The sequence below is a fragment of the Lentibacillus songyuanensis genome, from assembly GCF_039548255.1.
GTDB classification, from domain to species: Bacteria; Bacillota; Bacilli; order Bacillales; family Amphibacillaceae; genus Lentibacillus_C; species Lentibacillus_C songyuanensis.
Genome location: NZ_JBCLVH010000003.1, coordinates 288,356 through 338,647, shown reverse-complemented (window position 1 = coordinate 338,647; position 50,292 = coordinate 288,356). Strand labels below are relative to the sequence as shown.

Annotated in this window: 45 protein-coding genes and 2 riboswitches (1 of these 47 running past the window's edge); of the genes, 35 read left to right on the top strand and 10 right to left on the bottom strand. The window is 41.5% G+C overall.

Annotated elements, in window-relative coordinates:
• Nucleotides 1–531: 531 nt before the first annotated feature.
• Nucleotides 532–1,932, top strand: a complete 1,401-nt coding sequence (locus tag WMZ97_RS05625; RefSeq protein ID WP_343271089.1) for a sigma-54 interaction domain-containing protein — start codon at nucleotides 532–534, stop codon at nucleotides 1,930–1,932.
• A gap of 115 nt (nucleotides 1,933–2,047) precedes the next feature.
• On the opposite strand, the gene WMZ97_RS05620 is transcribed toward WMZ97_RS05625, so the two are convergent.
• On the bottom strand, nucleotides 2,048–2,788 hold the full coding sequence (locus WMZ97_RS05620; protein WP_343271088.1) for an IclR family transcriptional regulator: 741 nt from the start codon (nucleotides 2,786–2,788) through the stop codon (nucleotides 2,048–2,050).
• 242 nt (nucleotides 2,789–3,030) lie between these two features.
• On the opposite strand from WMZ97_RS05620, the gene WMZ97_RS05615 reads away from it, so the two are divergent.
• The 7 genes from WMZ97_RS05615 (at nucleotide 3,031) to WMZ97_RS05590 (ending at nucleotide 10,552) form a co-directional block, all read left to right on the top strand.
• A complete protein-coding gene (locus WMZ97_RS05615; protein WP_343271087.1) occupies nucleotides 3,031–3,792 on the top strand; it encodes a dimethylarginine dimethylaminohydrolase family protein in 762 nt (253 codons plus the stop codon).
• Between the two features lie 82 nt (nucleotides 3,793–3,874).
• A complete protein-coding gene (locus tag WMZ97_RS05610; RefSeq protein WP_343271086.1) occupies nucleotides 3,875–4,768 on the top strand; it encodes a dimethylarginine dimethylaminohydrolase family protein in 894 nt (297 codons plus the stop codon).
• Nucleotides 4,769–4,830: 62 nt separating this feature from the next.
• Complete coding sequence (locus WMZ97_RS05605; protein WP_343271085.1) at nucleotides 4,831–6,249, top strand: amino acid permease; 1,419 nt, start codon at nucleotides 4,831–4,833, stop codon at nucleotides 6,247–6,249.
• A gap of 31 nt (nucleotides 6,250–6,280) precedes the next feature.
• Nucleotides 6,281–7,885 (top strand): M20/M25/M40 family metallo-hydrolase, encoded by a 1,605-nt coding sequence (locus WMZ97_RS05600; RefSeq protein WP_343271084.1) that lies wholly within the window; start codon nucleotides 6,281–6,283, stop codon nucleotides 7,883–7,885.
• Nucleotides 7,886–8,129: 244 nt separating this feature from the next.
• A complete protein-coding gene (locus WMZ97_RS21880) occupies nucleotides 8,130–8,207 on the top strand; it encodes a putative holin-like toxin (protein ID WP_405027659.1) in 78 nt (25 codons plus the stop codon).
• A 573-nt stretch (nucleotides 8,208–8,780) separates the two neighbouring features.
• A complete protein-coding gene (locus WMZ97_RS05595; RefSeq protein ID WP_343271083.1) occupies nucleotides 8,781–10,268 on the top strand; it encodes a glycine betaine uptake BCCT transporter in 1,488 nt (495 codons plus the stop codon).
• A 95-nt stretch (nucleotides 10,269–10,363) separates the two neighbouring features.
• Nucleotides 10,364–10,552, top strand: coding sequence for a gamma-type small acid-soluble spore protein (locus WMZ97_RS05590; RefSeq protein WP_343271082.1), 189 nt, complete (start codon nucleotides 10,364–10,366; stop codon nucleotides 10,550–10,552).
• A 42-nt stretch (nucleotides 10,553–10,594) separates the two neighbouring features.
• Here WMZ97_RS05590 and WMZ97_RS05585 read toward each other — a convergent pair whose 3' ends face one another.
• Nucleotides 10,595–10,840, bottom strand: coding sequence for an alpha/beta-type small acid-soluble spore protein (locus WMZ97_RS05585; protein WP_343271081.1), 246 nt, complete (start codon nucleotides 10,838–10,840; stop codon nucleotides 10,595–10,597).
• Between the two features lie 149 nt (nucleotides 10,841–10,989).
• On the opposite strand from WMZ97_RS05585, the gene WMZ97_RS05580 reads away from it, so the two are divergent.
• The gene (locus tag WMZ97_RS05580) at nucleotides 10,990–12,171 is read left to right on the top strand and encodes a PrsW family intramembrane metalloprotease (RefSeq protein ID WP_343271080.1); all 1,182 of its coding nucleotides are present in this window, start codon (nucleotides 10,990–10,992) and stop codon (nucleotides 12,169–12,171) included.
• Nucleotides 12,172–12,206: 35 nt separating this feature from the next.
• Here WMZ97_RS05580 and WMZ97_RS05575 read toward each other — a convergent pair whose 3' ends face one another.
• Complete coding sequence (locus tag WMZ97_RS05575; protein WP_343271079.1) at nucleotides 12,207–12,722, bottom strand: YbaK/EbsC family protein; 516 nt, start codon at nucleotides 12,720–12,722, stop codon at nucleotides 12,207–12,209.
• Nucleotides 12,723–12,948: 226 nt separating this feature from the next.
• On the opposite strand from WMZ97_RS05575, the gene WMZ97_RS05570 reads away from it, so the two are divergent.
• A complete protein-coding gene (locus WMZ97_RS05570) occupies nucleotides 12,949–14,208 on the top strand; it encodes a YeeE/YedE family protein (RefSeq protein ID WP_405027657.1) in 1,260 nt (419 codons plus the stop codon).
• A gap of 70 nt (nucleotides 14,209–14,278) precedes the next feature.
• Here WMZ97_RS05570 and WMZ97_RS05565 read toward each other — a convergent pair whose 3' ends face one another.
• Complete coding sequence (locus tag WMZ97_RS05565; RefSeq protein ID WP_343271078.1) at nucleotides 14,279–15,478, bottom strand: cytochrome P450 family protein; 1,200 nt, start codon at nucleotides 15,476–15,478, stop codon at nucleotides 14,279–14,281.
• A gap of 336 nt (nucleotides 15,479–15,814) precedes the next feature.
• On the opposite strand from WMZ97_RS05565, the gene WMZ97_RS05560 reads away from it, so the two are divergent.
• From WMZ97_RS05560 to WMZ97_RS05545, 4 genes are all read left to right on the top strand, one after another.
• Nucleotides 15,815–19,771 (top strand): S8 family serine peptidase, encoded by a 3,957-nt coding sequence (locus WMZ97_RS05560; protein WP_343271077.1) that lies wholly within the window; start codon nucleotides 15,815–15,817, stop codon nucleotides 19,769–19,771.
• Nucleotides 19,772–19,847: 76 nt separating this feature from the next.
• A complete protein-coding gene (locus WMZ97_RS05555) occupies nucleotides 19,848–20,318 on the top strand; it encodes a prolipoprotein diacylglyceryl transferase (protein ID WP_343271076.1) in 471 nt (156 codons plus the stop codon).
• A 22-nt stretch (nucleotides 20,319–20,340) separates the two neighbouring features.
• On the top strand, nucleotides 20,341–20,901 hold the full coding sequence (sipW, locus tag WMZ97_RS05550; RefSeq protein WP_343271075.1) for a signal peptidase I SipW: 561 nt from the start codon (nucleotides 20,341–20,343) through the stop codon (nucleotides 20,899–20,901).
• 112 nt (nucleotides 20,902–21,013) lie between these two features.
• Nucleotides 21,014–21,601, top strand: coding sequence for a CalY family protein (locus WMZ97_RS05545; RefSeq protein WP_343271074.1), 588 nt, complete (start codon nucleotides 21,014–21,016; stop codon nucleotides 21,599–21,601).
• A 147-nt stretch (nucleotides 21,602–21,748) separates the two neighbouring features.
• On the opposite strand, the gene WMZ97_RS05540 is transcribed toward WMZ97_RS05545, so the two are convergent.
• Nucleotides 21,749–23,221: a glycine betaine uptake BCCT transporter gene (locus WMZ97_RS05540; RefSeq protein WP_343271073.1), complete on the bottom strand. Its 1,473-nt coding sequence runs from the start codon at nucleotides 23,219–23,221 to the stop codon at nucleotides 21,749–21,751.
• A gap of 185 nt (nucleotides 23,222–23,406) precedes the next feature.
• A riboswitch (TPP riboswitch) is annotated at nucleotides 23,407–23,507 on the top strand.
• 106 nt (nucleotides 23,508–23,613) lie between these two features.
• On the opposite strand from WMZ97_RS05540, the gene thiT reads away from it, so the two are divergent.
• The 8 genes from thiT to WMZ97_RS05500 all read left to right on the top strand — a co-directional run bounded on the left by thiT (nucleotide 23,614) and on the right by WMZ97_RS05500 (nucleotide 32,989).
• Complete coding sequence (gene thiT, locus WMZ97_RS05535; protein ID WP_343271072.1) at nucleotides 23,614–24,210, top strand: energy-coupled thiamine transporter ThiT; 597 nt, start codon at nucleotides 23,614–23,616, stop codon at nucleotides 24,208–24,210.
• A gap of 146 nt (nucleotides 24,211–24,356) precedes the next feature.
• A riboswitch (cobalamin riboswitch) is annotated at nucleotides 24,357–24,539 on the top strand.
• Nucleotides 24,540–24,982: 443 nt separating this feature from the next.
• On the top strand, nucleotides 24,983–25,957 hold the full coding sequence (locus WMZ97_RS05530) for an ABC transporter substrate-binding protein (protein WP_343271071.1): 975 nt from the start codon (nucleotides 24,983–24,985) through the stop codon (nucleotides 25,955–25,957).
• Complete coding sequence (locus WMZ97_RS05525) at nucleotides 25,950–26,969, top strand: FecCD family ABC transporter permease (RefSeq protein WP_343271070.1); 1,020 nt, start codon at nucleotides 25,950–25,952, stop codon at nucleotides 26,967–26,969. The genes WMZ97_RS05530 and WMZ97_RS05525 overlap by 8 nt, the downstream gene beginning before the upstream one ends.
• Nucleotides 26,970–27,197: 228 nt before the next feature.
• Entirely contained in the window at nucleotides 27,198–28,676 is a 1,479-nt protein-coding gene (locus WMZ97_RS05520) for an adenosylcobinamide amidohydrolase (RefSeq protein ID WP_343271069.1), read from the top strand.
• A gap of 333 nt (nucleotides 28,677–29,009) precedes the next feature.
• Nucleotides 29,010–29,825, top strand: coding sequence for a transporter substrate-binding domain-containing protein (locus tag WMZ97_RS05515; RefSeq protein ID WP_343271068.1), 816 nt, complete (start codon nucleotides 29,010–29,012; stop codon nucleotides 29,823–29,825).
• 81 nt (nucleotides 29,826–29,906) lie between these two features.
• Entirely contained in the window at nucleotides 29,907–30,569 is a 663-nt protein-coding gene (locus WMZ97_RS05510) for an amino acid ABC transporter permease (RefSeq protein WP_343271067.1), read from the top strand.
• Complete coding sequence (locus tag WMZ97_RS05505) at nucleotides 30,566–31,288, top strand: amino acid ABC transporter ATP-binding protein (protein ID WP_343271066.1); 723 nt, start codon at nucleotides 30,566–30,568, stop codon at nucleotides 31,286–31,288. The genes WMZ97_RS05510 and WMZ97_RS05505 overlap by 4 nt, the downstream gene beginning before the upstream one ends.
• A 183-nt stretch (nucleotides 31,289–31,471) precedes the next feature.
• Nucleotides 31,472–32,989 (top strand): MFS transporter, encoded by a 1,518-nt coding sequence (locus WMZ97_RS05500; RefSeq protein ID WP_343271065.1) that lies wholly within the window; start codon nucleotides 31,472–31,474, stop codon nucleotides 32,987–32,989.
• 88 nt (nucleotides 32,990–33,077) lie between these two features.
• Here the strand turns inward: WMZ97_RS05500 and WMZ97_RS05495 are convergent, their stop codons facing one another.
• Nucleotides 33,078–33,431 carry a hypothetical protein gene (locus WMZ97_RS05495; protein WP_343271064.1) on the bottom strand — a complete coding sequence of 118 codons (354 nt, stop codon included), beginning with the start codon at nucleotides 33,429–33,431 and terminating at the stop codon, nucleotides 33,078–33,080.
• A 271-nt stretch (nucleotides 33,432–33,702) separates the two neighbouring features.
• Here WMZ97_RS05495 and WMZ97_RS05490 point away from each other — a divergent pair, with 271 nt between their 5' ends.
• The 3 genes from WMZ97_RS05490 to WMZ97_RS05480 all read left to right on the top strand — a co-directional run bounded on the left by WMZ97_RS05490 (nucleotide 33,703) and on the right by WMZ97_RS05480 (nucleotide 36,075).
• Complete coding sequence (locus WMZ97_RS05490) at nucleotides 33,703–34,080, top strand: hypothetical protein (protein WP_343271063.1); 378 nt, start codon at nucleotides 33,703–33,705, stop codon at nucleotides 34,078–34,080.
• Between the two features lie 368 nt (nucleotides 34,081–34,448).
• Nucleotides 34,449–35,357, top strand: coding sequence for a polysaccharide deacetylase family protein (locus WMZ97_RS05485; protein WP_343271062.1), 909 nt, complete (start codon nucleotides 34,449–34,451; stop codon nucleotides 35,355–35,357).
• Between the two features lie 22 nt (nucleotides 35,358–35,379).
• Nucleotides 35,380–36,075 carry a YkyA family protein gene (locus tag WMZ97_RS05480; protein WP_343271061.1) on the top strand — a complete coding sequence of 232 codons (696 nt, stop codon included), beginning with the start codon at nucleotides 35,380–35,382 and terminating at the stop codon, nucleotides 36,073–36,075.
• Nucleotides 36,076–36,152: 77 nt separating this feature from the next.
• On the opposite strand, the gene WMZ97_RS05475 is transcribed toward WMZ97_RS05480, so the two are convergent.
• Together WMZ97_RS05475 and WMZ97_RS05470 are read right to left on the bottom strand one after the other, a co-directional pair.
• The gene (locus WMZ97_RS05475; RefSeq protein ID WP_343271060.1) at nucleotides 36,153–36,998 is read right to left on the bottom strand and encodes a YitT family protein; all 846 of its coding nucleotides are present in this window, start codon (nucleotides 36,996–36,998) and stop codon (nucleotides 36,153–36,155) included.
• A 34-nt stretch (nucleotides 36,999–37,032) separates the two neighbouring features.
• Nucleotides 37,033–37,821, bottom strand: a complete 789-nt coding sequence (locus WMZ97_RS05470; protein ID WP_343271059.1) for a carbon-nitrogen family hydrolase — start codon at nucleotides 37,819–37,821, stop codon at nucleotides 37,033–37,035.
• Between the two features lie 186 nt (nucleotides 37,822–38,007).
• Between WMZ97_RS05470 and WMZ97_RS05465 the strand changes: the two genes are divergently transcribed.
• Both WMZ97_RS05465 and WMZ97_RS05460 read left to right on the top strand, forming a co-directional pair.
• The gene (locus tag WMZ97_RS05465) at nucleotides 38,008–39,177 is read left to right on the top strand and encodes a pyridoxal phosphate-dependent aminotransferase (RefSeq protein WP_343271058.1); all 1,170 of its coding nucleotides are present in this window, start codon (nucleotides 38,008–38,010) and stop codon (nucleotides 39,175–39,177) included.
• Nucleotides 39,178–39,552: 375 nt separating this feature from the next.
• Nucleotides 39,553–40,620 (top strand): SLC13 family permease, encoded by a 1,068-nt coding sequence (locus tag WMZ97_RS05460; protein ID WP_343271057.1) that lies wholly within the window; start codon nucleotides 39,553–39,555, stop codon nucleotides 40,618–40,620.
• A gap of 159 nt (nucleotides 40,621–40,779) precedes the next feature.
• On the opposite strand, the gene WMZ97_RS05455 is transcribed toward WMZ97_RS05460, so the two are convergent.
• Together WMZ97_RS05455 and WMZ97_RS05450 are read right to left on the bottom strand one after the other, a co-directional pair.
• The gene (locus tag WMZ97_RS05455; protein ID WP_343271056.1) at nucleotides 40,780–41,115 is read right to left on the bottom strand and encodes an IS1096 element passenger TnpR family protein; all 336 of its coding nucleotides are present in this window, start codon (nucleotides 41,113–41,115) and stop codon (nucleotides 40,780–40,782) included.
• Nucleotides 41,116–41,127: 12 nt separating this feature from the next.
• Complete coding sequence (locus WMZ97_RS05450) at nucleotides 41,128–42,159, bottom strand: hypothetical protein (RefSeq protein WP_343271055.1); 1,032 nt, start codon at nucleotides 42,157–42,159, stop codon at nucleotides 41,128–41,130.
• A 221-nt stretch (nucleotides 42,160–42,380) separates the two neighbouring features.
• Between WMZ97_RS05450 and WMZ97_RS05445 the strand changes: the two genes are divergently transcribed.
• The 8 genes from WMZ97_RS05445 to WMZ97_RS05410 all read left to right on the top strand — a co-directional run.
• The gene (locus tag WMZ97_RS05445) at nucleotides 42,381–43,589 is read left to right on the top strand and encodes an acyl-CoA dehydrogenase (protein ID WP_343271104.1); all 1,209 of its coding nucleotides are present in this window, start codon (nucleotides 42,381–42,383) and stop codon (nucleotides 43,587–43,589) included.
• Nucleotides 43,590–43,602: 13 nt separating this feature from the next.
• The gene (locus WMZ97_RS05440; protein WP_343271054.1) at nucleotides 43,603–44,379 is read left to right on the top strand and encodes an SDR family oxidoreductase; all 777 of its coding nucleotides are present in this window, start codon (nucleotides 43,603–43,605) and stop codon (nucleotides 44,377–44,379) included.
• 41 nt (nucleotides 44,380–44,420) lie between these two features.
• Complete coding sequence (locus WMZ97_RS05435) at nucleotides 44,421–44,984, top strand: TetR/AcrR family transcriptional regulator (protein WP_343271053.1); 564 nt, start codon at nucleotides 44,421–44,423, stop codon at nucleotides 44,982–44,984.
• Between the two features lie 122 nt (nucleotides 44,985–45,106).
• Nucleotides 45,107–46,174 (top strand): phosphotransferase family protein, encoded by a 1,068-nt coding sequence (locus WMZ97_RS05430; protein WP_343271052.1) that lies wholly within the window; start codon nucleotides 45,107–45,109, stop codon nucleotides 46,172–46,174.
• A gap of 3 nt (nucleotides 46,175–46,177) precedes the next feature.
• Nucleotides 46,178–46,933: a 2-phosphosulfolactate phosphatase gene (locus WMZ97_RS05425; RefSeq protein ID WP_343271051.1), complete on the top strand. Its 756-nt coding sequence runs from the start codon at nucleotides 46,178–46,180 to the stop codon at nucleotides 46,931–46,933.
• 94 nt (nucleotides 46,934–47,027) lie between these two features.
• A complete protein-coding gene (locus WMZ97_RS05420; protein WP_343271103.1) occupies nucleotides 47,028–48,632 on the top strand; it encodes a long-chain-fatty-acid--CoA ligase in 1,605 nt (534 codons plus the stop codon).
• A 96-nt stretch (nucleotides 48,633–48,728) separates the two neighbouring features.
• Nucleotides 48,729–49,709: an NADPH:quinone oxidoreductase family protein gene (locus tag WMZ97_RS05415; RefSeq protein ID WP_343271050.1), complete on the top strand. Its 981-nt coding sequence runs from the start codon at nucleotides 48,729–48,731 to the stop codon at nucleotides 49,707–49,709.
• Between the two features lie 20 nt (nucleotides 49,710–49,729).
• A protein-coding gene (locus tag WMZ97_RS05410; RefSeq protein WP_343271049.1) for an SDR family NAD(P)-dependent oxidoreductase crosses the window boundary here: on the top strand, nucleotides 49,730–50,292 show its 5' portion. The gene runs 181 nt beyond the window's last position; the window shows 563 of its 744 coding nt (coding positions 1–563); its start codon is at nucleotides 49,730–49,732; the stop codon falls past the right edge of the window.

The following is a 50,292-nucleotide window of genomic DNA, read 5'->3' as shown; positions in this document are numbered from 1 at the left end:
GTCATGACTGCGAGAAAACTAGTGCGTTTGGTGGATGTGCTACTACGCAATCACCAACTCTACACGCCAGAAAGGAGTGTATAGCCCAAAGGCAAATGAATGCTTTTGAATCCTTTTAGCAAACCCGAACTATTGTTCCTAATCTTGTGCGGGTTTAGTTCAGTGTGCCTTTTTTTCCTTTGAAAGCCCGTTATTAGTTAAATTTTTTATTGGTTTTCTCTTGACTTATCACCACAAGTCTTAAGCTTTATAGAGTCATGGTGGTTTAAATCTGCCCCTTTGATAAAAGATACTCCCAGTACTATATGCAATTTGTATGCCAACTTTTAGCGTGCAAGACATTTATGCAAAAAATGGCTGAAGGCTTTCATGGCGGTGTGTGAAGGAATGGTGCTGTTTTCGGCTAAGTGTTATCCATGGTTTAAGTGCAAAAATATTTTGCGAAGATAATGAAATACTGCCATTTTATTTTGCACTATCATCCGTATTCAATTACACTAAGAGGAGTACAATGACAAGGGAATGGTGTGTATGGTGAATCGACAATCGAATGATAAGGCTAGGCTTGATATGCAACGATTGTATGAGCGGCTTATCAATGAGGTGGATGTAGGTATTCACGTGATTGATCCAGAAGGCAAGACGATTATCTATAACAAAAAAATGATGGAAATTGAGTCAATGAAAAGTGAAGATGTATTACATAAAAACTTGTTGGATGTTTTTCGGTTTCATGATAAGCAGCGGAGTACACTTGTCAATGCATTGAAAACAGGGGAAATAACGAGACATGTGAAACAGACGTATTTCAACAATAAAGGCAAGAAAATAACCACGATCAATGATACGTTCCCGATTATACAGCATGGGGAAATCACCGCTGCCGTAGAAATAGCTAAGGATGTTACCCAACTAGAACGGATGATCAAAGAAAATGTCCTACGCAGGCAAAATACGAAATTCACCTTTGATCAAATTATCGGCAGAAGTGAAGCAATGCAAGTAGTGGTAGAGGAGGCAAAACGGGCAACAAGGACATCGTCTTCCGTATTAATTGTTGGGGATACTGGCACAGGCAAGGAACTGTTTGCCCAGAGCATCCACAATGGCAGCCGCCGATCAAGCGGTCCCTTTATCTCCCAAAACTGTGCCGCGATTCCGGAAAGTTTGATGGAAGGTTTATTGTTTGGCACCAAAAAGGGTGCATTTACTGGTGCTGTCGATCGACCGGGATTGTTCGAACAGGCAAATGGCGGAACACTGCTTTTGGATGAGATCAATTCGTTAGCGCCAGCACTTCAGGCAAAATTACTTCGCGTGATTCAAGAGAAAACAATCCGGCGTGTGGGTGATATGCAAGAACATGCAATTGATGTTCGCATCATGGCCACGATGAATGAGGATCCCATTGACGCTGTGAATCAGAATCGCCTGCGACGCGATTTGTATTATCGGCTTAGTGTCGTTACCTTGTTGATTCCGCCACTAAGCGACCGTAAAGACGATATTTGGCTATTAATCAATCATTTTATTGATAAATATAATGCGTTATTTCAAATGCATGTGAAAAAAGTCAGCGAAGCGGCAAAAGCAATTCTTTATCAGCATGATTGGGCTGGAAATGTCAGGGAGTTGGAGCATACTATCGAAGGAACGATGAACTTAATTATGGACGAAGAAGTCATTGATGTGCAAAATCTGCCGGCAAGTTTTCGTAAACGGTATCCATACCAGGATAGCAATAGGCAAACCGTAGATGTTGGAAATGTGGACGAGGAAACGATGCCATTACGTGAGAAAATAAATGAACTGGAAAAGGCATATGTACAGCACATTTTAAACGAGAACGAGCATAACGTCTCCCGAACTGCAAAAAAACTTGGCATCAGTCGGCAGAGCCTGCAGTATCGGATGAAGAAGTTTGGGTTGTGATTGAAGTACGTTTTGAGTAAACAGGTGGTAATTGGAGCACTTTTTATTTAAGAAAGTAATAGATAACCATGATAAAAACCCCTGTCATTGTGCAGGGTTTTTTATGTGTTTTCGCTTATTTTGCACTTGGAAATCCAAGTTTGCGCGAAATAGTATTACCTGTATGGACGATATTTTCAACCACATAATCAAGATTTTCATCTGCTAATTGAAAACTGACCAGCCTGACGCTTACCGCTCCTTCTACCTCTCTAAAACGATTAAGGATTGGTACGGCAACGCTAGTAATGCCTTTCAATTGCTCATTATGACATACAGAATACCCATCTGATTTTATTTTCTCCAGTTGCCCCAACATAGCTGTTTGATCTTCCGCTGACAAATGCTGGAACTGTTCCATTTTTCTATCCTCCGGCATGTGGGCAAGCATTGTCAAGTTTGCGGCCCCTATATTCATCGGAATTCTTAATCCAAGTTGATCATGTACACGAATGGTTTGCTGTACACAATCTATTCGTTCCATAATAATGGATTCATCGCCGAGTGGTTTGGTTAAATAGACACTGGCTTGCAAGATTTGCATCAGATGTTCCAGTTCCGGGCGGACAATACTAATGTAATCCATTGTATCGTACACCTTCAGACCATATTCCAGCCAAATAGGACCAAGCCCATATAATTTTCTATCAGGATCCTGCTGTATCATCCCATGTTTGATCATTGATTTAAGAATACGGTGAATGGAACTAATGGGTAATTCGCATTCCTTCGCTAAGTCAGTAATGGAAAATAATTGTGTTGTTTCATGTGACATAATAACGTTTACAATTTTCATTGCTCGATCAATCGATTGCATGAAGACACCTGCCTTATAAAAAATGAAATCGGGAACTTCTTTTTATGTTGAAAATTTTAGAAATATATTGACACCTAGTTTATCGTTCACTATAATCATACTATAATTTTCCGATAAATAAAATAACTTTCCGCTCATCGGAAAATTAAATGCAAAATAATCGTTTACTTTTTTACCTTTGAATGCAACACATCCATAATCGGAAAGCATTTACTGAATCAAACTTAATTGGAGGAATTGCCATGTTAAAAAATGTAATCGTCAAAAAACCTGGAAAAAGTTATGTAAATGGATTAACAACAAGTAATTTGGGTGAACCAAATTATGATCAACTGCTTGTTCAACATCAAGCATATATCGAGTCTTTAAAACAATGTCATGTTGCCATTAAGGAACTGCCAGCAAGCGAGGGCTTTCCGGATTCGACGTTTGTGGAAGATACAGCCGTATTAACACCAGAATTCGCAGTTATTACCAATCCAGGGGCCGCATCGCGTAATGCGGAAATTAAAGAAATGGAACCTGTATTGAAGGAATTTTACACGGATATCCGCTATATAAAAGCTCCAGGCACATTGGATGGGGGAGATGTACTGCAAATTGACGATCATTTTTATATTGGTATCTCTGCCCGCACGAATGAAGCAGGCGCAACGCAGTTGAAGGAGATTTTAGAATCATCGCATTACCAAGCAACCATTGTACCATTGAAAAAATTCTTTCATTTGAAAACGGGTGTTGCTTATCTTGGAAAAAATTTAATTGTAGCTGCAGGGGAATTCATTGACCACCCAGCCTTTAATCAATATGACAAGATTGTTGTTCCTGATGAAGATGAATACGCGGCTAATTGTATACTTGTGAATGATTATGTGATTATTCCAAAAGGATATCCAGCGACAAGGAAGCAAATGATTGACAAAGGTTATCAAACAATTGAACTGGAGATGACAGAATTTCAAAAGCATGATGGCGGATTGAGCTGCCTCTCTTTGCGATTTTAAGAGTTTACCAAGGAAAATGTGAGAATTGTTCAATGATAGAGTCTCACAATACTTATACGACACGAACGGAAGGAGAACTTTTATGGAAAAGTTGAAATCGACGACTTACTGCAACTCGATGGTGGATACGTTAAAGCATGTCATTGTGAAACACCCACGGGATTCTTTCCTTAGCCAGGAGCATTTGAATAATGAATGGAAAACATACAATTATTTCGAACCCCCGAACTATGAGGAAGCATTAAACGAATACGCACAATTTCTAGCTGTTTTAGAAAAACATGTTGATCGAATTGATTATTTACCTGCCCACAAGCAAACGGGGATTGATTCGATATACGCGCATGATCCTGTAAAGTTTACCAGGGATGGTGCGATTATTTTAAAGTCTGGTAAACAACTCAGACAAAAAGAAGCCAATGCCTATAAAGATTTCTTGCAACAGCAGCAAATACCAGTCATTGACGAACTAACAGGAGAGGCTGTTGCTGATGGCGGGGATATTGTTTGGCTGAATGAACGTACATTGGCGGTAGGGCGAGGCTATCGTACAAACGATGAAGCGATTCGTCAATTGAAGGAAATGACGAAAGATATGATCGATGAATTTATTATCGTTCCGCTTCCACATGACCAAGGCGAAGAAGAGTGCCTGCACCTGATGTCGATCATTAGTATGGTTGATCATGATTTGGCGGTCGTGTACTCCCCTTTGATGCCGGTGTTTTTTAGACAACTTTTACTTTCACGTGGGATCAAGTTAATCGAGGTTCCGGCACAAGAATACGGGATTTTAGGCTGTAATGTATTAGCGCTTGCACCAAGGGTTTGCATGATTTTAGATGGAAATGATTCTACCAAACAACAGTTGGAAGACGCTGGCGCCACTGTTTATGCATATAAGGGGCAGGAGATATCGTATAAAGGAACAGGTGGACCTACCTGTTTGACCTGCCCAGTTATTCGTGGTAATTGACAAGAATTTTTCGCTGCTAGGGAGTTGTCACAGAAACCAACTTAAAAAAGGGGAACTCAGTGATGAAGGAAGAGCAAACGAACGATAAATTAAAGCGTTCCATGAAAAGCCGGCATTTGTTTATGCTTTCACTTGGAGGGGTAATTGGTACAGGGCTGTTCTTAAATGCAGGCTATACCATTAATCAGGCAGGGGCAGGTGGAGCGATCCTGGCTTACTTATTTGGTGGATTAATTTTATTTCTGGTCATGGTTTGTCTTGGTGAACTTGCGGTGCATATGCCTGTTACCGGTTCCTTTCAAGCGTATGCTACGAAATATATTGGGCCTTCTGCAGGATTTTCGCTTGGCTGGATGTATTTCGTTGGTTCAGCAGCTACAGCGGGAGTAGAATTTACGGCGGCCGGCATCTTAATGCAATTTTGGTTTCCGAATGTTTCCGTATGGATTTGGTGTGCAGTTTTTATTGCCTTGCTGTTCACACTAAATGCGTTAACGACACGGGGATTTGCGGAGGCAGAATATTGGTTTGCCGGAATTAAAGTAGTCGCCGTTATTTTTGTGATTATTGTCGGGATTGCTGCTATCTTTGGTTTGATTCATTTATCTGATCGCGGGACACCCCTGTTTGAAAATCTAGAACCAACGAAGCTTTTTCCGGCAGGGATTTCGATTGTGTTCGTCACGATGATGAATGTAATATTTTCCTATCAGGGATCTGAACTGGTCGGTATTGCTGCAGGCGAAACGGAAAATCCACAGAAGAATATCCCTAAGGCAATCTTTAATATTATTTTTCGAATCGTAGTTTTTTATATTGGTTCAATTGTCATCTTGTCAGCTATCTTCCCGGCCTCAGAGTTAGGTTTACTGGAAAGTCCATTTGTTACGTTATTGGAAATTTCTGGAATCCCATTTGCAGCTCATCTGATGAATTTTGTTATTTTAACAGCGATTTTATCGGTTGGAAACTCATGTTTGTATGCGTCAACACGCTTGCTTTGGTCGATGGCACATGAAGGGATGGCACCAAAATTGTTTGGACAACTTACCAGACGGAAGGTACCGTTAAACGCACTATTGTTTACGATCGTATTTTCATTGCTCTCTTTATTGACCAGTTTTATGGCGGCTGATACGGTATTCGTATTACTCATGTCCATTGCGGGTATTTCGGTAACCATTTCTTGGATGGGAATTGCCCTATCTCAATTTATGTTTCGTAAAAAATACATCAAGGCCGGTGGAAAAGTAGAGGACCTGCAGTATAAAGTTGCCTTCTATCCATTCATACCATTGTTTTGCCTTGCTTCCTGCCTAGTTGTTCTAATATTTTTACTTTTTGATCCAACGCAACGTGCAGGCGTATTATATGGTTTTGGTTTCTTAGTTGCATGCCTAATATTTTACCGTTTTAAATTAGCCAAGAATGAAGATAAAAAGGATGAAACGCCAACGCCTATTGAAAAAACAACAAATTAATAAAATTATTACTTAAACGAGGTGAAATAACATGACGACATCCAAATGGGGAACACCCGAATCATTACACGATTTACTAAATGAGCTTGTCAGCTGGAAAAGCATTACCCTGTCCGAGGGGGAGCTTCATTTTCCGATGAAGCTGCAAACCAAACTGCAGGGGCTCGCGTACTTTCAGCAACATCCGGAAAATCTCGCACTTCATGATGCGGATTTGCGCCGAACATTTTTGACAGCGCTTTACAAACATCCTGATGCAACAGAATCGATTTGTCTGATCAGTCACTTCGATACGGTAAACACAGAAGAATATGGGGATTTTGAAGCGTTGGCCACGCAACCGGCGGAACTAACCAAATTTCTATTGGAGCGGGAAACAGAACTTCCGAATGAGGTGTTAAAGGATTTGCAGTCTGGTGATTATTTATTCGGTCGGGGGACCATGGATATGAAAATGGGATTGGTCACGCATATGTATCTACTGGAAAAAGCAAGTCTGGAAAGTTGGCCCATCAACTTATTGCTATTGACTGTACCAGATGAGGAGGTTAATTCGTCCGGGATGCGGTGTGCCGTTCCTAAACTGTTGGAATTAAAAGAGCAGCATAATTTCGAATATAGCTTGTTCCTAAACAGTGAACCGGTGCTTACGCAAGATCCAAACGATGCTCGTCATTATCTCTATTCCGGAACAATCGGAAAGATTATGCCGGCAGCGCTTTTTTATGGTAGGGAAACGCATGCGGGAGAACCATTAAGTGGCATGACATCGCCGTATATTGCTTCCTACCTAACGCGCGAAATGGAGTGGAATCACACTTTTCAAGAAACCTCTTTTGGGGAAACAATGCCGCTTCCAGTAACATTGCAGCAACGTGATCTACGGGCTGAATATTCGACCCAAACTCCGTACAGATCCAGTGCCTTATATAATGTGTTTGTGATGGAACGAAGCGCGTCTGACGTTTTCGATTTGTTTGAGCAGACAGCAAAAGACGCTGCAGCAAAGTTAAATCAAGACTACGCTGCTGTTTGCCGCGCCAATCAAGTTAACCCAATTGGCGAGGTAACGGTGATACGGTATGAGAAGCTGTTGGCGTATGCAACGAATAAGTTCGGTACAGAATTTATTGAGATGATTAAAGCAGACGTCCAGTTTCATGATGAATGGGATGAACGGGAAAAGTCACTAAGAATGGCGGATAAACTGATGATTCAATGCCAGGAATTGGCTCCGGCTATCGTTATCCTGTTTGCCCCGCCATATTATCCAGCAGTCAATTCCAGTGGAAATGAACTTGTCGAAACTTGTGTGGACTTTGTAACACAACGCGCTAAAGAAAAGTTTGGCCTTACGATGGAACGGATTCATTATTTTAATGGGATTTGTGATCTGAGCTATGTTCATTATGATGGTTCTGACATTGGTTGGTTTGCGTTTGAACAGAATACCCCTGTTTGGAACAACAGTTACACTATTCCATTTAAAGAAATGCAACAACTGGATGCACCAGTTCTAAATATAGGTCCATTTGGCAAGGATGCGCATAAACGAACCGAGCGTTTACATATGAAAAACGCCTTTGAAGAAATACCAGCTATTTTGGAGGAAATGATTCATAGGATACTTCATTAAAAAAGTCGCAGGTATTGCGGCTTTTTGTTTTTAGTGCGAGTTTTAGAAGAATGAGTGAAGGTATTGGAACAATCGGACGCCTTGAAGATTTCAAAAAAGCCGAAATAGAACGTTTATTCTTTAAAATAATAAAACATTAAGGTATAATTGGTTTTGCAATAGTTGCTTTTTCTCATGTGGAGGTCGGCGCACTTTCGACGTTGTAGTGTCACACGATACGCTATAACGAGAGGAGGTGTTGCCCATGTCTTGTTTTCAGACATTGGTTCTTATGATTGCATTCGCAACACTGGTTGTGACGATCATCGACCAAGAAAAATAGACCTCCCTTAGATTATCAGCCAGTGTGAGGTCTATTCTCGCCAGCGCCGGCCCCGCTTAAAGGGGAGCGACTCATTGCTGACCGGAGATGTTCCTGCATCTTCGGTCTTTATTAATTTATGAGTATCTTATGTTTCTATGTTTATTATACCACAAAAAATCAGTTTGAAAACAGAAAATACAGCAGTATACATAGCACACGGGAAAGACGAAGCTGTTCCAGCATGCCAGCTTGAAAGGGCAACAACTTATTTTACGCTTTTGTACTAACACATAGGATCCATACATGTAACGTCTTTTGTCAATGCCCATACAACTTTTAATGCAACATGCAAATAATTTGTATTGGATGAACCAATTTAACAAAACATCGTAGTTCCCGCAGGATGTCAAATGGCTATTGGTTACCCCGCTCGCACACTTAACAGGACTTGAGGTTGGCTCGTTTGGAGCGTTATACCTAAATAGTATTCGTTTCCCCCTTTTGGATAGAACGATTAATTATAGAGATAATAACATTCATCAACTCTATTTTGACCCACTTTTTAGGAAACAAAGATTCAGGAGGGAAAAAATGAAACGGGTAACGTCGGAGGTAACATTTGTTTTTTGGGTTACATTAGCCATAACGGTAGCGATGTCTATTTGGGGGTCGGTTGCTCCTAACGTATTTGAACGTTTTTCAAGTACGGTTATGAATTATATATCGGTCCATTTTGGATGGTATTATTTATTAATTGTTTCCTTATTTGTGGTGTTTTGTATCTATTTGATTTTTAGTCGGTATGGCAAGATTAGATTGGGAAAGCCAAAGGATCGGCCAGAATTTAGTTATGCCACGTGGTTTGCCATGCTTTTCAGTGCTGGGATGGGAATTGGCTTGGTATTTTATGGGGTCGCTTCCCCTGTATCGCACTATATAAAAACACCACCAACCGCAGACCCGGGTACACGCGAGGCATTAGAGGATTCGTTGCGTATAACGTTTTTTCATTATGGTATTCATGCCTGGGCAATTTACGCGATCATTGCTTTAGTACTAGCCTATTTTACGTTTCGTCATGGCAAACCAGCGTTGGTTAGTGTCACATTGGAACCGCTTTTTGGAGATAGAATGCGAAGGGGATGGGGGAAGGCAGTTGATGTTATCGCTGTGTTTGCAACGATTGTTGGAGTAGCCACAACACTAGGGTTTGGTGCAACACAGATTAACGGGGGATTCACCTACCTGTTTGGTGTTCAGAGTGAATTTTGGGTCCAGCTTATTATCATCATCGTTGTAACGGTGTTGTTCATGCTTTCGGCATACTCTGGTCTGGGAAAAGGGATCAAATACCTTAGTAATACGAATATGGCATTGGCAGGACTTTTATTTGTCGCCACGTTAATACTTGGGCCAACGATGTACATTGTTAATTCATTTACCGATACACTGGGTGCATATGTACAAAGTCTTCCAGCAGAGAGTTTACGTATTTCCCCTAATGATGAAATAGAACGGCAATGGGTATTGGATTGGACTGTTTTCTTCTGGGCATGGTGGATTGCCTGGTCGCCGTTTGTTGGCATTTTTATCGCACGTATATCAAAGGGACGTACTATACGGGAATTTCTCTCGGGTGTGTTAATTGTCCCTTCCGTTGTGAGCTTTTTGTGGTTTGCAACCTTTGGTATGTCAGGTATAAACATTCAAAATAACGGCTTTGATTTTGCTGATCTTCCTGATGAACAGGTATTATTTGGCATGTTTGATCAATTTCCATTTAGTTTAATCCTATCTATACTGGGGATTTTGTTGATTGCAACGTTTTTTATCACGTCAGCCGATTCGGCGACATTTGTTTTAGGAATGCAAACAACCAATGGATCGTTGTCACCTTCAGTGATTGTCAAGTTTATTTGGGGGATCGCTCAGTCCATAATTGCAGCGGTGCTATTGTATACCGGGGGATTGCAGGCCTTACAAAATGCACTGATTTCCGCTGCGTTCCCATTCTCATTGATTATGGTCGTGATGGTTTTGTCCTTTTATAAAGCATTAAGGAAAGATAACATGAAATAAGGGAACCACAATTATCTTCTTTCCTCTTTATATGGAATCCATGTTTAAAAAGCAGCGTTTTGAAAAAAATATCATCTAGAATAGAGGTGATATTTATGGGAGAAAATAATAAAAAATACACAATTACTGGAACAGAAATTAATAAGGTCAAACAAAAAAATGCGAACTCAGGTATGTCCTATAATGAAGCAAAGGCATTTATTGCTAAAACTACAGGAGGACATGGTACTGGAATCTACAGTGATACCAATCGTGAAGAAGTTAAAAAGAAAAATCAGCAATAGCAATATCCGCTGGCTCAACTCCAGCGGATATTTAGGCCTTGATCAGTTTTTCTTATTCAATTGATTCTGTGCCATTCTGACCATTTCTTTAACCATATTGCCACCAATTGGACCGCCAATCTTCCCGGCTTGCTTGGAGGTAAGCTCCTCGTTTCCTTTTTCTTTTAATGGAATGCCTTGTTCCCTGGCAATTTCATATTTCACATCATCGGGATGCTCATGGTTTATCTTGTAGCCTTTTGCTTGCATAACCTTTGTTTTGAACTGTTGTAATTCTTTCTTTGCCATTATAGTATCACCTCATATATGTAGGGTGCCCCTTCATGTGAAAGATATTTACCTTTGAGTAGTACACAAAAATAAATATTATCAAACACCCCTCTTTCACGTATAATGGTTAAATAGGACTGACGTGATTACGTAAGGGGTGTGGTTGAGTGTTTTGCCAAAGTTGTGGAATTCAAGTAGATTATGAAAGCTATAATTTCTGTCCGGGTTGTGGGGTCGCATTACATGAGACAGTGAATACGCAATCTGGTGGGCAGTGGATTGACAGAGGAACAGCTGCTTCTGCCACAGCAGAAAATTCTGGAAACCGTATCACGCATCAAGTAAAAGGTACATTTTTAAATGCAACCCAAAAGATCAATTCCATGGTAGGGGAGCAGGGCACAATTGATTTGAACTTGCGTGATGTGTTTTCCGATGTTCTTAAAAAGCATGCGAAAGAAGAGGGCGAAAAACTATTTATTGCGGGGACAAAAGAAACCACACCGTCGAGTTGGGATATTTCCACTTCCTGGCCGAAACCATGGCTGTTTTCAAGGGTCTTTCTTATTTTTGCCGTCACGTATGTTCTTTTGTCCGTTGCAACGTTTTCCTTTCATAATATTAATGCGTTACCTGGATTGATTATGGTTGGTTCATTTGCTGTTCCTTTTTCATTGCTAATATTTTTCTGGGAAACGAATGCACCACAAAATATCAGTATCTATGAAGTTGCCAAGATGTTCTTTATTGGTGGAGCTTCCTCATTGGTGATAACGTTATTTCTTTACTCCATTTTTCCGGTAGATGATCCGGATTTTATCGGGGCTGTAATTATTGGCATTGTGGAGGAAATAGGCAAGTTTGCTATTGTTGCTTACTTTATTAAACAGTTGCATACGAAATTCATTTTAAATGGTTTATTGATTGGCGCCACGATTGGGGCCGGATTTGCTGCGTTTGAAACGATGGGCTATGCATTAACCTTTTGGGATATGTATAATGAACAAGTGATGGTCTCGGTCATGTTTGTTCGGGCATGGACATCGATTGGTACCCATGTTGTCTGGGCGGCCATTGCTGGTGCGGCGTTTGTCGTTGTTAAAGGAGATAGATCAGTATATAGTGAACACTTTTTCAATCCAAAATTTCTTAAGCTTTTCGCTGTTCCTGTTATATTGCATGCGGTCTGGGATATGCCATTATACGCACTGCAAAACTTTTATCTTATTTATATTGTCTTAATTATTGTTGCCTGGATCTTTGTTTTTACGTTTATCAATGCTGGTCTGAAACAAATCGTTCGTTTAAATCAGGGTTATCAAGAATATGAAGAAGCCTCGCAAGGTTGATAAGATTGCGAGGTTTTTAAGTTATTAAGACAAACTCAGCCATTGCTATCCATGCTTGTCGCTTGTACTTGTCCCACTTCTTCCCATCCTTTACAAACATCCACCCAATCGTTTGTAGCCGCGTATTCCGCCAATTCGGCACAGGTTAATTTAATGGCTGAGTTCAGACTGCCACATGCCGGGTAGACATAATCAAATCGTTTTAGGGAGATATCTACATATACATCTAAGTCATTTGTTAATCCAAATGGACAGACTCCTCCAATTGCGTGCCCGGTTTGTTCTAACACGTCGTCTGGTGAGAGCATCCGCGCTTTGATTTGAAAAGCTTTGCAAAATTTTTTATTATCAACCCTGGCATCACCAGCAGAAACGACTAATATGGCTTTGTTATCTGCACCACGAAAGGACAAGGTTTTTGCAATCTGGGCAGGTTGCACCCCAATCGTTGCGGCAGCCTGATCAACGGTTGCACTCGAAGTGGAAAATTCCATGATATCTGCTTCACGATTCCATCGTTTAAAATGATTTCTCACGTTTTTCAATGACATGATACATAATCCTTTCTCTACTAACGTTTATGGAGAATAATATCACGCTCTAACGAAATGAAGCAATAAATTAACGGCGAGAATGTTCATTTCTGTATTTAACGTACGTACGGATAGCCCATTTTTCATAAATTTCAAGTAAAGTCTTTACAGGAACATGCAAATCGACTATAATCGTTACACGAATTAATTCGCACTAAATTGATCAGGAAAGGGAGTATTGACGATGGAAACGGCACATAAATTAAATCGGCAATCACTCGTGAAAGACACCGCCAAGAATACGGCTGTATCATTGGGGCATTGGCAAAAGCCACATGTAATCATCGGCTCAATTGTTATGATTTTGCTGGGCGCGTATATATTTATCGAAACAACCATCAGCCAAGGGGTATTATATATACTAGGTTTAGCGCTTGGTTTTACATTATTTCATGCGCGATTTGGTTTTACTTCTGCATTTCGCCGATTAATGTCAGTGGGAAATGTTGAGGGGATTCAAGCCCATATGATTATGCTTGCGGTCGCTTCCACGTTGTTTGCAATTATCTTTGCAACGGGTTTTACGTTTAGTGGATCCAGTCCAAGTGGAAATATTTCTCCGGTCGGGGTCAGCTTGATTTTTGGTTCATTTGTCTTTGGAATTGGGATGCAATTAGGTGGTGGCTGTGCGTCAGGTACACTTTATCATGTCGGCAGTGGTCAATCGCCAACTGTTATTACCTTAGTTGGATTTATTGCCGGCTCGGTTATTGGTGCTTATCATTGGGGGTTTTGGATGAATGATATGCCTAGCTTTCAATCCTTTTCGCTGGCAGAATCTACGCATTTAGGCTATCTCGGCGCCCTGGTGGTGCAGCTTGCGTTATTTGCCTTGATTTATTGGATTACCGTTCAGGTTGCTAAACGGAAAAAGCCGCCGATGATGAAAGCTCTGCCAACGGAAAGCGGCTGGAAGCGGATATTTCGTGGTTCGTGGCCGCTAATCACGGCGGCAGTGGTACTGGCAATATTGAACGCACTTGTGCTTATTGTAAGAGGCAGTCCGTGGGGGATCACATCTGGCTTTGCATTATGGGGCTCAAAAATTGTCAGTGCTTTCGGTGTTGATGTATCCAGCTGGACATATTGGAGTGGTGATAAAAGCGCATCATTAACTTCTTCCGTATTTACCGACTCCACCAGTGTGATGAATTTTGGAATTATCCTTGGCGCATTCATTGCCTCGTCTTCAGGCGGATTATTTAAGCCGAAAAAAATAAAACCTGGTGTGGCATTTGCGTCGCTGATCGGCGGCATAATGATGGGATACGGCGCACGACTTGCCTTTGGCTGTAACATTGGTGCCTATTTTAGCGGGATTGCATCTTTTAGTCTGCATGGTTGGATTTGGGGAATTATGGCATTACTTGGAACTTTTGTCGCCCTATACCTCCGGCCGCTGTTTGGGATGAAAAATCCGAATAAAAATGATTCTTTTTGTTAGATATAAAAACACCGAGTTGTTCGATTCTATAATAATGAACAACTCGGTTATCAATTTTTCTGGTATATATTTAACTATGCAATAAAAGTGGCAATTCTCTTACTCCTCGAACAACCATCCCTGTTCTCCACTCAAGCTCATTTGGGTCAGCATTCAATTGGGCTTTTGGATAGTGTTTAAAAAAACTGGTAATGGCAATTTCTCCTTCCAAACGTGCAAGTGGTGCTCCCAGACAAGCGTGGATACCTTTTCCGAATGCTAAATGTTTACTTTTCTCTCGAGTGATATCGAGGGTGTCTGGATCCGCAAATTGCTCAGGATCATGGTTTGCAGCATTCAAAACGACTATGACAAGCTCACCTTTTTTCATGGGTTGTCCTTTAAATTCCATATCTTCTCCTACCCAGCGGGAGGTACTAAACTCAACAGGATCATTATATCGGAGTGTTTCCTCAATGGCAGTCTTGATTAATTCGGGTTCCTTTATGAACAGATCTAATTGCTCGGGATTCTGTAGGAGCGCCATAATACTGTTTCCAATAAAGTTGACGGTTGTTTCGTGACCAGCGATGATTAATAGGGAAACGACGCCATACAACTCTTTTTCGGTTAGTTGGTCCCCTTGTTCCTCGGCAATAATGAGTTTGCTAATCAAGTCATCTCCAGGTTTTTCGCGTACAACCGCGAACCGCTGTTGCAGGTATTGTGTGAATTCGATCGTATGCTGTTCTATATCTTTTGCATATTTACCGCTCGAGCCTTCAATCAGCGAGTTAGACCAGATGCGGAACTTATTCCGGTCCTGTGCAGGAATTCCAAGCATTTCGCAGATGACGATAATTGGAAGTGGAAAGGCGAATTCATCAATCAGATTCATTTGATCTTGACCAGCTGTTTTTTCAAGGAGATCATTTGTGATTTCCTGAATGCGATCTCTCAGTCCTGCAATCATATTTGGGGTAAATGCTTTGGAAACAAGACCACGTAAACGCCTATGATCTGGCATATCTGAGAAAAGCATGTTTTCGCTAAATATGCTTCCTTGGTTTTCACTATTTTCGCGAAGTTTCGTAAAATCCTTGATAAACTTTTGATTTTTTAAGGCTTCTAACGCATCGTTGTATCGAGTGATGATCCAAGCATATTGGCCATCAGGCAACAAAACTTGGGCAACTGGATCTTCTTCTCTTAGTCGTGCATAAGCAGGATAAGGGTTTTTTCTAAATGCTTTCGTAAATAGCGTATGTTTTGGGAAATTGTCCATGTTCATTTTCATATATCTCCTTCCAAGATAAGAAAATTTATTACTGATTATGATATTAAACCTTAGATTTTCCTGAGAGTTTGTATTCATTCCTTCTAGATAATAAGACGTGTGGTGTATGGTTACTAGCTATCTAACCCTAGGCCATTTTCTCGCAAAACGCCAATAAAAAAATACCTCATTTTACAAAAACAGACTTTTTGCCCAGGAAAAGTCTGTTTTTATTTATGAATTAGTACTATATGCACTAGTGTATTTACTTATAATTCGATAAATTTAATGTGACAGAAAATTTTGTAGAAGGGAGGCTAGTTTTGTAATCGAATATTAAGGGGGAGACATATGTTAAAAAGAATTGTCGTTGTTTTAGTAGCAGTGTTGCTGGTGTTCAGTAATTATTTTTATGTTAATGCAGCCGAAATCACTGGGAAAACACTGCAGAAGAACACAGAAAAACAGATAGATACAAAGCCGAAAAAGCTAAAAGAAACGCAGGACCCAAGTAAAAAGGTACGCGTTATTGTCGAATTAAAACAGGACGCACCGATTGAAAAAGCAACAAAAAAAGGTGTGATGTTTAAACGGTTAAAGCCAACTGAAAAAAAGCAAATGCAACAAACAGCTAAGCAAGAACAAGAAACGATCAAAAACAACATCAAGTCGAAAAAGATTGATGCAACATACTTACAAGAATTTAACACAGTTGTCAATGGATTTAGTGTCGAAGTGAAGCAGGGCGATATTAACGCTATCAAGAAGATTCCAAATGTGGGATCGGTACATATGGTAAATGAATATAAGCGCCCAGAAGTAAAACCAGAAATGAAGTACAGTAAGGAATTGGTCGAAGCGCAAAAGGCTTGGCGCGATTATGGGTATAAAGGGGAAGGGATGACGGTTGGTATTATTGATACCGGAATTGATCCATCCCATCGTGACATGGTACTTTCCGATGATACAGATCCAGCTCTCACCAAAAAATCGGTAAAGAAAACGGTAAACGACGATGGACTGCCAGGTAAATACTATACCGAAAAAGTTCCATACGGCTATAACTACATGGATAAAAATGAAGATATTGTCGACAGTGCTGCCGGCGCCTCCATGCACGGGATGCATGTTGCCGGAACAGTTGGTGCCAATGGAGATGAAGAAAATGGTGGTATCAAGGGAATTGCTCCTGAATCCCAATTATTAGCACTGAAGGTTTTTGGAAACGATCCGGAGATGGCCTCAACATATGGCGATATTTATGTGAAAGCAATGGATGATGCGATTAAACTTGGTGTCGACGCACTCAACTTAAGCCTTGGATCTCCAGCAGGCTATGTCGATGCAGAATCAGCGGAACAACAAGCAGTTAAGCGGGCAACCGAAAATGGTGTACTCGTATCCATTTCGGCCGGCAATTCCAATAAGTTTGCGGATGGATTCTATTATCCACTGGCTTCTAACCCGGATTACGGGGTAAGTGGTTCCCCAGGGGTAGCGGAGGATTCATTACAAGTAGCTTCCTATGAAAATACGTACATGGATGTAGATGCAGTTGATTATACGATCGACGGTAAAGATGGTAGTGCACCATATCTGTCGGCTGGTGATACCGACCCGGCAGATTATGCGCAGACATCGTTTGACGTTGTTGAGGCCGGACTTGGTGCCCCCGAGGATTTTGCCGGTAAGGATGTCAAAGGGAAATATGCCCTTGTTCAACGTGGCGATCTTGCCTTTACAGAGAAGGCGCTTAATGCACAAGAAGCTGGAGCAGAAGGCGTCATCATTTATAACAACACGGACGGCATCATCAATATGGCAACTGATCCAGCGATTGAAATTCCGCAGTTGTTCATGTTGAAAAATGATGGAGATAAGCTTGCCGCTGCCTTAAATGATGGTAAGCCGGTGACGTTAGAATTTAATGGCGGTAAAGATAAAATCGATAATCCAGATGCAGGAAAAATGAGTGCATTTTCATCATGGGGTCTGACGCCGGATCTGGACTTCAAACCGGAAATTACGACTCCAGGTGGGCAAATTTTATCCACCTTAAACGATGATCAATATGGATTAATGAGTGGTACATCGATGGCGGCACCGCATGCGGCCGGTGGTGGGGCTCTTGTTTTACAGCGAATTGATGAGAAGTTCGGCTTGGATCACGCTGATCGTGTGACCATGGCTAAGAATTTAATGATGAATACGAGTAAATTGGTCGAATTGGATGGAGCAAAAGTGTCGCCACGACGCCAGGGTGCTGGATTGATGCAGCTTCACGCCGCTATGTCCACACCGGTCATGGTAACGGAAGCCGACACAGGTGAGGCAAAAGTAGCGTTAAAACAAATCAACGAAAATGAAATCACCTTTGAATTGACGGCAGAGAACATGACAGATAAAGCAATCACATATGATGTGAAAGCCAATGTACAGACTGATCAGCCCGTTGAAAACGGGGACGACACACTGGTTGTACCGAATGAGTTCGGTGCACTGGAGCTTGATGGGCTGGCAACGGTCAACGGGGAAGATGTCAGCGAAGTGGAAGTTCCCGCAAATGGTAAAAAGACAGTCACTGTTAAGATTGATGTAAGTTCGGTTGATAAAGAACTGACAAGTATGTTTACCAACGGCTACTGGCTGGAAGGATTTGTCACACTGACTGACCCAACAGATAATAATCCGGAAGTTTCCGTTCCATATGTTGGTTTCAAAGGACAATGGGATCAAGCACCAATCATGGACAAACCAATGTGGGATGACGATACGTATTATGGCATGACTGGTGCCGCAACCTCCAGTGGTAAAGATGAGGATGGAAACGAGGAATTTGATTTTCTTGGGGAAGATCTGAAAACCGGGGAGATTGACCCAGATAAAATCGCTTTTTCACCAAACGGAGACAACGTACAGGATGATGCGTTAGTCATCTTATCTTTCTTAAGGAATGCGAAAGAAGTCAAATTCAACGTATTAGATGAGAACAAGAAAAAAGTACGCACCATTCGAACGGAATCAGACGTTGCCAAGAACTATTATGATGATGGACAAGCACCGATGTATTCCTTGTCCTCTGCCAGAAAATGGGATGGCAAAATCGATGGTAAAACTGCACCTGAAGGAAAATATTATCTGCAGGTCGAGTCCGTGATTGATTTTAAAGATGCAAACTGGCAATCGCTTGAAATTCCAGTCATTCTTGATACAACAGCACCTGAATTAACAGCAGATTTTGATCAAGATAAGCAAAGGATAACTGTTGATGCAAAGGATAGTAAGGATGGAAGCGGCCTGGCTTATTGGGATGTGCTTGTAGACGGGAAGTCAGTTTTGGACAAGCCATATGTAAACGGAGAAACCGAGCATACATTAACGAAAAAATTAAGTCCAGAACAAACGTTAACCGTTAAAGCAGTCGATTATGCTGGTAACGAAAGCAAAAAGGAACTGACGAAATCAGATGATACAACAATGCCAGACTTGCACGTGAAAACACCAGAATTCCTTGGTGTGGAAACATCACGAGAAGTAGAATTTTCCGGATATGCAACAGACAAATCAGGTATCAAAGAAGTGACGGTTGACGGAGAAAAAGCAAACGTTACGTATAATAAAGAAAAAGACCGGTATGAGTTCTCGGTAACGGTTAAACACGATAAAGATGGGTACTTCTTCCATCATATTAAGGCGGTAGATAACGCTGGGAATGAAGCGGAAATTGGCCGAAGATATTTTGTCGATACCGAAAAGGCAAAAATCGATGTCAAAGCAGATCAAAAAACGGATGCTGATAAAATAAAAGTCGATGCAACCGTTACCGATAACTTTGATGATATCCGTGTGTATGTAAATGGAAATGAAGTGTACAAGCATGATCAGTCAGAGCCATATGGAATGAATGGTTTTGAGAAAACAATTAAAGACATTGAATTAGACCTGAAAGATGGCAAGAATGAGTTTGAATTTAAGGTAGTCGATCTTGGTGGACATGAGACGACGAAAACGATCGTTGTCGATAAGGAAGCGGGTAATACCGAGTCAAGTATCACCGGGATGAAAGATCTTGTCGACCAATACGGGAAATCGGGTGCTATTACCAGTTCTGACACTGTTAGATTACTAAATACGCAGTTGACATCGATTGGTCATTATCAAGACACTGGAAAAACAGCGAAAGCGATCAAACATATGAAGAGCTTTAAACAATTACTGGATTTCTATCAGAACAATGGCCAGATTGCAGATGACGCAGCAGCAACATTAAAGAAACATGCCGATAACCTGCTGAAGCAATGGCAGTAGATGTCCTGTAGAGAATTACTTCCACCGTGACAAAGCTGCTATTGTCATGGTGGGAGGCATATAAAGGAGGATACGGATGCGATGTTTTCTCCGAGCATGGAAACAGCTTCTTTTAAAAAGGTATGTGATGTTTCCGCTTATAATTGGTTATCTGACATTTCTCACTATCTCCCTCATGGCCACGCCAACGACTGCATATTTTACCGATTCCGCATCGGTCAATGAGAAGCTTACGATGGCAGATCATTTTGCGGGGGAGGAACAGGAAGAACCAACAGATACGAAGAAGCCAGACAATCAGGAGACGCAAACCTCAGATACGGATAAATCGGAGCAGAAACAGGCGTCTGGCCACGACAAGCAAAACGAGAAAGTTGATGGGGTCAATCCTTTGCCTGATGAAACATCATCAAACGAGGAAAAGGGTAAGCAGGAAGAGCAAACGGCTGATTCAGCAGTGGTAAAATCAAGCAAAGAAGATGCACCTCCATCCTCCACTGAATCACCCGAACAAGATGCCAGCGGAAAGACGGGTTCAGCATCCTAAGATTGGATCGGAGTGAAGGCTTATGAACGGGAAACGAATCTGGAAGGTGATAAGCAATCTTATTACGTTTCTATTATTTGCAGTGCTATTACTATTGTTGTTCACGGTTGTCTCAATAAGGGCATCTGGTGGTGAAGCAAGTCTGTTTGGCTATCAAATCAAGACAGTCTTGTCTGGATCCATGGAGCCCGATATCCAGACAGGATCGATTATTGCAATCAAAGATGCCAATCAAGGACAGCAATTTCATAAAAATGATGTGATTACATTTACAACAGACGATAATATGATTGTTACGCACCGTATCGTGGAGGTCGACAAGAAAGCACAATCTTATGTTACAAAAGGGGATGCAAATAACGCCCCGGATATGGAAGCGGTGGCACAGGATCAGATTATCGGAATGTATACTGGTTTTACGGTGCCATATCTTGGGTATGTCATGAATTTTACCAATTCCAGTGAGGGTGCTGCCCTGCTGTTGGTATTGCCGGGAATTTGTCTTGTTATGTATTCCATTGTAACTATCTGGCGAGCTCTCCGATATATTGATCAGCCGAAAAAGGAAATAGACGTGAAGTAGATTTGACGTGTGCTTTCTGAGATCAGAGTGTCGAAAATGAAAAGCCAGATGTCACAGCTGATCGATGAAAAGTAAAAAAATGATAGATGAAAGTGAAGGGGGAAAATAATTAATGGGTATTAAGAAACAGCTAGGAATGGGAGTTATGTCGGCAATATTAGGTGTTACGTTAATTGGCGGGGGTACTTATGCGTATTTTAGTTCCAGTGAAACATCCAATAATACATTTGCAGCTGGAACACTCGATTTATCGGTTAACCCCACAACAGTGATTGATGTGGATGGTCTGCAACCTGGAGATTCCGTTATCCGCGATTTTGAATTGCAAAATAATGGGTCATTGGATATTGATCAAGTTTTATTGGAGACTGATTATAGTGTGATTGATGCAAAAGGCGATAATACCGATGACTTCGGTAAAAATATTGAAGTGGAATTTTTATATAATGCTGATCAGCTAAATGAAGTAATTTACCAAACTACATTGGCTGAATTGAAAGATATGTCACCGGAAGCAGTTAATAATGAAGTGTTCGCTGAATTTCTTGGTGAAAAAGGTCTGGAAGCAGATTCTTCTGATGATTTAGTGGTTAAATTTAACTTCATTGACAATGACGAGGATCAAAATCAATTTCAAGGAGATTCATTAAACCTGGAATGGACATTCAATGCCAAACAAACCGCTGGTGATGACAAATAAGCGGTTTGCGAAAGTGACCACCCGGACTTGCTTTGTGGTAAAGGCAGGTCCGGGTGGTTTTTCTGTCTTTAATGAAACCAAGGATCTACTATATTTGCACACCATATCTTTAATTTTTCAAAAGACCGGATACAAGCTGCATTTTTATCAAGATATTTCTTTATTCAATGCCTTAAATAAGGCAAATACCATTAAAATCATGACAAAGGAGAATGGTAGAGCCGCTATAATGATGGTATTTTGCACCGCCGTTAACCCACCGACATATAGCAAAATCAATGCGACAGAGGATTGCGCCACACCCCAAATGATTTTGACGTTATTTGGCGGTGTCAATGAACCCTTCGTTGACTGCATACCTAAAACAAATGTCGCTGAATCAGCCGATGTGATAAAGAATGAGCCAATTAGCAAAATCGCAATAATGGAAAGGATGAACGATAACGGCATTTGGTCAAACATATTAAATAAAACAAGCTCGGTAGTGTATTGGGTCAGGTCAACACCACTATTTTGTACATCGCCTGCTGTTGTACCAAATGCAGCAAACCATATCGATATAAACAGTGTTGGAATGACCATCACACCTAACAAAAACTGCCTGATCGTTCTTCCTCGAGAAACTCGAGCAATAAACATTCCTACAAAAGGAGCCCAGGCAATCCACCATGCCCAAAAGAAAATGGTCCAATTATCATGCCAGGCCCGGTTGTCATCCGCGAGTGGTGCAGTACGAAAGCTCATCTCCACAATATGCTGCATATACTTCCCGAACGTGTCGGTGAACATATCCAGTATAAGTAATGTAGGACCGACGATTAGGACGACAATGAGTAACAGGACGGCAAGCACCATATTCGTATTCGATAAATATTTTATCCCTTTACTTAATCCGGACCATGCCGAAATAATAAAGAGTACTGTCACCACCGCAATAATTATAAATTGGGAGGTAAAGCCAACGCTTATTCCAAACAAATGTGAAAGCCCTGCATTAATTTGCGCTGCCCCAAAACCAAGCGACGTCGCGACGCCGAACACGGTTGCAAACACTGCCAATACATCGATCAGAACACCGAGCGGGCCGTTCATTTTCTCCCCGAATATCGGCTTTAATGTTGCCGAAATCAACCCTGGTTCTTCTTTGCGGAATTGAAAATACGCTAATGACAGTGCGACAATTCCATACATAGCCCAAATATGGACGCCCCAATGAAAATAACTATAAGCAAGCCCTTCCTTAAAAGCAGCTCCTGTTCCCGGTTCTTCTGATGCGGGATCGAGCGCATAATTAAATAATGGTTCAGCAGCGCCATAAAAAACCAGGCCAATGCCCATTCCTGCTGAGAACAACATGGCAATCCATGTCGGTGTAGAAAAATCGGGCCGTTCATGGTCCTTGCCAAGTCGAATTTTTCCGTATGGACTGATCGCAATAATAATGGCAATAATAATCATGACCGACATCAGCAGCATGTAATACCAGCCAAATGATGTCGCAACAAACCCCTTAATGTTTCCAGTTATTTTTTCAAATTGAGATGGAAAGGCAGCGCCAAATATGACGGCCAAGGCTACTAAAACTAATGTTATATAAAATACTTTCGAGACTCTCTTCATGTTCCCCCCTGAGAAGTTTTTGACATAACAATAACAATAACAAAGTCTTAGCCACAGTGCAACGTAACATAGATGGAACCAAATAAATGAACCGCAATTGTATTATCATCAATTAGAATCTTCAATAAATAAAAAGATGCATGAGCAACCAACTTGTGATATGATAAGGGTAATTTAATATGACAACGTACCACAAGGGGAGCGTAAGGCTGAGAGCGAACCAATGAGTTCTGACCCTTTGAACCTGTTAGTTAGTACTAGCGTAGGGATGTGGTGATTAAAATACTTATTGGTAATGATACTGGTTTACAAGAATTCCTGTATCTTTAGCATGCACATTTCATTCACTTATGTCTCCCTTTTGGTTCGTTCAGGAGGAGGCATTTTTTAATATGCGAAAACTTGGCTTGCAAACAATGATTGAAGTGGCGATATTCGCTGCATTTGCTATGGTGCTCGACTTATTGCCGTCATTACACTTTGGACCATCCATTTCGATTTCTTTTGCAATGGTACCCATTTTTATTGTAGCCTTCCGCTGGGGTTTTGCCGCAGCTGCCTCGTCAGGGTTTCTTTGGGGACTGCTGCAGATAGCACTGGGCGAGGCATGGATTTTAACACCGACGCAAGCATTTATTGAGTATTTTATTGCGTTTGCGTGTATTGGATTTGCCGGTTTGTTTAGTAAGCAAGTGAAAGGTAACTTATTGAAGAATTATAAGGGGCGTGCACTGACCTGGATGACCATTGCTGTATTTGCTGGCGGTGCCGCTCGATATTTCTGGCATTTTGTTGCCGGGGTGATTTTTTTCAAGAAATATGCCATTGAAGCGGGTCAGTCACCATATGTGTATTCACTTGTTATGAATGGGATCACGTATCTGGCTGTATCGATTGCCTGTGCGATCGTTTTAGGATTGATTATTTCGAAAGCAGGACAGATCGTTACAAGTGCTAAACGTCTGAACGAACAACACAGAGCAAGTTAGATGAAAAACAGCCAAGCATGATACAAATACTTGGCTGTTTTTATTTGTTTCAGCTCGTTCAAAGAAGTATTTGATGAGATTATTTGTTTTTCGACATTTTTCTATTCGCTGGAATCCAGATGGTGTATACTAGAGTGGAAAATGAATACTGTGTAACAGATTCAGGTGTCTAGCTATTTGACTTAAAATGGAAGTTCGGTGTGAAGCCGACGCGGTCCCGCCACTGTAAATGGTTGTTGCCTTGCGAACCACTGTACATGGACATGTATGGGAAGGGAACGGGTAACAAGAACCATGAGCCAGGAGACTGCCTGATTCTGAAATCCCACGAACCTACGCGGATAGGAAGGGTGTGTTAGCTTGGCGGATCCTGCCGTTTTGTAACGAAACCGGTGATCAACCACTATGGTTAACGTCAGCACCTTTCATAATAGAAGGGTGTTTTTTCGTTGGCTAGAAAATTGTAAATTTTTATGCCTGTGAATAAATGGATGGCAGAGGGGAAGTTCAGCTAAGATCGCGACGTCTTGTCGCAACGCTGAACTGACCTACATCCTGTAGCCCTCCGTCCGGCTCCAGCGCGAAAGCTGTAGTGGCCAACACCCGTCTCCGTACGATAAGTCAACATCGGAGCAGGGGAAGTTCGGTTAAAACCGCCGCTTTGTGCGGCAACACTGAACCACCTTGCTTGGCAGGGCGCAGTCAATACGTCGCTAACCGGGCGCTTTTAGCCTTTGCCCTCACCGTGAAAAACAACTAGGAGGAATGATCATTGAAAAAGATTTATTTGCTTTTATTTTCTGCTATTCTATTCATCGGCATATTAGCCGGTTGTGGAAATTCAGAAGATAACGCTGACAAAAGTAAAGATAAAACAGACAATACCAAAACAGAACAGACAGACGAAGCAAGTTTCCCGGTAACGGTTACGGATGGGAATGGGGATAATGTAACTATTGAGGAAGAACCAGAACGAATTGTATCGGTTATACCAAGCGATACGGAAATTGCCTATGCTTTAGGTCTGGGTGATCAAATCGTCGGTGTATCGGATCACGATGATTATCCAAAAGAGGCAGCGGAGAAAGAAAAGGTTGGCGGGATGGAATTAAATGTTGAAAAAATCCTATCACTTGATCCACAATTAGTCCTTGCCGATCAAAGCAATGACGAGAAAGCACTAAAACAGATTAACGAAGCAGGTATTCCGGTGGTGGTCGTTGCCAGTGGTACTAATTTTGACGAGGTTTACGATGCGATTTCTTTAATCGGTCAGGCAACAGGAGCCCAAGATAAAGCGAAGCAGATAGTTGGCGATATGAAAGAGAAACTGACAGCTCTTGAAGACAAGGCAAAGGCTATCGGTCAGGATGAACAAAAAAAGGTCTACGTGGAAATCTCACCGTCACCGGATATATATACACCGGGAAAAAATACATTTATGGATGAATTGTTATCGATTATTCATGCAGAAAACGCAACTGGCGATCAGGATGGTTGGGTGAAGATTAATGAAGAACAAGCAATTACCAGTAATCCGGATGTGATTATTACGACGTATGGTTCCTATGTAGAAGATCCTGTAGCTGAGGTCGCGAAACGTAGTGGCTGGGAAGATGTTAAGGCGGTAAAAAACAAACAAATTTTTGATATTAATGAAGACCTTGTCAGTCGTCCAGGTCCACGATTGGTTAATGGTGTTGAGGAACTTGGAAAAGTCATTTATCCAGAAGTTTTCGATGACTAAGCGGATCGCAGCATATGGATTATTGGTACTACTACTTATTGTTTCTGTACTGCTGGGCATTTCGATCGGGTCGGTTCATGTACCAGTCACAACTATTGTACAATCGATTTTTTCAGCAATCACACACACATCCATTCCCGATTCCGTTGATCCGATGTATGTAAAAATTGTGATGAATGTACGGCTACCACGTGTGGTGTTATCGGGGATCATCGGTGCATCGCTGGCGATTGCGGGGGCTGCCTTTCAGGGATTATTACGAAATCCACTGGCAGACCCGTATACGCTGGGGGTTTCTTCAGGTGCCAGTGTTGGAGCAGTGCTGACGCTTTTTTTTCATTTATCCTTACCGTTTATCGGGTTGTATACGTTGCCAGTATTGAGCGTTGTTGCATCATTCATAACGATTTTTATGGTGCTTTTTTTTGCCAGACGTGTCGATCGTGGCATGCGAGTGGAAACGATTATCCTGACTGGTGTTATCTTTAGTTCATTTCTTGGTGCACTCATCTCGTTAATGATCGCACTCACAGGAGATGAATTACGACAGATTATTGGCTGGCTGCTTGGAAGTGTGTCCATGCGCGGCTGGGATTATGTCTGGATTATTCTGCCGTTCTTTGTTGTCGGGGCAGGCATATTAATGCTGCATGCTGCAGAACTAAATGCGATGTCCTTTGGTGAAAACCAGGCCAAGCATTTAGGGGTGAACGTGGAACGTAAGAAGTTAAATGTGCTGATAGCTGGCTCTATTTTAACCGGAGCAGCAGTAGCAGTTTCTGGAACAATTGGCTTTGTTGGTCTGGTGATTCCCCATTTTGTCCGCATCGTTTGGGGCCCCGACCATAAACATTTGCTGCCATTATCCATTTTAGCAGGTGCCGGTTTTCTGATTTTGGCTGATTTAGTATCCAGGACAATTATTGCACCGGCTGAATTACCGATTGGTGTGATCACCGCCTTGATTGGTGCGCCGATTTTTGCTGTTATTTTAATCCGCCGGCGGACTTGAATGATGACTTGCCTTAAGAAGGGAAAGAATCTTGTCAAGAAGGAGAAAAGAATCACGCAAGGTCGGGAGAGAGCAACCCGAAGTCGGGAGAGAACCCCATCAAGTCGGCAGAGAACAACCCATATTCTGAAGGTGATTTCCTTCAATCGAAAGCGAAGATCGCCCAAGCTCACTAAAACACACCGTCGTCGAAAGCAATGGCACAATTGGAAAAGGGGTAACAAATACATGATTCACGTTCACAATGTCTCAGGCGGGTATGCAAATAAAACAATCGTACACGATGTTACCTTCCAAGTGAAGGAAGGGGAGTTTTTTGGAATTATTGGGCCGAATGGGAGTGGCAAAACAACCCTTTTGAACATGGTTAGTGGTATATTGCCTGTACAGCAGGGAGAAATTACATTGAGTGGTCGGTTAGTCACGGATTTTTCTGCTAAAGATTTTGCCAGACAGGTAGCTGTTTTACCACAGCATACATCGCAAACGTTTAGTTACACCGTAAAGGAGACGGTTACACTTGGCCGGTATGCCCATCAAAAGGGACTGTTTTCCTCGCTAGCAAAAAAGGATGAACACGTTGTCCATGATGTTATGCAAAAGACCGGTGTTAATGCATATCAGGATGCCTTGCTGGATCAATTATCAGGTGGGGAGAGGCAGCGGGTTTATTTGGCACAGGCATTGGCCCAGCAGCCGAAAGTACTGTTACTGGATGAACCGACTAACCATCTTGATCTGGCTTTCCAGAAGGAGCTGCTTGATTTGCTCAAACAGTGGACGGTAAATAAAGAGCTGACGGTGGTATCCATCTTTCATGATTTAAACCTGGCAAGTATTTATTGTGATCGATTATTACTATTGCACCAAGGCCGGACAAAAATTTGTGATCGTCCGGATGACGTGTTAAAAGCAGCTACCGTCGAAGAAGTTTATCAAACAAAAGTGGAGAAACATCCTCATCCCAAAATTCCTAAGCCACAAATTATGCTTGTACCGGAAAAGCTGGAGACGCAAAAACCATTTCCTATTATCGATGACCGATTATTGCACATAAATGAAGAAGGGCTTTATCTTCAGTCCCCATATCCATTAAAAACGATGTCATCCGGTGTGACGGGTTCAGGAACAGGCTGGTACCAAACGTTTGTCAATCGGCATGTAGACAGAAACCTTCGATGTGATGATTATCAACAAGAAATGATGGGCTACTTAGCATCACGTGGATTTGATCCAAATAAGACGGTTGGGATGAAAACAGCTGCCAGCCCAACCGATGTGGCCTATCAATTCGTATCATCTGATGACTGCTCGGTATTTATCGTGGTGACTGCAGGAAGTGGCAATGCGGTCGATACAGCTCACGTGGGAAATCATGAATTTCATTCGAACCAACCATTTGTAACCATCAATACATGGGTCTTTGTAAATGGTAATCTAACTGACACGGCCTTTATTCAATGTATGATGCTCGCAACGGAAGCAAAGGTCAAGGCATTGCATGAGATTGCTGTGATGGACAATGTGACGGGAACCTCAGCAGACAGCATTCTTATTGCAGGGACACAGCATGGTCCAACACTTACCTATGGCGGATCGATCACATCACTTGGAAGCCTTGTCGGTAAAGGTGTTTATACGTGTATGAAACAAGCGCTTCATCATCACTTGAACGAGAAGAAATCCAATACACGATCTACCAACTAAAAACTTCATCATAGGAGTAGAAAAACCGGGAATCAAGTCGAATTCCCGGTTTTTCTATGATGCCATTAGTCGAAATACTTTTTAGCAGTGGTAGTAATATGCCCTAATAAAATGTAAAAAATTGCAATTTATTTATGTTTAATTGTTAGAATCATCCGTATTTTACAGGTATCGGAAATAATTTAAGGATTTCCCCTCTTTAGATGTACGTTAAATACGCTTAGGCCTGTCAATCCAATTATATGGACGAAAAGGAGATTTTTCTAAATAATGAATCTTTGTTAAAGTTAATGAATACGTATGAGTTAACACAATAAAAGGGGGACTTTTGTAATGCCAAGGGGTTTAAAAAAGTGGATAAGCATGGTGTTATTTTCATTTATTATTATCATTGGGCTGTCGGCTTGCGGCTCAGAAAAAGAAGCGGATGGATCAGAGGATGGATCAGCAGCAGATGAGGGAAGTAATTTGAAAGATGAATATACCGTTGTTAGTGATACATCATTTGTGCCGTTTGAATTTAAAGAAGATGGCGAATATACGGGATTTGATATTGATTTGATCCATGCGATTGCCGATGAGGTTGGTTTTAAAATCAATCTTGAAAACACGAATTTTGATGGAATTATTCCTGGTTTGCAAACCGGTCAGTTTGACATCGCCTTAGCAGGAATCGGTATCACGGATGAACGGGCGAAAAAGATTGATTATAGTGAGCCCTACTATGAATCGGGATTACGAATCGGAGTCGCAGTTGATAATGACGATATTAATGGAATGGATGATTTAGAAGGAAAGACAATTGCCACACGCCTCGGGTCAACCAGTTCAGCGTACATCAAGGAAAATATTGATGGTGCAGAAGCCAAAGAATATGAACAGCTTGATCAAGCCTATTTAGCGGTAGAAAACGGCAGTGTTGATGCGATTCTTTATGATGCACCGAACGTAGCCTATTATATTCAAACTAAAGGCGAAGACAGTTTGAAAATGGTTGGCGATCTGTATGAGGCAGAGAACTATGGTATCGCCTTCTCAAAGGACCAAGATGATCTGGTAAAAGCTGTAGATGAAGCGCTAGCTACCATGAAAGATAATGGAAAGTACGATGAAATCTATGAGAAATGGTTTGGTGAAAGGCCAGAATAATATTTATTGACATATTAAAGGGTGTAACCATCCAATTGTTACACCCTTTTGCACTTTACTAGACTATCGAGAGGTGACAAGATGATAGGAAGATTTGATTGGGCCGGGGTTATCGATTTTTGGCCCGAAATTTTACAAGGTTTATACTATACGCTCCTTATTTCTGTATTGGGTCTGGTCATCGGTTTTATCCTGGGAGCAATTTTTGGACTGGGTCGAATTTCCAAAAATAAGATTATCTATTGGATCGCCAGTATTTATGTCGAGGTTATCCGTGGTACTCCAGTACTGGTTCAAGCAATCTGGATATTTTTTGCACTCCCGCTTATTACTGGGTATACGTTTGAATCTGTAACGGCAGGCGTGATTGTGATCGCATTGAATTCTGGTGCATACATCGCCGAGATTGTGCGTGGGGCAGTCCAATCGATTGAAAAAGGACAGATGGAAGCAGGGAGATCTCTCGGTCTCGATCATGGGAAGACAATGCGCTACATCATTTGGCCACAGGCATTTAAACGCATGATCCCTCCACTTGGTAACCAGTTTATTATCAGTATTAAGGATACCTCTCTTTTATCTGTTATCCTTGTCCCAGAGTTGATTTTCCAGGGGCGAATGATTGCATCCAACCATTTTAATGCTGTGGAAATTTATACGACGGTTGCTTTGTTTTACTTGGCGATTACTTTAACGTTATCCCTTGTTTTACGTTTGGTAGAAAGAAGGTTGGATATCCAATGATTGAAGTAAAAGATCTACACAAAAAATTTGGTAACCTGGAAGTATTGAAAGGGATTACCTGTCAAATTAAAGAACAAGAAGTTGTTTGTGTTATCGGTCCAAGCGGGTCCGGAAAAAGTACCTTCCTGCGTTGCCTAAATATGTTAGAAGAAATGACCAGTGGAGATATTGTGGTTAATGGCTACCGTCTAAATGATAAAAAGACAAATATTAACGAAGTACGAACAGAGGTGGGGATGGTGTTTCAGCAGTTTAATTTGTTTCCCCACCGATCTGTGATTGAAAATGTTATGCTGGCCCCAATAAAAGTTCGGAAAATCAGTAACCAGGAAGCAAGAAACCGGGCATTACGTTTATTGGAAAAGGTTGGACTGAGTGATAAAGCGGAGATGTATCCCAGTCAGTTATCCGGAGGTCAACAACAGCGAGTTGCTATCGCTCGGGCACTTGCAATGGAGCCGAAAGTCATGTTGTTTGATGAACCAACCTCCGCCCTCGATCCGGAACTGGTTGGAGATGTTCTTGAAGTGATGAAACAGTTGGCAATCGAGGGAATGACAATGGTTGTCGTCACACATGAAATGGGTTTTGCCAGAGAAGTAGGTGACCGGGTATTGTTTATGGACGAAGGGATTATCATGGAGGAAGGCGATCCCCAGAAAATATTTTCAAACCCGGAATCAGAACGTACGAAGGATTTTCTGAATAAGATTTTGTAGTGTTTTAATAGAAGGAACAGTTTTTTCTTGGTCAAAAAACAGCTTAGATGAAAGGCTGTTTTTTTGTTGGTTATTTTCATGTTTTAATGAGGCTTTTTTCGGGAATGACACACTCGTATATATCAATAAAAATGACGTAAATGGAGAATATTAAAAAAGGAAATATTTTTACATGGGAGGAGTATGATGGACAACAAAGAGAGTAAGAAGCATCATAAGCAGTCACATAAAAAGAAGAAAAAACATGAATTGCATAAAGAAGATATTACGGTCGTTGATACCGATGTAGCGAAAAAGGCAGTTGTTGCTACAGCAATGGGAAATGCGATGGAATGGTTTGACTTTGGGATTTACTCTTATTTGGCAGCGACGATTGGAAAAGTATTTTTTCCTGAATCAGCTAGTGGAACACAACTTATATTTAGCTTTGCTACTTTTGCTGTTGCCTTTTTGGTCCGGCCGATTGGCGGTATGTTTTTTGGAATGTTGGGAGATCGGTTGGGACGAAAGAAGATTCTTGCTATTACACTCGTGATGATGGCACTGGCAACCTTATGTATTGGTGTCATACCAGGTTACGCTACGATTGGAATAACAGCGCCAATTTTGTTATTAGTTGCGCGGTTAGTGCAAGGGTTTTCGACCGGGGGAGAGTATTCCGGTGCGATGACATTTATTGCCGAGTCCACTCCTGATAAAAAACGTGGCATAATGGCCAGTGGGTTGGAAGTTGGGACATTAGTTGGCTATATTGGTGGTTCCGGTATCGTTACATTACTGACATTTATTTTAGGTTCGGACACAATGCTTGATTGGGGATGGCGGATTCCATTCCTCATTGCTGCACCAATCGGTTTTATTGGTTTATATTTACGAACCCATTTAGAGGAATCACCAGCATTCGAAAAAATGGAAGAGCAAAAAGAGCAAGCTGAAGAAGCACATGCAGACCAGCATGTGTCGATGAAAGATATTCTTATTCATCACCGGCGGCCACTGTTGATTGGACTAATTCTCGTCTTTTTCTATAATGTCATTGACTATACTGTATTGACATATATGCCTTCCCATTTAACCGCGGTACTTGGTTATGGGGAAACACAGGGGTTACTTTTAATCTTAATTGTTATGTTTATTATGATACCATTGGTTATTTTAATGGGGCATTTTGGCGACCGGCTGGGGAATAAACGAATCATTCAAAGCAGTTTAGTTGGAGTGATTATTCTTGCTATTCCTTCCTTTATGTTAATTGATAGCGGCAATAGTTGGTTAGTATTTGTTGGCTTATTGATATTGGCTACCTTGCTTGCAGCATTACAGGGGACAATGCCATCACAGTTGCCTTCCTTATTTTTTACAAATGTAAGGTATGGGGGACTGGCGATAACGTATAACATTTCGACGTCGCTGTTTGGTGGGACAGCGCCATTGCTAGTCGCCTGGATGGTTGACGTGACAGCAAGTAATTTAGCTCCGGCCTATTACATCATTTTTGCATCGTTGATTGGGATTGTCATTGTTACATTTTTCCTTAAAAATACATCAGGCAAAGCTCTTCGTGGATCCCCGCCCGCAGTTGAGGAAAAAACGGAGATTCAAGAAGTGTTGGACGATGCAAAAGAAGGTGGCTTGTGGTGGAGTGAAGAAAAACAGAAGATTGACAAACGTATAAATGAATCGGAGAATGATCAAGCGTAAATGGGTTACAAGTTATAAAAGGGTACGAATCCGAAGCAGGGTTTGTACCCTTTTGCAGTTCTGGTACAAAAATAGGAATTTTAGCGTGTTATCGTAGTTTCAGTGCTCGGATTTCACTGTCATGTTCATTCGAGCGCAAAGAAAGTGTTTCGATTATTTTCTCGTGGCGAGGGAAGTCTTTAGTCAATGTATGCAGGCTTTCGGTATTCTTGGCAATTTGCTTATGATTACGATCAATTTTTCTTTCAAGTTCCACCAGATCGCTTTTGGTGGCCAAAGAATTTAGATCGTCTTTGGTAGCCATTTGATCGAGATCGTTTTTGGAAGCCATAGCGGCCAGATCGTCTTTGGAAGCCATAGCAGCCAGATCGTCTTTGGAGGCCATTTTGTTTTTGATATTTTTAACCTCTTCGACAAGTTGTTCCAATATTTGCTCGCTCATTTAACACCCTCCTTTCTTGTTTCTATTCATAATATATCATGGGTTAGCACAGAGTACAATTTCTTAAAAAATATAAAAATACTATAAAAAGCGATATTCTCAGTTTAATAGATGCATAAAAAATAAATTTGTAAAAGGGAATTGGAATTTTCGTTTTGTTTATAGCCGTATATTTAATTATTAACGAAATAAAATGAAAAATACCGTTTTGACTTTAAGACATCCGAAGCATATTCTGTGATTAAATAGCAAATTTTAAAGGGGAATAAACATGCCACAAATTATAAAGTCCATATCAATACCAGAAACTGGCTGGTTGTTATGTGAGTTTGACAATGGGGAAAAACGAGTAGTAGCAAAGAGGTTGTTTGGCGAGAGTAAGGCCAGGCCAATGATGCAGCTAACGAACGATCAAGTGGTTACGCACGACAATGTCGCTGTTCAAATGCAGTGTCATGACATGATTGATGCAGATAAAATGTACCAACAAGGAATTCGTGTGACAAATGTCAAAAACCTAAACCAAGTCATCGATTCTATGGATGGATTGGAAAGTATTATTTTAGTACCAATTCTTGTTGCCAAGAAAAGATGTAAAGCAACATGGGAAAATGAGAAGGAACTACGTGAAACTGTTGTTCCTACATAATCTTTTCTGTATTATTTGGCGGTGAAACATGTATGTAAACAAAGCACTACCAGCATTGGGGATTACCCCAGTGCTTTTTAAAATGATGTGAAATTAGTCATTGAACGATTGGTCATTTTCTACTAAAATAAAAGAGTGAAACCTTTCTACTAAACTATCTGTCTAATAAATAAATAAATGGTTCTAATATTGGGTTGTTATATACTTATTGTGAAAATTGTCGCCTTTTCCAGATTTGTGGCGATTCATATTCTGTATAATAAGATAATGGAATGAATGGCAACGCTGCCACGTACGCTTTCATTTGTCTTAAAAAACGTAAAACAGAGAAAGTCTGACACCTATTATACATAACAGGGGACGAGAATATGCGCAGACGATTAAATATAAAGGGAAAAATTGCAGTGGCAGTTTTACTGGTAACGATGTTAGTGCTGTTATTTGGCTTAACGGGTATGAGTAAAAAGAACACATCTAGCAGCGACGAAAAAGTTGTACAGCCGACCCCGTTGGAGACGTTATCATATACGTTTGAGCCAATGAAGGCTTTTGCTGATTCGACATTAAATCAATCGGTCATTGTCGAACAAAGGAATAAAGAAGAGTTGGCCAGACAACAGGCTGTTGCTGAGCAAAATCAAGCAGATCAAGAACAGCATGCGATCTACTTAACATTTGATGATGGGCCATCAAAAGTTTCCCATCAATTGTTGAATACGCTGGATAAATATCAGATGAAGGCGACGTTTTTTATGCTTGGACTAAATATGAAGGATCATTCAGACGTGGTAAAACGCATGAAAAATGAGGGCTTCGGGCTTGGCTTGCATGGGATTACCCATCAAGCTGGAAAGATATATGCAAATCCTGCAGCACCAGTAAAGGAGATGACCAAAGATCAGCAAATTTTAGTCGACATTGCAGGTGTCAAGTCCAAACTTGTCCGCCTTCCGTACGGGAGCGTCCCATATTTGACAGAGGATATGCGTGATTTATTGAGGGAAAAAGATTTCAAAATTTGGGATTGGAACGTGGACAGCCGTGATTGGGAATTAAAAAATAAACAGTATGTGCAACAAACCATTGAGGAAATCCAACAACTGGAACAAGCAGGAGAGACACCTGTGATATTAATGCATGATCGGCCTGAGACGGTTCAGCATTTGTCAACATTATTGAACTATATTCGTAAACAAGGATACCAGACAAAAGTATTGACGAACGATATGCCAGCGATAACATTTCCATGTGAAGGGCGTTGTTATTCAATCAACTAAAGGCATTATGGGGGAATTTGGATTGAAACGAATACTTGTACTTGGTTGTATGATCTTATTAATAGCTATGGTAAGCGGCTGTCATGCTGATGAGAAGCAAGCAGCTGAAATATATAAGAAAATGGAGAAGTCGGCATCGCTGGAAGAAGAATTTGCAGCAAATCAAAAAGAATTGGATGAAAACCGCGAAAAGGAGCAAGCAGTGTACGAAGAACTAATTGCTTTGGACATTACAGATGCCGATACCATCGAACAAAAGCTTCGGGATGCCCAAAAATACACGGACAGCCAACAGCAACTATTGGAGGATACCAAGCAAAACTTTCAAACGGCCTATAAGCATTCGACCAAAGTGGAAGTAAACCTGAAGAAAATCAGAGATAGCAAGCAAAAGAAACAGGTAACGAAACTTCTAAAATTGATGAACGACCGTAAGCAGTTGATTGATAGCTTCTTTGCAGAATATCAGGATCAGTTGGATCGGCAAAAGACGTTTTATCAACAATTGGAAGACAAAAAATTTAGCGCGGATAAACTTGATCAGCAAATTGAGACAATGAACGAGCAAAGTCAAGAAATGGAGAAACTTATCCAGCAGTTCAATCAATCGACGAAACAATATAATCAGACAGAGGAAGCGTATTATAAGTTAGCGGGACTGAATCAAAAGCATAGCGAACTGGCTGATTCCGGCGAAACTGGTTTAGCTGTGGATTAGTTTATATAGCAGGGGAGGCATGGTTAAAAATGCCTCCCCTAAAAAATGGACTCCTTATTCTTAAGTGGGTGTAACCTTTATGTTTTTTCACGTGTTCCCTTGTAGCCTTTGCGAAAAACTTCCTGCACCCCATGGACGGTTACATAAGCATCAGGATCGATTTCTTCAATGATCTTCTTCAGGTGTACAATTTCTTGTTTATTAATGACCAGGTAGAGTACTTCCCTCTCTGCTTGGGTATAGCCGCCTCTTCCTTCCAGCACTGTAATTCCACGAGCCATCTTACTGGTTACCTGATTTAATACTTCGTCTGGTTCCCGGGAGATGATCAGTACGGCCGATCGTTCATTTGCTCCTTCCACGATCAGGTCAATTACCTTGGCACCAACGTAGACAGAGACAAAGGTGTACATCGCTTTCTCTTGTCCAATAATAAAAGCTGAACCGGCAATCACAACAATGTCAATTGCCAGCATCCCTTTCCCAATACTCCAGCCAAGCAGTTCATTAATCAGACGGGCTAAGATTGCTGAACCACCTGATGTACCACCTGTGCGAAAGATAAATCCTAGGCCAAGGCCAACCGTTAACCCGGCAAATAACGCGGCAAGTAATGTATCATGGCTTATACCACTGCCCCAATGAACAGTTACATGTAAAAACACCGATGAAAAAATAATCGCTAGAATCGTATACCAAACAACACGTTTGCTGAAAAAGCGGTAACCAACTGCTACTAATACAATGTTTAATACGAAGTTGACGAGTCCTGGTGACCAGGAAAACAAGTAATAGGTTACAATGGTAATGCCGGTTACGCCACCTTCAGACAAATGATTGGGAATGGCAAAATAGTTAATCCCAAGTGCGAAAATAAGGGAGCCGGCGATGATTAGCAGGATGTCTTTTGTTGTTTGGTTCATGGGAAAAACGCCCCCCTTATTGTAATATGTTTGCTTAATTATACATTTCTGGAACCCTGCTTGAAAACACAGGCACTTCTTTTCTGATTTTAGGTACCAAAGCAAGGTCCAGGGTTGCTGTCAGGGTTTCAATGGACGTTTGCTGGCCAGCTGTGATCGTCGTTCCCCATGGATTAATAATCATGGATTCTCCGGCATACTCCGTATCCTGATATGTGCCAACGACATTGCTGGAGACGACATAAAATTGATTTTCAATCGCCCGGGCGGTTTGCAGTGCGTTCCAGTGTTCGCGTCGTGCTGCCGGCCACTCGGCAACAACATGCAATACTTGAGCACCAGCTAAAGCTAGTTGCCGGGAGATTTCGGGAAAACGAAGGTCATAACAAATGATGAGGCCCATTTTAACCTGATCCAATTCAAAAATGGCAGCCTTTTGTTGTCCGCCAGTTAAATAGCTAGGTTCATCCAGCATCGGTACAAGATGAATTTTGTCATATTGGTAGACTAGCTCTCCACGCCGGTTAAAGACAAGACTTGTATTATAAATGTTTCCTCCCTTTTGGTTAGCAATCGAACCGCCAATAATGTTCATGTTATATTTTTCTGCTAAATTGCTTAGGAATGCTGCTGTTGGTTCCGCGTTCTGATCCGCAATATTAGCTAAATCTGGCAATGCATATCCGGTATTCCACATTTCCGGCAGCACAACGGTATCTGGTTGCTCCCGCTTCGCAACCGTCTCGATCCATTGTTTCACATTTTCCCGATTTTCTTTTGGATTCCCAGCAACGATTTCCGTTTGATAAACAGCATACTTCATAAACGATCCCATCCTTTCAAAATAAACCTTACTCCTATCTTACAACCAATTCGCGAAATTTTACAGTATTCAAAATGTAGCAATAGGAATATTGCATTAAGCCGGCTGGCTACATTGGATGGTTTACAATTTGCTGGTTGAACGCTATCATAAAGGAAAACTTCAAATCGATGGGAGTGGCGGAACGTGCAAGATTTCAAACCATCAGCAATGCTTGAACGGCTGCCTGAGCAGTTTTTTGCCAAGCTGGTCAAAAAAGCGCAGCAAATGAAGGAGCAGGGTCATAACGTTATTAACTTGGGACAGGGAAATCCGGATCTCCCGACACCAGAATCGATAATCCATGCATTAAAACAAGCTGCAGAAGATCCAATTAATCATAAATATTCCCCATTTCAGGGGTTCGATTATTTGAAAGAAGCTGTTACTTCTTTTTATCAACGAGAGTATGGTGTGACACTTGATGCCCAACAGGAAGTGGCTATTTTATTTGGCGCGAAAGCTGGTCTAGTTGAATTGAGTCAATGTCTGTTAAATCCAGGGGATGTCGCGCTACTGCCAGACCCCGGTTATCCGGATTATCTATCGGGAATCGCCATGGCGGATGCAAAGCCAGCATTTATTCCATTAACAAAGGAAAATAACTTTCTGCCTGATTATAGTAAGCTGCCTTCGGACGTACTTGAACAGGCGAAACTATTATTCTTAAATTATCCAAACAACCCGACAGCAGCTACAGCAACGAAAGCCTTTTTTGATGAAACAGTAAACCTTGCCAAGCATCATCATGTTTGTGTGGTGCAGGATTTTGCTTATGGGGCATTGGGATTTGATGAAAAACCAGTCAGTTTCTTACAGTCTACCGGTGCCAAGGATGTGGGAGTTGAAATTTATACATTATCGAAAACATATAATATGGCCGGGTGGCGAGTAGCATTTGCTGTGGGGAATCGGTCGGTGATCAGGCATTTAAATCTATTACAGGATCATTTATTTGTCAGCTTGTTCGGTGCTGTTCAAGAAGCAGCAGCAAAAGCCCTTACTGGCGATCAGCATGCAGTGGAACAATTACGTTATACATATAAACAACGACGCGATCGCTTTATAACCGGGCTGCGGGACATTGGCTGGCAGGTAGATATGCCTAAGGGCACCTTTTTTGCTTGGCTGTCTGTCCCAACCGGTTATACATCGGAGGAATTTGCTGATTTACTATTGGAAAAAGCCCATGTCGTTGTTGCGCCGGGGAACGGTTTTGGTGCACAGGGAGAGGGTTATGTCAGGGTCGGATTGCTTGACACAACGGAGCGACTGGAAGAAGCGTTAAATCGAATTGCTAAGCTCGGGTTGTTTTAATTTGGTAAATGATATTTGTCATCGGCTGGGATACATCCGACAGATTTTGATAAATATTTCCCGGGCAATATTTAATGGGCCCAAAGAGCTGTTATAAAAATGAAAGAAGCCAAGCTATGCACACAATTTATGGTGGATAGCTTGGTTGATTTTTGTTGAAATGAGCAAGTAAGTCGTCGAGGTGGGTAGCAATTCAAGTCTTTTTTCGGTTTAATATTCTACGACGTACTACATGCTAGCTGTTATAAAGATAGTTATAAAAAATACGTGTTATGTTGACAAGTCCATTGCGTTTTCTAGTAAAAAAGTTATATGATTAAGATAGAATGTTTGATTTACTACTACATATAAAGAAGAAAAGAGGAATACGGTTTTATGATTATAGGGCTCATTGTTATCCTGCTTCTCGTATTATTTTTACCTTTCACGAAAATTGTCGAACGAAATTTGGAAGTGTTTCTATTTATTATGGGGGTAGCAGCCACGATTATCAGTCAAGTGCTGGATTGGGACTTAATAAAAAAAGCGCTTGAGGATCCCATTAATATTACGTTGGCCGTCCTGATTGCCGGTCTCTTGTTCCGCTGGTTTCAAACACCTATCGAGAATGGGGTTATCGCTATCAGCCGGGCAATGCCGTACCGCTTGTTTATTGCATTATTTGTGATTGTACTCGGCTTATTATCCAGTATTATCACGGCAATTGTTGCCGCAATTATTTTGGCAACCATTGTTAGCTTCTTAAAATTAGACACCAAATCGGAAATTCGTCTCGTAGTATTAGCATGCTTTGCGATTGGACTGGGGGCGGCGCTTACACCCATCGGCGAACCATTGTCAACGATTGTGACGAGTAAATTAGATGAAAGTTTCTTTTATTTACTGAAACAGATAGGAACATCCGTTATTCCCGCTGTTGTTATTTTTGGGGTGTTGGCTGCGATTGTCATTACACCGAAAGACCCGGCAGAAAAGAAAAACTCAGAATTGGCTGCTGGTAAAGATCAAGAAGATGAGGAGGGATTAGCGACGCCATCGGCAAGTAGTGCAGAATCGTATCCGGAAATTATTATCAGAAGCCTGAAGATATTCTTGTTTGTTATGGCACTGACTTTTCTAGGAGCAGGATTTGAGCCGTTTATCGAAAAATATGTCATCGGATTAAGTCCGTTGCTAATGTACTGGATTAACATGATTTCTGCGGTATTGGATAATGCAACACTGGCCGCAGCAGAAATCAGCCCAGCGATGGATCCGACTACGATTAAAGCTATTTTAATGGGACTACTGATTAGTGGTGGAATCCTTATTCCGGGGAATATTCCCAATATCATCGCCGCTGGAAAGCTGAAAATTACTAGTGTTCAATGGGCGAAATTTGGCGTTCCTGTTGGTTTGATTGCAATGGCTGTTTATTTTGTGTTTATTTTGATCTTTGGATAGATGACTTGAATTTGGTAATGGTAATGAAGAAAAAACAGCTGTAAAACCGTATGATTACTGGTTCTTTGGCTGTTTTTTTGTTTGTCAGAAAGTTGCAGTGTTTAATTATTACCAAGACAACTTATTTTGAAATTATTTACATGTCTATTAAAGGTACCGTCAATAATACTGCACCGGGGCATCCCCTTTTCGTTCTGCTATATAAGGCTTAACCGGCCCAGGCTCATCATCTTGAATGTGATCTACCGTAATGGTAAATATCCATTCATCGCCATAATCATAGAGGTAGAGAAATCGTTTCCTGGGATGCATTCCAATGGACCCAATCGTGATGCTGGCTGCGTTTTGCCCACCCCCATCATCCAAAGGGGAAACAATACAGTTATGTGACCACTTTTTTCCATCCATAAAGAAAGAATAAAGATGGTCATCATTAAACTGAAATGCCTGCAAAATGGTGTGATGCAGATCCTCCATGGTATGCGTGGCGGACAAAACAACTCGGCATCACATATTATTTGTAAGTGTTACTTTGAACGTGTGCATCCCACTTGTGAATTTCCGTTCAAGTCTTGGTAATGTGCTTTGGAGGTCCCTTTTAGGAAAGAGATCTGTAAAGGCTTGATAAAACGGTTGCGGATCATTTCGATTTTCCCACCGCTTTTTTAGGGAATGGTCATCTCGCATTTCCGGCAACGTTGATCCGGGAAGTGGGTTGACTTCTCCATGTTCACACCGCAATGGGATATTACATGTTTGCAAATCTCGGGTTTCCAATAAAATAGGAATCATATTCTTACCAAAAGATGTAAGTGTTATTGTTTTCGCAAAATACATTTTCTTTTTCCCATAGTGATCGATTCTATCCTGATCTTTTTTGCAAATCCAGATGCCAAACCATTTCATATAGAGAAAAAAGTAATTCCATTGAAATATAAGATTGGCCAGTAAACGTTCTTGCTCCAGATTCAAGCAATCCCCTGACTTTTTTGTGATTAATTTTGTGAAAACGTCCGAAAGCATGTGGTGGACAGGATTTTTGTGTTGGTCTAATAGTTGTGCCCAATTCACGTCGGCCCAGAATGTTTCGAACCAAAAGAGGTATTTCTCTGTATCCGTTAACGCTTTGTACATGGTCCATCTGTCCGTGAAACGTAATTGCACCTTGCTGGAGGAAATTGTTACCTTCTCCAATAAATGTCCACTTATGGCAAGATGATAGAATAAATGGATATATGGATAGTATTCCTGCTGTATATGGTTGGTCACCCCATCCGCTGGAATCGATAATTGCTCATTGATTTTAGGAAGATGCTTTGGTGGTATGTATTCCTTGATCTTTGTAAGTTGAAAAGAATATTGCTCCATATAATCCATGAATTGATCAAAATCAATGATGAGATTGATAGGGAATGTCTTTCTATTTTCATGGATTGTTCGGTTCTGGCTTATATGGGCTTTCTCTGGTTGACTATTGTCATCTAGTAGGCTACCAAAAGATAATTGTTCCATTTTTATTATTGAAGATTCTTTTTTCATATGAATACTCCTCCCTCCTATACATTGGAAAAGCCTTAGTAATCCGAAATTATATCACAAATGCGCTGCAATGCCCTACCATCTGACTGCTTTATTCCATGGCTATTTGGCCGTTGAATGGCAAAAAATTATAAGTTGCAATCCTGAACCAGTTTAGTTTATAATTATAAATAAGATTCTGAACATACTATCCGGTAGGTATAATAGAAAGGGGGAGCATGATGGATTTTTCATATTCAACGAAAGTGAAAGAACTGCAGAACAAGCTGATTGCCTTTATGGACGAACATGTTTATCCAAATGAGGCAACGTATAAGGAACAGTTAAACCAGCAAGCGAGCAGGTGGGAAGCGATTCCGCCAATTATGGAAGAATTGAAGCAAAAAGCCAAAGCGGCAGGTCTATGGAATTTATTTTTACCAGAAAGTGACTATGGTGCTGGTTTAACGAATGAGGAATACGCACCACTTTGTGAAATCATGGGAAGGTCATTGATTGGCCCCGAAATATTTAATTGCAATGCACCAGATACAGGAAATATGGAGGTGCTTGCTCGTTATGGTACTGAAGCACAGAAACAACAGTGGTTAGAGCCACTATTGGCAGGGGAAATTCGGTCTTGTTTTTCCATGACCGAGCCGGATGTCGCGTCAAGTGATGCGACGAATATTGAAGCAAGCATTATCCGCGATGGAGACGAGTATGTTATCAATGGACGGAAATGGTGGTCGTCAGGTGCAGGAGACCCGCGCTGTAAAATTGCCATTGTCATGGGGAAAAATGATCCAGACGCTGCGAAGCATAAACAACAATCTATGATTCTTGTTCCACTGGACACACCTGGCGTTACGATAAAACGAATGCTTCCGGTGTTTGGTTATGATGATGCACCACACGGACATGCAGAAATTGATTATGAAAATGTACGTGTTCCAGCAGAAAACATGATTTGGGGTGAGGGCAAAGGCTTTGCGATTGCTCAGGGACGGCTTGGACCGGGGCGAATTCATCATTGTATGCGGTTGATTGGTGCAGCAGAGCGAGCGCTTGAAGATTTATGTAAGCGTGTTCAAAGTCGTGTTGCTTTTGGGAAGAAAATTGCTGACCAAGGTGTTGTTCAAGAATGGATCGCTGAATCGCGAATCGATATTGAACAAGCACGTTTACTAACGCTGAAGGCGGCATACATGATGGACACCGTTGGTAATAAAGAAGCCAAAGCAGAGATTGCCATGATTAAAGTTGTCGCGCCAAACATGGCATTGCGGGTCATTGATCGGGCGATTCAAGCACATGGCGGTGCAGGGGTTAGTGATGATTATACTTTGGCAAATCACTGGGCCAATGCGCGAACATTACGGCTGGCAGATGGTCCGGATGAGGTGCATCGCCGCCAGATTGCCAGACTTGAACTTAAAAAATATCGATAAAGGAGAAATCTAGATGAGCGTATTTGATTTATTTAAATTGGATGGAAAAACAGCCATTGTGACTGGTGGCGGACGCGGATTAGGGGAACAAATTGCCCGCAGTTTTGCAGAAGCAGGTGCCAATGTCGTTGTCTGCTCTAGAAAATTAGCACCCTGTGAACAAGTGCGAGACCAATTAAAAGAAGAATTTGGTGTCGATTCATTGGCTTTCCAATGTAATATATCCAATCGGGAAGATGTCAAAAAAGTAGTCCAGGGTACCGTTGATCATTTTGGGTCGATCGATATTCTTGTGAATAATAGTGGAGCAACGTGGGGTGCCAGTGTGGCAGATATGCCATTTGAAGCATGGCAAAAGGTAATCAACACAAACGTGACTGGAACATTTTTGATGAGTCAGGAAGTCGGCAAAACAATGATCAAACAAAATCAAGGTAAGATCATCAATATTGCCTCGATAGCGGGATTTGGCGGTACCGATCCAAGGTACATGGATACGATTGGTTACAATACGAGCAAAGGTGCGATTATGACGTTTACTAAAGATTTGGCAGTGAAATGGGGACAATACAAGATTAATGTCAATGCGATTGCACCGGGATTTTTCCCGACAAAAATGTCAAACGGGCTGCTGGAATTGGGAAAAGATAAAATCATCGAGGGTACACCACTAAACCGCTTGGGCAATGATGAAGATATCAAAGGTGTGGCCTTATTCCTTGCCTCAAAGGCTTCCGATTTCGTCAGTGGTGATATTTTAACTGTTGACGGTGGGGCACATGCATACTAAGCAGGGTCTACCCGGTGATTTTAACTAGTGGGGTTGGTGCAATGAAAGATAAAATTATGGAACAGAGTGTATTACTATTTGAAAAGAATGGTTTTAGCCATACATCGATTCAGGACATCGTCAATGAATTGGGAGTGACCAAAGGAACGTTTTATTACTACTTTTCCAGCAAGGAAGAGTTGTTAATGGAAATTCAAGAAGTATATATCACTAATTTATTGCGACGGCAGGAGCAAATTATTGAAAATGATCAACTTTCGCCAAAAGAAAAGTTGATTGATATTGTTAATTTACTGGTAACCGATATTACAGCGAACGGCGCAAGTGCACGTGTCTACTTTCGTGAATTACGTCATTTAAATCAGGAAAACATGAATAAAATTAAGCAAAAACGAACCCGATTTCGTCTTAACTTAGAACAAATCATTCGTGTTGGAATAGAACAGGGAGAATTCAAACAGGATATCCGGATTGATATGGTGACATTTGGCATACTGGGAATGACCAATTGGAGCTATAACTGGTTCAATCCGACGGGAACCGTATCACCGAAGGAACTGGTAACGATTTATACTGATATGATTTTGAAAGGGATCGAGGACTAATGGGAAGGCAGTTGTTCCCCTATTGACAAGTTATATTGTAAAAATTATGGAATAGGATAGATATACTTGCTCATCGTGTGAATTTTTTTATTTTGGCAAGGCGCAAGAAGGAGCTGAAAACCATGAAACAGGCATTTAACGATACGATATCGGTCCGTAATGGAGAAGAACTTGATCATAAGTCATTGGAAGAATTTGTACGCGCGTCCATCCCAGAGGTTCCAGATAAGCCGATGGAAATGGAACAGTTTAGCGCAGGTCATTCCAATTTAACGTATTTATTGCGGTTTGGATCGTGGGAAGCGGTACTTAGAAGGCCACCTCTTGGACCGGTTGCACCGAAAGCGCATGATATGAAACGGGAATATACTATTTTAAACAATTTGCACCCACGATATAAAACAGCACCGAAGCCATACGTTTATTCCGACAACGAGCAAATTATTGGTAGTCCCTTTTTCATTATGGAACGAAGAAAGGGCGTGGTGGTGGATACCTCGTTTCCAGCAAACATAACCTATAGCCCGGAATTAGGACAAAGAATTTCCAATGTCATGGTTGATCAATTAGTAGCCTTGCACCAGGTAGATTACCAGAAAACAGATTTGATCAACCTATCGAGACCGGACGGGTTTATAGAACGTCAAGTGGGTGGTTGGATTAAGCGCTATGAACGGTCAAAAATGGAGGAAATTCCTGGGGTTGAAACATTGACCAAATGGATTCGAGAAAATATTCCAAAGTCACCTGCACCTACTGTGATCCATTATGATTACAAGTTAAACAATGCAATGTTTTCTAATGATTTTCGTGATATGGCTGGTCTATTTGATTGGGAGATGACGACAATCGGGGATCCATTGGCAGATCTGGGTGTCGCTTTAGCCTATTGGATGCAGAATGATGATCCAGAGCAGTTGAAAACCGGGTTGGGTAAACCGCCAGTAACGATCCGTGATGGTTTTTTCTCGCGTAGTGAGTTTTTGGAAGCGTATACAATTAGAAGCGGTCGTGATGTGTCGACTATTCATTTTTATCTGACGTTTGCCTATTTTAAACTCGCTGTCATTTTACAGCAAATCTATTACCGGTATGTGAAAGGGCAGACAAACGATACTAGATTCGCTCATTTCAATCACTCGGTTGCAAGTTTAATGCAACATGCACTGCAATCGACCAAAGGCGTGTAAGGAATGAAAGTTCATCTTTTATTAAAAAAAGAAGAAATTGACCATGAAAAAATGGATGACAATAAAATTGCGGTAGTCTTTGATGTACTGCTGGCAACATCGACAATTACGGCCTGCCTCGACTATGGGGCAAAGCAGGTCATTCCTGTGCTGGATGGGGTGGAAGCACGAAAAACGGCTAAGCAATTTTCACCAGAGGATGTTGCCCTTGTTGGGGAATATAACGGAATAACCATTGATGGCTTTTTGGATCCGGCTCCTTTGCAGTTAAAAGATCCGGTCAAGGGTAAGACGGTCGTGTTATCAACAACCAATGGTACGGTGGCTATACGTAAAGCTGCTTCAGCTAAAGAAGTCTATGTTGCCTCCATTTTAAATGGGGAGACGGTGAGTAAGGAAATTGCGGAACGGTACACGGACGAGACGATTATAGTTGTTTGTTCGGGTTCCAAAAATCAATTTTGTATGGAGGATTTTTATGGGGCTGGGTATTTTATCAATCAACTTATTTCTGCTAGCAACAAGCCAGTAGACTTAACGGATAGTGCCCAAGCCGCTAAGTTGTTCTATGAAAATACGAAAACTAACCATGTAGTTCAAGATTCACGGGTTGGCAGGATGCTGACAAAATATGATTTTGAGGATGATCTTGCCTTTATTAATCAAGAGGGGCTGCTTCCAGTTGTTCCTCATTTGATTGACGGGAGAACGATTCAAGCAGTAAAAACGCCTCCCATAAATAGAGAAGTCGGTTCATGAATTTTTTTTAATTCGCAAAAAAGGGTCAAAGATTGTATAGGAATGTCCGTTCCAATTGTAAACGCTATCTAAAATATTAATTTTAGGAGGAATGATGATGGATAAAGTCTGGTTAAAGCATTATCCGGAACATGTCGCAAAGGAACTGGAAATACCGAATAAATCCCTGTCGGCAATGTTAAATGAAACAATTGCTAACTATGGCGATCATAAGGCGATTCATTTTTATGGCAATGAAATAACGTATCATCGTCTTGGTGAACTGGTAAACGCGTTTACTGCTGCTCTTCAGGAAGCTGGAATAAACAAAGGGGATCGAGTGGCAATTATGCTGCCGAATTGTCCACAATATGTGATCAGCTACTTCGGCATTTTACAAGCTGGCGGGATTGTCACACAAATCAATCCGATGTTGGTTGGGAAAGAATTGGAATATATCTTGACCGATTCAGGTGTCAAAACCGTCGTAGTATATGAGCCGTTGTTACCAGCTTTAAATGAAGTCATGGATAATACTGCTGTGAAGCGGGTAATTAAAGTTAACTTGGAGGACAGGGAAACAGACGACGGGTTGGCAACAGAATTTCAGGCATTTATGAAAGGGGCAACAAAACCGCCTGTTCCGACTGAAATCGATGCATATGAAGATATTGCGATATTGCAATATACAGGTGGTACAACGGGACGTTCCAAGGGGGCCATGCTCACCCATAGCAACCTACTGGCAAATGTGATGCAATCGTATGAGTTTTTCCAGGATACATTTGATCCGGGAAATGACCGGGTACTAACGGTTATTCCGCTGTTTCATGTATATGGCATGACTGCATGCATGAATCTCGCTGTTTTTACGGGGGCTATGAGCATCATGCTACCACGGTTTAACCTTGATGAGGTACTGCAAACGATCAAGGATACACAACCAACCAAGTTTCCGGGTGTGCCAACGATGTATATTGCATTGCTGAACCATCCAGATGTTACTCCGGAAGACCTTGGCAGTCTGAAGGTCTGTAACAGTGGCAGTGCTCCAATGCCAGGTGAGATCCTCCGTCAATTTGAAAGAAAAACAGGAGCCATGATTTTAGAAGGCTATGGTTTATCGGAAACGTCACCATCAACTCACTGTAATCCCAATTTTGGTCCTAGAAAGCCCGGAAGTGTAGGAATTGGCTTTCCATCAACAGCGTATAAAATCGTTGACCTGGCTGATGGAATCAACGAACTTCTACCAGGAGAAAGTGGTGAGGTTGTTATCAAGGGCCCACAGGTGATGAAAGGCTACTGGCATATGCCGGAGGAGACAGCATATGCGCTTCGGGACGGCTGGCTTTATACCGGCGATATCGCTTATATGGATGAGGACGGATTTCTATTCATTGTCGATCGGAAAAAAGACATGATTATTGCCAGTGGTTACAATATTTATCCGCGGGATGTGGAAGAAATCATTTATGAACATCCGGCCATCCAGGAGGCTGTTGCTGTAGGTGTTCCCGATCCATACCGGGGCGAAACGGTTAAAGTAGTGGTTGTGCTAAAAGAAGGCCATGTATGTACGCAGGATGAATTAATCGCGTATTGCCGGCAAAACATGGCAGCCTACAAAGTACCGCGAGTGGTGGAATTTAGAAAAGAATTACCAAAAACCAATGTTGGGAAAATACTAAGACGAAAAATTAGGGAAGAATCGGTGTAGGCGGAGTAGACTTTATACGCACAATGGTTCAGGAGATAAACGAAATTTGTCAAATTGGCCAACTGGATTTTAGATAGCGATTGGAGGAACATGTATATGCGCAGTTGGAGAGTAACCAAGCTAGGCGAACCAAAAGATGTCTTGGCATTACAAGAACAGCCCCGTCCAAAAGTGGAAGCTGGCAAACTATTAATCGAGGTGGAGGCGTCATCGCTTAACTTTTTTGATATCCTGCTTTGTCAGGGAAAATATCAGGAAAAACCGCCAATCCCGTTTACACCGGGGGCGGAAGTGTGTGGTGTCATCCGAGAAGCAGGGGAAGGTTGCCAACTGATACCGGGACAACGTGTGATCGCCACACCGGAATTGCCAGCGGGCGCGTTGTCGGAATGGGTTGCTGTTCCGGAAACTTCGGTTTATGCGATTCCAGACTCAATACCTGCAAGTGAAGCGGCAGGGATGTTTATCACCTATCAGACGGCCTATTATTCGTTAGCTTACCGTGCAAATTTACAAAAAGAAGAAGTCCTGCTTGTTCACGCGGGTGCGGGTGGTGTCGGATCTGCTGCCATCCAGCTGGGAAAAGCGAAAGGAGCAAAAGTAATTGCTACTGCCGGCGGTCCAGAAAAAATGCAAATTTGTAAAGAGCTTGGTGCGGATGTGGTGATTGATTACAAGGCAACGGATTTTGTCAAACGTGTGAAAGAAGAGACGAATGGACGGGGGGCTGATGTAATATTTGATCCCGTTGGCGGTGATATATTCGATCGTTCTCGGAAATGTATTGCTTTTGATGGCCGAATATTAGTAATCGGTTTTGCAGGTGGGCGAATTTCTGATGCCCCGGTAAACCATGCATTGGTCAAAAACTATTCGATCGTTGGTGTGCATTGGGGGCTGTTTCGTAAGTTAAATCCAAGCGAGGTGGTAAACGTTCATAACCAGCTAATGGAGCTTTATGAACAAGGGGATATTCGTCCACTAGTTTACCAGGAATATGATTTTGCTCATGTTCCCAGTGCTTTGGAAGTGTTGGCTGATCGAAAAACATATGGAAAACTAATTGCAAGACCCTAGATAAAGGAAAGGATGAAGAAATGCGCTTATCAAATAAGGTTGCCGTTGTAACCGGTGGTGGCGGGGATATTGGCAAAGCTACAGCGTTGCGGTTTGCAAAGGAAGGGGCCACGGTCATGGTCGCTGACGTCAATGAAGAAAATGGCCAGGAAACTGTTCGGGCCATTAGAGAAAAAAATGGGAAAGCCGAATTTATTCGTACCGATATGACCAATTCTGAAAACGTGGAACGAATGGCGGAAAAAACAGTGAATAAGTTCGGACGGATTGATATTTTATACAATAATGCCGGAGTCAATGCGGAGGAAAAAAAGATCCCGGATGTAACGCTTAACGAATGGCAACAAGTAATGGACATCAACATCACCGGTGTATTTCTTGGATTGAAATACGTACTCCCGAAAATGAAGCCAGGGAGTTCTGTGGTTAATACAGCTAGTATTGCTGGGATAAAGGGGCAAAAACTTGTCGCTGCATATTCTGCTTCTAAGAGCAGTGTGATTGCTTTAACGAAAACGGCTGCAACCGAAAACGGCCGGAAAAATATTCGGGTGAATGCGGTAGCTCCAGGGATTATTGATAC

Excerpts from the sequence above, each read along its gene's own strand:
- WMZ97_RS05415 (WP_343271050.1), top strand. The coding sequence starts at position 48,729 with ATGCGCAGTTGGAGAGTAACCAAGCTAGGCGAACCAAAAGATGTCTTG.
- WMZ97_RS05420 (WP_343271103.1), top strand. The coding sequence starts at position 47,028 with ATGATGGATAAAGTCTGGTTAAAGCATTATCCGGAACATGTCGCAAAG.
- WMZ97_RS05620 (WP_343271088.1), bottom strand. The coding sequence starts at position 2,788 with ATGCAATCGATTGATCGAGCAATGAAAATTGTAAACGTTATTATGTCA.
- WMZ97_RS05600 (WP_343271084.1), top strand. The coding sequence starts at position 6,281 with ATGACGACATCCAAATGGGGAACACCCGAATCATTACACGATTTACTA.
- WMZ97_RS05610 (WP_343271086.1), top strand. The coding sequence starts at position 3,875 with ATGGAAAAGTTGAAATCGACGACTTACTGCAACTCGATGGTGGATACG.
- WMZ97_RS05575 (WP_343271079.1), bottom strand. The coding sequence starts at position 12,722 with ATGTCATTGAAAAACGTGAGAAATCATTTTAAACGATGGAATCGTGAA.
- WMZ97_RS05545 (WP_343271074.1), top strand. The coding sequence starts at position 21,014 with ATGGGTATTAAGAAACAGCTAGGAATGGGAGTTATGTCGGCAATATTA.
- WMZ97_RS05475 (WP_343271060.1), bottom strand. The coding sequence starts at position 36,998 with ATGAACCAAACAACAAAAGACATCCTGCTAATCATCGCCGGCTCCCTT.
- WMZ97_RS05510 (WP_343271067.1), top strand. The coding sequence starts at position 29,907 with ATGATAGGAAGATTTGATTGGGCCGGGGTTATCGATTTTTGGCCCGAA.
- WMZ97_RS05440 (WP_343271054.1), top strand. The coding sequence starts at position 43,603 with ATGAGCGTATTTGATTTATTTAAATTGGATGGAAAAACAGCCATTGTG.
- WMZ97_RS05460 (WP_343271057.1), top strand. The coding sequence starts at position 39,553 with ATGATTATAGGGCTCATTGTTATCCTGCTTCTCGTATTATTTTTACCT.
- WMZ97_RS05470 (WP_343271059.1), bottom strand. The coding sequence starts at position 37,821 with ATGAAGTATGCTGTTTATCAAACGGAAATCGTTGCTGGGAATCCAAAA.
- WMZ97_RS05435 (WP_343271053.1), top strand. The coding sequence starts at position 44,421 with ATGAAAGATAAAATTATGGAACAGAGTGTATTACTATTTGAAAAGAAT.
- WMZ97_RS21880 (WP_405027659.1), top strand. The coding sequence starts at position 8,130 with ATGTCTTGTTTTCAGACATTGGTTCTTATGATTGCATTCGCAACACTG.
- WMZ97_RS05565 (WP_343271078.1), bottom strand. The coding sequence starts at position 15,478 with ATGAACATGGACAATTTCCCAAAACATACGCTATTTACGAAAGCATTT.
- WMZ97_RS05430 (WP_343271052.1), top strand. The coding sequence starts at position 45,107 with ATGAAACAGGCATTTAACGATACGATATCGGTCCGTAATGGAGAAGAA.
- WMZ97_RS05485 (WP_343271062.1), top strand. The coding sequence starts at position 34,449 with ATGCGCAGACGATTAAATATAAAGGGAAAAATTGCAGTGGCAGTTTTA.
- WMZ97_RS05495 (WP_343271064.1), bottom strand. The coding sequence starts at position 33,431 with ATGAGCGAGCAAATATTGGAACAACTTGTCGAAGAGGTTAAAAATATC.
- WMZ97_RS05500 (WP_343271065.1), top strand. The coding sequence starts at position 31,472 with ATGATGGACAACAAAGAGAGTAAGAAGCATCATAAGCAGTCACATAAA.
- WMZ97_RS05525 (WP_343271070.1), top strand. The coding sequence starts at position 25,950 with ATGACTAAGCGGATCGCAGCATATGGATTATTGGTACTACTACTTATT.
- WMZ97_RS05490 (WP_343271063.1), top strand. The coding sequence starts at position 33,703 with ATGCCACAAATTATAAAGTCCATATCAATACCAGAAACTGGCTGGTTG.
- WMZ97_RS05590 (WP_343271082.1), top strand. The coding sequence starts at position 10,364 with ATGGGAGAAAATAATAAAAAATACACAATTACTGGAACAGAAATTAAT.
- WMZ97_RS05515 (WP_343271068.1), top strand. The coding sequence starts at position 29,010 with ATGCCAAGGGGTTTAAAAAAGTGGATAAGCATGGTGTTATTTTCATTT.
- WMZ97_RS05505 (WP_343271066.1), top strand. The coding sequence starts at position 30,566 with ATGATTGAAGTAAAAGATCTACACAAAAAATTTGGTAACCTGGAAGTA.
- WMZ97_RS05570 (WP_405027657.1), top strand. The coding sequence starts at position 12,949 with ATGGAAACGGCACATAAATTAAATCGGCAATCACTCGTGAAAGACACC.
- WMZ97_RS05560 (WP_343271077.1), top strand. The coding sequence starts at position 15,815 with ATGTTAAAAAGAATTGTCGTTGTTTTAGTAGCAGTGTTGCTGGTGTTC.
- WMZ97_RS05605 (WP_343271085.1), top strand. The coding sequence starts at position 4,831 with ATGAAGGAAGAGCAAACGAACGATAAATTAAAGCGTTCCATGAAAAGC.
- thiT (WP_343271072.1), top strand. The coding sequence starts at position 23,614 with ATGCGAAAACTTGGCTTGCAAACAATGATTGAAGTGGCGATATTCGCT.
- WMZ97_RS05450 (WP_343271055.1), bottom strand. The coding sequence starts at position 42,159 with ATGAAAAAAGAATCTTCAATAATAAAAATGGAACAATTATCTTTTGGT.
- WMZ97_RS05625 (WP_343271089.1), top strand. The coding sequence starts at position 532 with ATGGTGAATCGACAATCGAATGATAAGGCTAGGCTTGATATGCAACGA.
- WMZ97_RS05615 (WP_343271087.1), top strand. The coding sequence starts at position 3,031 with ATGTTAAAAAATGTAATCGTCAAAAAACCTGGAAAAAGTTATGTAAAT.
- WMZ97_RS05595 (WP_343271083.1), top strand. The coding sequence starts at position 8,781 with ATGAAACGGGTAACGTCGGAGGTAACATTTGTTTTTTGGGTTACATTA.
- sipW (WP_343271075.1), top strand. The coding sequence starts at position 20,341 with ATGAACGGGAAACGAATCTGGAAGGTGATAAGCAATCTTATTACGTTT.
- WMZ97_RS05540 (WP_343271073.1), bottom strand. The coding sequence starts at position 23,221 with ATGAAGAGAGTCTCGAAAGTATTTTATATAACATTAGTTTTAGTAGCC.
- WMZ97_RS05445 (WP_343271104.1), top strand. The coding sequence starts at position 42,381 with ATGGATTTTTCATATTCAACGAAAGTGAAAGAACTGCAGAACAAGCTG.
- WMZ97_RS05585 (WP_343271081.1), bottom strand. The coding sequence starts at position 10,840 with ATGGCAAAGAAAGAATTACAACAGTTCAAAACAAAGGTTATGCAAGCA.
- WMZ97_RS05555 (WP_343271076.1), top strand. The coding sequence starts at position 19,848 with ATGCGATGTTTTCTCCGAGCATGGAAACAGCTTCTTTTAAAAAGGTAT.
- WMZ97_RS05425 (WP_343271051.1), top strand. The coding sequence starts at position 46,178 with ATGAAAGTTCATCTTTTATTAAAAAAAGAAGAAATTGACCATGAAAAA.
- WMZ97_RS05520 (WP_343271069.1), top strand. The coding sequence starts at position 27,198 with ATGATTCACGTTCACAATGTCTCAGGCGGGTATGCAAATAAAACAATC.